54 protein-coding genes (2 of these 54 cut by a window edge) are annotated in these 57,671 nt (G+C 60.6%); 42 read left to right on the top strand and 12 right to left on the bottom strand.

The genetic code is table 11. The features are described 5' to 3' along the window. The 4 genes from F568_RS24195 to F568_RS0104260 form a co-directional block, all read left to right on the top strand. Positions 1-277: the end of a S8 family serine peptidase gene (locus F568_RS24195; RefSeq protein ID WP_169338647.1), read on the top strand. The gene continues 2,057 nt to the left of window position 1, outside the view; the window shows 277 of its 2,334 coding nt (coding positions 2,058-2,334); its start codon lies off the left edge, out of view; the stop codon is at positions 275-277. A gap of 330 nt (positions 278-607) precedes the next feature. Beyond that, a complete protein-coding gene (locus F568_RS0104270) occupies positions 608-1,960 on the top strand; it encodes a NarK family nitrate/nitrite MFS transporter (protein WP_019017471.1) in 1,353 nt (450 codons plus the stop codon). A 102-nt stretch (positions 1,961-2,062) separates the two neighbouring features. Beyond that, entirely contained in the window at positions 2,063-3,919 is a 1,857-nt protein-coding gene (locus tag F568_RS0104265; RefSeq protein WP_051087921.1) for an ABC transporter ATP-binding protein, read from the top strand. A gap of 151 nt (positions 3,920-4,070) precedes the next feature. After that, positions 4,071-4,928 carry an ABC transporter substrate-binding protein gene (locus F568_RS0104260; RefSeq protein ID WP_026300324.1) on the top strand — a complete coding sequence of 286 codons (858 nt, stop codon included), beginning with the start codon at positions 4,071-4,073 and terminating at the stop codon, positions 4,926-4,928. A 77-nt stretch (positions 4,929-5,005) separates the two neighbouring features. Here F568_RS0104260 and F568_RS0104255 read toward each other — a convergent pair whose 3' ends face one another. Next, the gene (locus tag F568_RS0104255; RefSeq protein WP_169338646.1) at positions 5,006-6,979 is read right to left on the bottom strand and encodes a pectate lyase family protein; all 1,974 of its coding nucleotides are present in this window, start codon (positions 6,977-6,979) and stop codon (positions 5,006-5,008) included. A 328-nt stretch (positions 6,980-7,307) separates the two neighbouring features. Here F568_RS0104255 and F568_RS0104250 point away from each other — a divergent pair, with 328 nt between their 5' ends. Both F568_RS0104250 and F568_RS0104245 read left to right on the top strand, forming a co-directional pair. Continuing rightward, on the top strand, positions 7,308-7,784 hold the full coding sequence (locus F568_RS0104250) for a peroxiredoxin (protein WP_019017467.1): 477 nt from the start codon (positions 7,308-7,310) through the stop codon (positions 7,782-7,784). 255 nt (positions 7,785-8,039) lie between these two features. Further along, positions 8,040-9,335: an MFS transporter gene (locus tag F568_RS0104245; protein ID WP_019017466.1), complete on the top strand. Its 1,296-nt coding sequence runs from the start codon at positions 8,040-8,042 to the stop codon at positions 9,333-9,335. Here F568_RS0104245 and F568_RS0104240 read toward each other — a convergent pair. Together F568_RS0104240 and F568_RS0104235 are read right to left on the bottom strand one after the other, a co-directional pair. After that, complete coding sequence (locus F568_RS0104240) at positions 9,326-10,585, bottom strand: RNA polymerase sigma factor (RefSeq protein ID WP_026300322.1); 1,260 nt, start codon at positions 10,583-10,585, stop codon at positions 9,326-9,328. The genes F568_RS0104245 and F568_RS0104240 overlap by 10 nt on opposite strands. A gap of 6 nt (positions 10,586-10,591) precedes the next feature. Beyond that, positions 10,592-10,978, bottom strand: a complete 387-nt coding sequence (locus tag F568_RS0104235) for a YciI family protein (protein WP_019017464.1) — start codon at positions 10,976-10,978, stop codon at positions 10,592-10,594. Between the two features lie 197 nt (positions 10,979-11,175). On the opposite strand from F568_RS0104235, the gene F568_RS0104230 reads away from it, so the two are divergent. The 8 genes from F568_RS0104230 to F568_RS22140 all read left to right on the top strand — a co-directional run bounded on the left by F568_RS0104230 (position 11,176) and on the right by F568_RS22140 (position 17,249). Further along, positions 11,176-11,553, top strand: coding sequence for a winged helix-turn-helix domain-containing protein (locus F568_RS0104230; RefSeq protein ID WP_019017463.1), 378 nt, complete (start codon positions 11,176-11,178; stop codon positions 11,551-11,553). A gap of 90 nt (positions 11,554-11,643) precedes the next feature. Further along, positions 11,644-12,441, top strand: coding sequence for a molybdate ABC transporter substrate-binding protein (gene modA / locus F568_RS0104225; RefSeq protein WP_019017462.1), 798 nt, complete (start codon positions 11,644-11,646; stop codon positions 12,439-12,441). Between the two features lie 13 nt (positions 12,442-12,454). Then, positions 12,455-13,156 carry a molybdate ABC transporter permease subunit gene (modB, locus tag F568_RS0104220; RefSeq protein ID WP_019017461.1) on the top strand — a complete coding sequence of 234 codons (702 nt, stop codon included), beginning with the start codon at positions 12,455-12,457 and terminating at the stop codon, positions 13,154-13,156. Positions 13,157-13,171: 15 nt separating this feature from the next. After that, on the top strand, positions 13,172-14,299 hold the full coding sequence (modC, locus tag F568_RS0104215) for a molybdenum ABC transporter ATP-binding protein (RefSeq protein ID WP_019017460.1): 1,128 nt from the start codon (positions 13,172-13,174) through the stop codon (positions 14,297-14,299). Positions 14,300-14,429: 130 nt separating this feature from the next. Then, complete coding sequence (locus F568_RS22145; RefSeq protein WP_019017459.1) at positions 14,430-16,151, top strand: HD domain-containing phosphohydrolase; 1,722 nt, start codon at positions 14,430-14,432, stop codon at positions 16,149-16,151. A 168-nt stretch (positions 16,152-16,319) separates the two neighbouring features. Continuing rightward, positions 16,320-16,496: a chemotaxis protein CheB gene (locus tag F568_RS26180; protein WP_019017458.1), complete on the top strand. Its 177-nt coding sequence runs from the start codon at positions 16,320-16,322 to the stop codon at positions 16,494-16,496. A gap of 6 nt (positions 16,497-16,502) precedes the next feature. Continuing rightward, complete coding sequence (locus F568_RS26175; protein WP_019017457.1) at positions 16,503-16,790, top strand: chemotaxis protein CheB; 288 nt, start codon at positions 16,503-16,505, stop codon at positions 16,788-16,790. A gap of 51 nt (positions 16,791-16,841) precedes the next feature. Next, positions 16,842-17,249 carry a response regulator gene (locus F568_RS22140; protein WP_019017456.1) on the top strand — a complete coding sequence of 136 codons (408 nt, stop codon included), beginning with the start codon at positions 16,842-16,844 and terminating at the stop codon, positions 17,247-17,249. A gap of 154 nt (positions 17,250-17,403) precedes the next feature. Here F568_RS22140 and F568_RS0104190 read toward each other — a convergent pair whose 3' ends face one another. Next, the gene (locus F568_RS0104190) at positions 17,404-18,288 is read right to left on the bottom strand and encodes a LysR substrate-binding domain-containing protein (protein ID WP_019017455.1); all 885 of its coding nucleotides are present in this window, start codon (positions 18,286-18,288) and stop codon (positions 17,404-17,406) included. Between the two features lie 88 nt (positions 18,289-18,376). Here F568_RS0104190 and F568_RS22135 point away from each other — a divergent pair, with 88 nt between their 5' ends. The 3 genes from F568_RS22135 to F568_RS23785 all read left to right on the top strand — a co-directional run bounded on the left by F568_RS22135 (position 18,377) and on the right by F568_RS23785 (position 21,440). Then, positions 18,377-19,360, top strand: coding sequence for a DMT family transporter (locus tag F568_RS22135; protein WP_083932966.1), 984 nt, complete (start codon positions 18,377-18,379; stop codon positions 19,358-19,360). Positions 19,361-19,654: 294 nt separating this feature from the next. Then, positions 19,655-20,488 (top strand): motility protein A, encoded by an 834-nt coding sequence (locus F568_RS0104180; protein ID WP_019017453.1) that lies wholly within the window; start codon positions 19,655-19,657, stop codon positions 20,486-20,488. Further along, the gene (locus F568_RS23785; RefSeq protein WP_083932965.1) at positions 20,481-21,440 is read left to right on the top strand and encodes an OmpA family protein; all 960 of its coding nucleotides are present in this window, start codon (positions 20,481-20,483) and stop codon (positions 21,438-21,440) included. The genes F568_RS0104180 and F568_RS23785 overlap by 8 nt, the downstream gene beginning before the upstream one ends. 69 nt (positions 21,441-21,509) lie before the next feature. Here the strand turns inward: F568_RS23785 and F568_RS0104170 are convergent, their stop codons facing one another. Next, positions 21,510-22,445, bottom strand: coding sequence for a DMT family transporter (locus F568_RS0104170; RefSeq protein ID WP_156817338.1), 936 nt, complete (start codon positions 22,443-22,445; stop codon positions 21,510-21,512). Positions 22,446-22,541: 96 nt separating this feature from the next. Here F568_RS0104170 and F568_RS0104165 point away from each other — a divergent pair, with 96 nt between their 5' ends. Both F568_RS0104165 and F568_RS0104160 read left to right on the top strand, forming a co-directional pair. Further along, positions 22,542-23,486, top strand: coding sequence for a LysR substrate-binding domain-containing protein (locus F568_RS0104165; protein WP_019017450.1), 945 nt, complete (start codon positions 22,542-22,544; stop codon positions 23,484-23,486). An 89-nt stretch (positions 23,487-23,575) separates the two neighbouring features. Next, positions 23,576-24,211, top strand: a complete 636-nt coding sequence (locus tag F568_RS0104160; protein WP_019017449.1) for a hypothetical protein — start codon at positions 23,576-23,578, stop codon at positions 24,209-24,211. Between the two features lie 190 nt (positions 24,212-24,401). Here the strand turns inward: F568_RS0104160 and cobA are convergent, their stop codons facing one another. Next, the gene (gene cobA / locus F568_RS0104155) at positions 24,402-25,307 is read right to left on the bottom strand and encodes a uroporphyrinogen-III C-methyltransferase (RefSeq protein WP_019017448.1); all 906 of its coding nucleotides are present in this window, start codon (positions 25,305-25,307) and stop codon (positions 24,402-24,404) included. After that, positions 25,267-27,999 (bottom strand): nitrate reductase, encoded by a 2,733-nt coding sequence (locus F568_RS0104150; protein WP_019017447.1) that lies wholly within the window; start codon positions 27,997-27,999, stop codon positions 25,267-25,269. Before F568_RS0104150 ends, cobA begins: the two co-directional genes overlap by 41 nt. Before the next feature lie 600 nt (positions 28,000-28,599). Between F568_RS0104150 and F568_RS0104145 the strand changes: the two genes are divergently transcribed. The 6 genes from F568_RS0104145 (at position 28,600) to F568_RS0104120 (ending at position 38,145) form a co-directional block, all read left to right on the top strand. Further along, positions 28,600-29,871 (top strand): NAD(P)/FAD-dependent oxidoreductase, encoded by a 1,272-nt coding sequence (locus F568_RS0104145; protein ID WP_019017446.1) that lies wholly within the window; start codon positions 28,600-28,602, stop codon positions 29,869-29,871. 2 nt (positions 29,872-29,873) lie between these two features. Continuing rightward, positions 29,874-32,363, top strand: a complete 2,490-nt coding sequence (gene nirB, locus F568_RS0104140) for a nitrite reductase large subunit NirB (RefSeq protein ID WP_019017445.1) — start codon at positions 29,874-29,876, stop codon at positions 32,361-32,363. Positions 32,364-32,378: 15 nt separating this feature from the next. Next, positions 32,379-32,765 (top strand): nitrite reductase small subunit NirD, encoded by a 387-nt coding sequence (gene nirD / locus F568_RS0104135; RefSeq protein ID WP_019017444.1) that lies wholly within the window; start codon positions 32,379-32,381, stop codon positions 32,763-32,765. A gap of 294 nt (positions 32,766-33,059) precedes the next feature. Continuing rightward, positions 33,060-34,133 (top strand): glycosyltransferase family 4 protein, encoded by a 1,074-nt coding sequence (locus F568_RS0104130; protein ID WP_019017443.1) that lies wholly within the window; start codon positions 33,060-33,062, stop codon positions 34,131-34,133. An 11-nt stretch (positions 34,134-34,144) separates the two neighbouring features. Continuing rightward, positions 34,145-36,307 (top strand): amylo-alpha-1,6-glucosidase, encoded by a 2,163-nt coding sequence (locus tag F568_RS0104125; protein ID WP_019017442.1) that lies wholly within the window; start codon positions 34,145-34,147, stop codon positions 36,305-36,307. 431 nt (positions 36,308-36,738) lie between these two features. Further along, positions 36,739-38,145: a PhoH family protein gene (locus F568_RS0104120; protein WP_019017441.1), complete on the top strand. Its 1,407-nt coding sequence runs from the start codon at positions 36,739-36,741 to the stop codon at positions 38,143-38,145. A 76-nt stretch (positions 38,146-38,221) separates the two neighbouring features. Here F568_RS0104120 and F568_RS0104115 read toward each other — a convergent pair whose 3' ends face one another. From F568_RS0104115 to zwf, 5 genes are all read right to left on the bottom strand, one after another. Next, a complete protein-coding gene (locus F568_RS0104115; protein WP_019017440.1) occupies positions 38,222-38,467 on the bottom strand; it encodes a hypothetical protein in 246 nt (81 codons plus the stop codon). Between the two features lie 91 nt (positions 38,468-38,558). Next, positions 38,559-39,185 carry a DUF938 domain-containing protein gene (locus tag F568_RS0104105; protein ID WP_229804200.1) on the bottom strand — a complete coding sequence of 209 codons (627 nt, stop codon included), beginning with the start codon at positions 39,183-39,185 and terminating at the stop codon, positions 38,559-38,561. A gap of 270 nt (positions 39,186-39,455) precedes the next feature. Next, complete coding sequence (locus F568_RS0104100) at positions 39,456-40,115, bottom strand: bifunctional 4-hydroxy-2-oxoglutarate aldolase/2-dehydro-3-deoxy-phosphogluconate aldolase (protein WP_019017437.1); 660 nt, start codon at positions 40,113-40,115, stop codon at positions 39,456-39,458. 19 nt (positions 40,116-40,134) lie between these two features. Then, entirely contained in the window at positions 40,135-40,827 is a 693-nt protein-coding gene (gene pgl / locus F568_RS0104095; RefSeq protein WP_019017436.1) for a 6-phosphogluconolactonase, read from the bottom strand. A 1-nt stretch (position 40,828) separates the two neighbouring features. Then, entirely contained in the window at positions 40,829-42,304 is a 1,476-nt protein-coding gene (gene zwf / locus F568_RS0104090) for a glucose-6-phosphate dehydrogenase (protein WP_019017435.1), read from the bottom strand. Between the two features lie 194 nt (positions 42,305-42,498). On the opposite strand from zwf, the gene F568_RS0104085 reads away from it, so the two are divergent. From F568_RS0104085 to F568_RS0104005, 17 genes are all read left to right on the top strand, one after another. Beyond that, entirely contained in the window at positions 42,499-43,362 is an 864-nt protein-coding gene (locus F568_RS0104085) for a MurR/RpiR family transcriptional regulator (protein ID WP_019017434.1), read from the top strand. A 113-nt stretch (positions 43,363-43,475) separates the two neighbouring features. Then, positions 43,476-44,165: a beta-ketoacyl synthase chain length factor gene (locus F568_RS0104080; RefSeq protein WP_019017433.1), complete on the top strand. Its 690-nt coding sequence runs from the start codon at positions 43,476-43,478 to the stop codon at positions 44,163-44,165. 15 nt (positions 44,166-44,180) lie between these two features. Further along, a complete protein-coding gene (locus tag F568_RS22125) occupies positions 44,181-44,945 on the top strand; it encodes a lysophospholipid acyltransferase family protein (RefSeq protein ID WP_019017432.1) in 765 nt (254 codons plus the stop codon). 14 nt (positions 44,946-44,959) lie between these two features. Continuing rightward, the gene (locus tag F568_RS0104070; RefSeq protein WP_019017431.1) at positions 44,960-45,223 is read left to right on the top strand and encodes a phosphopantetheine-binding protein; all 264 of its coding nucleotides are present in this window, start codon (positions 44,960-44,962) and stop codon (positions 45,221-45,223) included. Positions 45,224-45,254: 31 nt separating this feature from the next. Further along, positions 45,255-45,812 (top strand): COG4648 family protein, encoded by a 558-nt coding sequence (locus tag F568_RS0104065; protein WP_019017430.1) that lies wholly within the window; start codon positions 45,255-45,257, stop codon positions 45,810-45,812. Beyond that, the gene (locus F568_RS0104060) at positions 45,809-47,566 is read left to right on the top strand and encodes an ApeI family dehydratase (protein ID WP_019017429.1); all 1,758 of its coding nucleotides are present in this window, start codon (positions 45,809-45,811) and stop codon (positions 47,564-47,566) included. The genes F568_RS0104065 and F568_RS0104060 overlap by 4 nt, the downstream gene beginning before the upstream one ends. Further along, positions 47,556-48,317 (top strand): glycosyltransferase family 2 protein, encoded by a 762-nt coding sequence (locus F568_RS0104055; protein ID WP_019017428.1) that lies wholly within the window; start codon positions 47,556-47,558, stop codon positions 48,315-48,317. The genes F568_RS0104060 and F568_RS0104055 overlap by 11 nt, the downstream gene beginning before the upstream one ends. Then, positions 48,314-49,267 carry a lysophospholipid acyltransferase family protein gene (locus F568_RS0104050; protein WP_019017427.1) on the top strand — a complete coding sequence of 318 codons (954 nt, stop codon included), beginning with the start codon at positions 48,314-48,316 and terminating at the stop codon, positions 49,265-49,267. Before F568_RS0104055 ends, F568_RS0104050 begins: the two co-directional genes overlap by 4 nt. A 67-nt stretch (positions 49,268-49,334) precedes the next feature. After that, on the top strand, positions 49,335-49,901 hold the full coding sequence (locus F568_RS23780) for an outer membrane lipoprotein carrier protein LolA (protein WP_019017426.1): 567 nt from the start codon (positions 49,335-49,337) through the stop codon (positions 49,899-49,901). Then, positions 49,888-52,230 (top strand): MMPL family transporter, encoded by a 2,343-nt coding sequence (locus tag F568_RS0104040; RefSeq protein ID WP_019017425.1) that lies wholly within the window; start codon positions 49,888-49,890, stop codon positions 52,228-52,230. The genes F568_RS23780 and F568_RS0104040 overlap by 14 nt, the downstream gene beginning before the upstream one ends. After that, the gene (locus F568_RS0104035; RefSeq protein WP_019017424.1) at positions 52,220-53,485 is read left to right on the top strand and encodes an NAD(P)/FAD-dependent oxidoreductase; all 1,266 of its coding nucleotides are present in this window, start codon (positions 52,220-52,222) and stop codon (positions 53,483-53,485) included. The genes F568_RS0104040 and F568_RS0104035 overlap by 11 nt, the downstream gene beginning before the upstream one ends. After that, positions 53,482-54,078, top strand: coding sequence for a DUF3261 domain-containing protein (locus tag F568_RS0104030; protein ID WP_019017423.1), 597 nt, complete (start codon positions 53,482-53,484; stop codon positions 54,076-54,078). The genes F568_RS0104035 and F568_RS0104030 overlap by 4 nt, the downstream gene beginning before the upstream one ends. Beyond that, on the top strand, positions 54,075-55,259 hold the full coding sequence (locus tag F568_RS0104025) for a beta-ketoacyl-ACP synthase (protein WP_019017422.1): 1,185 nt from the start codon (positions 54,075-54,077) through the stop codon (positions 55,257-55,259). Before F568_RS0104030 ends, F568_RS0104025 begins: the two co-directional genes overlap by 4 nt. Further along, on the top strand, positions 55,256-55,738 hold the full coding sequence (locus F568_RS0104020) for a hotdog family protein (protein WP_019017421.1): 483 nt from the start codon (positions 55,256-55,258) through the stop codon (positions 55,736-55,738). The genes F568_RS0104025 and F568_RS0104020 overlap by 4 nt, the downstream gene beginning before the upstream one ends. Beyond that, on the top strand, positions 55,735-56,460 hold the full coding sequence (gene fabG, locus F568_RS0104015; protein WP_019017420.1) for a 3-oxoacyl-ACP reductase FabG: 726 nt from the start codon (positions 55,735-55,737) through the stop codon (positions 56,458-56,460). The genes F568_RS0104020 and fabG overlap by 4 nt, the downstream gene beginning before the upstream one ends. Positions 56,461-56,537: 77 nt before the next feature. After that, positions 56,538-57,248, top strand: coding sequence for a LolA family protein (locus F568_RS0104010; protein ID WP_019017419.1), 711 nt, complete (start codon positions 56,538-56,540; stop codon positions 57,246-57,248). A 91-nt stretch (positions 57,249-57,339) separates the two neighbouring features. Beyond that, positions 57,340-57,671, top strand: the 5' portion of a protein-coding gene (locus F568_RS0104005; RefSeq protein WP_019017418.1) for a hypothetical protein. Its footprint extends 277 nt past the window's final position; the window shows 332 of its 609 coding nt (coding positions 1-332); the start codon lies at positions 57,340-57,342; its stop codon lies off the right edge, out of view.

Raw genomic sequence — 57,671 nt, 5'->3', positions numbered from 1 at the left:
TGCATTGACGCTGCGGCAACCGATGCGTATTGATAACGCTAATGCAACATTAAGCGTCCCTGTTGGGCGTACTCTGGATGGGCATGTGCTTCGTGAGGACCGTACTGTGTCGTTAGCAGCATCGGGCCAGCAGCGCGATGTGGAGTTCGGCTATGCCTTTATGCCTTCCGAAAGCAGCCAGGTACAGTTGAATCTATTATATTCGATACAGCCCGGACATAACCGTAAAGCGAGCAACGAGCTTGCCTCAATGCTTAATTACGCTTACCAGTTTTAACCTAAACATTACTGCTCCTCAGTCATAGTATTTGACTGAGGAGCAGCCATCTACCCAGCTTACCCCCACCTGCATCGTCATTGTGCAACCCTTTCCCATCATGCTCCAAAGTTGTCCCGGCTTACCTGCCTTACTTTCGAGATGTGAAAAGCCTTTCGCCACCAAGTGTTTTATAAACAGCTAGTTACATAACTGGCATGAAATATGCTTACCCATAATCATTGGACGTGGACCAGGCTTGGGCGACCAAGTACGAGTGCGTCGAACCGGACCTTCAATGCCGAAGGCCCATGCATCCGTGTTCGATACCGACTCGACGAGGACCGTCCCATGGACATTCGCAACAAAGCCAACAGGATTCGTCTGTTCAGCTTCAGCACTCCCCAGATGCGGGCTTTCCATTTTTCCTGGTTTGCCTTTCACATCTGTTTCTTCGGCTGGTTTGGCATCGCGCCGCTGATGGCGGTAGTACGTGACGACCTCGGTCTGACCAAGACCCAGATCGGGAACACCATCATCGCCTCGGTGGCAATTACCGTCATCGTGCGTCTGGCCATTGGTGTACTGTGCGACAAAATCGGCCCGCGCAAGGCCTACACCTGGCTACTCTGCCTGGGTTCGCTGCCAGTAATGATGATCGGCTTCGCCGACAGCTTCGAAAGCTTCTTCCTGGCGCGCCTAGCCATCGGCGCCATCGGAGCCTCCTTCGTCATCACTCAGTATCATACGTCAGTAATGTTTGGCCCCAACGTGGTGGGCACCGCCAATGCGACCACCGCTGGCTGGGGCAACCTCGGCGGGGGTACGACACAGATTCTCATGCCGCTGATCTTCGCTGGCATTCTGATGCTGGGTGTCGAGCAAACGCTCGGCTGGCGCCTGGCCATGGTTGTGCCCGGCATCGTGCTGTTCCTGACCGGCATCGCCTACTATCTCTTCACCCAGGATGCGCCCAACGGCAACTTCGACGAACTGCGTGAACGCGGCGAACTGCCCAAGGCGGAAAAAGAGTACAGCATGGCCAGCACTTTTGGTGCTGCTGCCAAGGACATTCGCGTATGGGCCTTGTTCGTGATCTACGCCGCTTGCTTCGGTGTGGAACTGACCATCAATAACATTGCTGCCATCTACTTCTTCGACACCTTCGACCTCGACCTGGCCACGGCCGGGATGATCGCCGGCCTGTTCGGCCTGATGAACCTGTTCGCCCGTACCCTGGGGGGTGTCTTCTCCGACCTGTTTGCCAAGAGCGGAGGCCTCAAGGGCCGTGTGCGTTGGCTGTTCATCGCCATGTTGTGCGAAGGCATGGCCCTGATATTCTTTTCGCAGATGCACGTGCTGACGCTGGCCATCGGCATAATGCTGGTCTTCAGCCTCTTCACTCAGATGGCCGAGGGCGCCACCTTCGGTGTTGTACCCTTCGTCAACCGCCGGGCGCTGGGAGCGGTGGCCGGCATTGTCGGTGCAGGCGGTAATGCCGGTGCCGTGGCGGCAGGCTTCCTGTTCCGCTCCGAATCGCTGACCTATCAGCAGGGCCTGTTCTACCTCGGCATTGCCGTATCGATTGCCGCCTTCGCGACCATGCTGGTGCGTTTCTCGCCTCAGGTACTGGCAGAGGAAGACGCCGCCTACCGCGAAGCGGCAGGCAGCAGTGCCGCCCCAGCCGAGCTGTCGCTGAGGTAACACCTCGGTCATCCAGTCGCGCAAACCGCCGTCCGAGGGACAGCGGTTTGCGTTCGGCTGGGCGTGCTAGGCTATGGCGATTTCGCCAACTCGGAGGGTCGTGTGCCGCGTCTTTCACAGCCCCCAGCACAGCCCAAGCCCCTGCTTCCCGGATTCGTCAGCGTCTTTCGCTACAGTCGCCGTGCGCTTTCGCTGGTGTGGAGCACCTCGCGAGGACTCACTGTCGGCCTGGCCGTGTGTACACTGGTCGCAGGGATATTGCCGGCCGTGGCGGCCTATCTCGGCCAGTTGATTGTTGATGCCGTGGTCGCCGCCATGGAGCGCCATGCCCAACAGTCCGGGCTCGATTGGCAGTCCCTGCTTTGGCCACCCTTGTACTACGTGTTGTTGGAGATGGGCGTCTTCGTCCTTATCGCCCTTGCCCAGCGCGGCCTGTCGGTGCAGCAGTCGCTGTTGCGTGCTCTGCTCGGGCAGCGTGTCAATGAGATGATTCTCGAGAAAGCCGGCAACCTGTCGCTGTCCCAGTTTGAAGACTCTGAACTCTACGACAAGCTGACCCGTGCCCGGCGAGAGGCCTCGTCACGTCCATTGGCACTGGTCAACAAGACGTTCAGCCTGATTCAGAATGCCATCTCGCTGGGGAGCTTCGCGGTACTGCTGTGGCAGTTTTCTCCCTGGGCCCTGCTGATTCTCACCGTGGGCGCCCTACCGGTGTTCGTCTCCGAGGCCAAGTTTTCGGGCGATGCCTTCCGCCTGTTCCGCTGGCGCTCGCCGCAGACACGTATGCAGACCTATCTGGAAACCGTACTGGCCCGTGAAGACAGCATTAAAGAGGTCAAATTGTTTGGCCTCGAGTCGCTCTTCCTCAAGCGCTACCGCGATATCTTCCGCACGCTGTACGCCGAGGATCGGCGCCTGACGATCCGTCGCGATGCCTGGGGCTTCCTGCTCGGCCTGCTGGGCACCCTGTCATTCTATGCCGCCTATACCTGGGTGGTCGTGGAAACCATCCTCGGCCGCCTGACACTGGGCCAGATGACCATGTATCTAAGCGTGTTCAAGCAGGGCCAGTCCGCCCTGTCGGCCAGCCTGACCGCAATCAGTGGCATGTACGAGGACAACCTCTACCTGTCGAACCTCTACGAGTACCTGGAACACCCGATCGCGGCCGACAATGGCTACCTGACCACAGGCACCCAGCCCGGTGACGGCATTCGCTTCGAGGCCGTGTGCTTCACCTACCCCGGTGGTGATCGTCCGGTGCTGCAAGATATCGACTTACATCTGAAACCCGGGGAAAGTCTGGCCCTGGTTGGCGAGAACGGCTCCGGCAAGACCACCTTGATCAAGCTGCTGACTCGACTCTATGAACCTACTCGAGGACGTATCCTGCTCGACGGCAGTGATCTGAGAGACTGGGATCTCGGAGTACTGCGCCGTCGCATCGGGGTGATCTTTCAGGACTTCGTACGCTATCAGTTACCGGTCGGCGAAAACCTGGGCGTCGGCGATGTGGAAGCCTTTACCGACACGGCACGATGGCAGCGTGCAGCGCGCCAGGGTATGGCTGACGAGTTCATCGTCCGCATGGAGAACGGCTACCACACCCAACTCGGCCGCTGGTTCCAGCGCGGCCAGGAACTCTCCGGCGGCCAGTGGCAGAAGATCGCCCTGTCGCGTGCCTACATGCGCGAAGACGCCGACATATTGGTGCTCGATGAGCCCACGGCAGCCATGGACGCCGCCGCCGAGGCCCAAGTCTTCGAGCAGTTTCGCCATCATGCCCGGGATCGCATGACCCTGTTGATTTCGCATCGCTTTTCCACGGTACGCGCCGCCGACCAGATCATTGTCATCGACAATGGCCGTGTCATCGAGCGTGGCAGCCATGACAGCCTGCTGGCCCGCAATGGACGTTACGCCCACCTGTTCCGGCTGCAGGCGGCGGGTTATCAGTAGGCATTTTTTAAAGCTACGCCCTTCCTGTTGTCGCAGCTCTCGCAACGATACGTTGCATGTCGACAAGCGTATTGGATGTCGCTTCCACTACAATAATGAGAAATATTACTATCTAATATATTTTCTCAAATAATCATCCCAAGGGTGACATATGAAGCCTGTTGCATTTCTTGCCGCTACGCTACTGACACTGAGCGGGACAAGCATGGCCGCGACGTCCGTCAACGAGCGTGTCATTTCCTTCGACTATGGCAGCCTGGATACGCTCGATGCGCTGAATCTCGGCAAGCAGGTGGTTGGCGTTCCCAAGCAGGGCTTACCAAGCTACCTTTCCGACTATGCCAGCGATCGCCTTGTCGATGTCGGCGGGCTCAAGACGCCGGATCTAGACGCCATCCGTCAGGCCTCTCCCTCGCTGATTTTGGTTACCGGACGCCAGGGCGACCAGCGCGACACGTTCGAAGCGATTGCCCCGGTCATGGAAATGGGTGTCTCGGGGGAGAATTACCTGCAAGCCTTCGACGCTAACGTCATGTCTCTGGCTGAACGCTTTCAAGCCGCCTCGCAAGCTCAATCGGCACTGGATTCGCTGCACCAGAAGATTGCTGATACACGCCAGGAAATCGACGGCTCCAAGGAGGTACTGACCGTTACCCATAACGATGGGAACTACATGCTCAACACTCACCCTATCGTCTACGATGTGCTAGGACTGAGCGAGCCGCAGATTCCCGCAAGCGTACCCACCGAGACGCGCGGTACTCGCACGTTCACCCCGTTATCTCCCCAAGCTATCGGTGAGATAGATCCCGATGTGATCCTGATCGTTGACCGCAGTGCGGCCATCGGTAATGAAGAAGCCAATGTCGAGGCGTTGCGTCAGTCCCTGGCAAATGGCGCGGCTGCCGACGCTGATATTGAGGTAATGACGCCCAAGCTGTGGTATCTGTCAGGCGGCGGGCTTCAAAGCCTGAGCCTGCAGATCGATGAAGTGAGGAATGCACTTTGATCTGAGCGCATCAGCCCGGGGGCCCGTATCGGCAGACCAGCGCCCCCGGCGTTTGACAGAAGCCATGGCGGTGGTTGTTAGTAACCGCCATTCACTCGTATCGCAAAATCGCCTATATCTTCCGATATTCGGTATTTCACAATAAAGTCTGTGTCCGTCACGTCGGACAGCCAGACTTTGACTGCGTCGACGTTATAGTCCGCATTACCTGTATTAGTGACATAAAACGCTTTAGCCAACGGTACCTTATAGAACATGCCTGAATGCGGAATGCTCACCGTTCTCATGGTATCGTCTGCATGCACAGCCGCCACTGTGGTGGATAGTGTCCTGTCACGGCTGCTACACCCCGTACTTAAATTTTCTATGCGGGAACGCGCCAGCGTCGCGTTAGATAAGAAGCGAAGGTACGCAGGATCAATATCCGTATCGGTGTTCGAGAACGTCAGGTCGAGAATGCCGGGATCCTCATTCTGCGAAGCTCCCTTTACACCTATGCCGCAACCGGTAATCTTCAAAGTCACATTGGAGGTGAAAACAGGATAGTCCAGCCATAGCGCCAGCGCGGGAGTGCCATCTTCCTTGGTCGGGAAGTTACTGATAGAGCCTCTAATGGTATGGTCATTGCCGCGAATACTCAGCGCGCAGTCGTTAATCTTCCCATTGGTAGCCCATATCCGGAGATCAGAAATAACACAGCGATCCCCATCAATATCGACGGCACGATAGGTGCCTTTCGACGGATACCCCCCCGTGACGTCAACTTTTACGTTGACCGTGGCGATATGCACATTGGCTATGCTGCGAACTTTCAGCAGGGGCAAACCATACTTACCCCGCGTGGAGTGACAGTTCAGTAATCCGCCCGACACATCATCGGTGGGGGCCAGATAAACTCCGCCTGCACTGCTCTCGCCAATGGCGTGATCAAAGCGAAGGCGATACGCCGACCCGGCCTTGCCGAAAGTCGCCCAGGCATACCCATGCCGGTTGTTATTGGGATGCATCTCGACGACTTCAGCGCTACCCCGGTAAAACAGCACTCCGGCGCAAATGTTCGCATCCACCGCCTTGGACACCTTGTCCTGCGTGTAGTCATAGTCCCTGAATCCATCCCATGGCCAATAGCTCTCGCAGTACCGAATGCGCTGGTCCCATCCGCCATCGAAAATGATGCCCTCTTGGCCGGTATAGGTTGCCACCACATGCAGATTATTGCCGTGAGTGTAGAGACTCTTGTTGCCGCCATTGGAAAACCACATGCCGACACCAGCGGTTCTCGTCGCCCGTACCTCAACGATGTTTGACCGCCCGCAGGTGGCTGCCAGACCCACTCCTTCACCACCTGCAACGTTGCCCACACCGACAGGTTGGTCATTGAGATTGCCGTACAAGACAAGGTTTTCCAGACGGATATTATTCACCGCTGTCGTACGGAAGCCTACCGTCTCCAGAATGCTTCCTTTAAAAACAGGGTCGATTAACTTTATCGTCGCCTTGTTGCCGGGATGGTCGGAAAAGAGCTCTTGCCCATCGCGGATATACAGTGTCGATGAGACTGCATAGGTTGCGCCCGGTATCAGGCGTACCCGCCCTGTCATGTCCAAGGCCGCCTGTATCGCGGCGCGGTCATCGGTTATTCCATCGCCTATTGCCCCGAATGATTCCGCGTATACAGTCCCGATAGCAACGAAACTGCTCCCATCCCAACGAAACTCTGTACCACCTACCTCGACAAGCTGGCCTTTGCGTAACGATAGCGAACGTAGCTCCTGCAAGTTGGCTATCGCGTCTACATGGATGACACGCTGATTCAGCGCTTCTTGCAGAGTTTGGTGGCCCGTTGAGGTACTGATGCGAGCATTGGAGACATTGACGTGCTGCATCGCCTCGTCGGAATCATACTCAAAGGCAAGTGGAACATGGCCGTCGCTGGCATCCAGCGTGACCGCCTTCGTGGTGGGGTCAAAGGACCAAGCATTGTCTGCCACGGTCAGCACGGCGCCGGCACTCAGAATCTTGAGGACGAATCCTCGACGTGATGGATCCACAGGGTCTCTCATCAGGGCTGCCTGAACAATAGGTGTTCCTGCTTGCAGGATCGGTAAAGTTACGGCCCGAATCGGAACCCATTTGTAACTGTAGCGTTTCAATGGTAACGGGCCACCCCTCCTTGAGAGTCGTCGAAAACACCTAACTTTACAATAAGCCTATTAGCTGAACCGTTATGGTATTAAGGCAGTACAGCGGCATTGGCGATCCTTGCGCCTGGTATTTCTTCGCCAGCCTGCCAGTAGTATTGTTTTTATCCCTTGAGACGCTGTAGCGTCTGGACAAGGCAATTTGATTGCCTTTTACATTGCAACCAGGAAGCATGCCATGACCATTGCCACCGGTGACAAGATTCCCGACGTGACGATCAAGACCAACGGTTCCAGCGGTCCCGAGGATATTTCGACCGGCGAGTTATTCGCGGGCAAGCGCGTCGTATTGTTCGGCGTGCCGGGTGCCTTCACGCCCGGTTGCTCGAACACCCATATGCCAGGCTTCGTGATCAAGGCCGACGAAATCCGCGCCAAGGGCGTCGATACTATTGCTTGCATGGCGGTCAACGATGCCTTCGTGATGGGTGCCTGGCAGGAAAGCCAGAATGCCCAGGCGTTTACCATGCTAGCCGATGGCAATGCTGAGTTTACCCAGGCACTCGGTCTGGAGATGGATGCCAGCGGCGCCGGCATGGGCACACGTTGCAAGCGCTTCGCGCTGATCGCCAACGACGGCGTGGTGGAGTATATCGGCGTGGATGCCAAGGGCGTACAGGAAAGCAGCGCCGACACGGTTCTCGACAGGCTCTGAACAACGTTAGCCATCGAATCCTGACAGCGCCGGCGATGGTCTTGCCGGCGTTTTCCTGACATTCCCCTCTTCTCGTATTTCCCCTCCCCGTATTTCTCCTTCGTCTCACCCCGAGATCGCTTGACAGCTTAACTGTATCTCCTAATTTTCTTGTTTACGAATAACCATCCTAATGGAATAGGAACGTTCCGACTTCGTTCGTTGGAACGCCAGCGGTTTACGTTCGAATCCCTGATGGCACAAGGAGAGCATGGCATGCGGTCGTTACTGCATCCCATCCGTGCGGTACTGGGGAGTGTGGCGCTCCTGCTGCTCGGTAATGGACTTATCAATACGCTACTGACGCTACGAGGAACCGAGGAGAACTTCTCGACCACCATGCTGGGCATCATCATGTCCGGTTATTTCCTCGGCTTCACCTGTGGCACGTGGGTCAGTGGCCGGCTGATCCGGCGTATTGGCCATATCCGCACCTTCGGTTTCTGTGCCGCTATCTGCGCCTCCGGTGCGCTGTTACATGTCATCTTCGTCAATCCCTGGGTCTGGCTGATCCTTCGCATCGCCTATGGCTTGTCGTTCGTAACGTTGATGACAGTCATCGAGAGCTGGCTCAACAGCAAGGCGGCTACCCATGAGCGCGGCCGTATCTTCGCCATGTACATGCTGGTCAACCTGGGCGCCATCGCCGTGGCCCAGCAGATCCTGCGCCTGGACACGCCCGATGGCTTCCTGCTGTTCTCGTTGACCGCGATTCTGATCTGCTGGGCCCTGCTGCCGATCACCATGACCCGGCGCCCCCAGCCGACGATTCCCGACCGGCCCAAGAGCAGCCTCAAGGCCCTGATCGGTTTTGCGCCGCTGGCAATAACCGCCTCGGCCCTGTCAGGCCTGGCCATGGGCGCGTTCTGGGCGATGACCCCGATTTACGCCAAGGCGCTGGGCTACGATATCGGCGGTATCGGCATGGTCATGAGTATTACTATCCTGGGCGGCGCCCTGCTGCAGATTCCCATCGGCCGGTTTTCGGATCGGCATGACCGCGGACGGGTCATGACCATCGTGGTCATCCTGGCCGCCATCCTCGCGGCGCTGATGCCCCTGGCACCCAACAAGCCGGTGCTGATGGGACTGTTCTTCGTGTGGGGCGGTCTATCGTTTTCCATCTACCCCCTGGCCGTGGCACAGCTCATCGACCAGTTGCATCCCGACGAGGTGGTTTCGGGTTCCGCCGATATGCTAGTCATGCAAGGGGCAGGTAGTGCCATTGCCCCGATTCTTGCCGGGGCGATCATGAATGTCCTTGGCGCAGAAGTGCTGCCGCTCTACATTGCCGCCATGCTGGCGCTGCTCGGTGTTTACGCCCTTTATCGGCGTCATTATGTCTCCCCGCTTATCCGGGGCGAAGCAGCTCACTTCGAACCATTGGTGCAGACCAGCCCCCAGGCACTGGAGATGTTGTTCGACGATACCCAGCCCGACCTGTTCGATGACCCCAGCTTCTACGAGGAGCAAGAGCGCCAACGGCTGGTCAAGACCGTGTCTCAGAATTGATCAGCCAGGGCGTCCAGTTGTTGGACAAGAAACTGGCTTTCGGTGGCTGGAGGGCCCAGGGCCAGGGCTTGGCGATAGGCAGCCCTGGCCTCGTCTAGCCGCCCCAAACGACGACACAGGTCAGCACGAGCAGCGTGCGCCAGGTAATAACTACGCAACTCTCCGCGTGCAAGCATCCTATCGATCAGCGGCAATCCGTGTGCCGGACCGTCCAGCATGGCCACCGCAACAGCACGATTGAGCTCGACTACCGGCGACGGTGCCACACGCAAGAGTACATCGTAGAGGCCGACGACCTGGGGCCAGTCGGTTTCGGCGGCACTGGGCGCTTCGGCGTGAACAGCGGCGATTGCCGCCTGAAGAGTGTACGGGCCGAAGCGCCGTGTCTTGAGGGCCCGCTCAACCCAGGCACCGCCTTCGACAATCATTTCCTGGCACCAGCGCGAGCGATCCTGCTCGCCCAGGCGCACCAGCGACCCGGATGACGTCACACGCGACTCACGCCTCGCTTCATGGAGCAGCATGAGTGCCAGTAACCCCATGGCTTCGGGCTCTGGCAACAGCTCAACCAGCAATCTACCCAGACGGATGGCCTCACGACACAGGTCGGCGCGAGTCAGCTCATTGCCGGACGAGGCCGAATAGCCCTCATTGAAGATCAGGTAGATCACATGCAGCACACTATCCATGCGTTCGGAAAGTTCACTACGGCATGGCACCTGATAGGGAATACCGGCATCGCGTATCTTCGCCTTGGCACGCACGATACGCTGTGCCAGCGTCGCTGGTGTGCTGAGAAAGGCCCGTGCGATCTCTTCGGTACTGAGCCCGCACACTTCACGCAGGGTAAGGGCTACTTGGGCCGTTTGTGACAAGGCCGGATGGCAGCAGGTGAAAATCAGGCGAAGCCGATCATCATCAAGCCCCTCCCTCTCGTCATCGATGGCTTCTTCGATACTGGCTTCTATGCGCCTTGCCAGCTCCCCCTGCGAGGCATCGAAGCGCGCCCGCCGACGCAGCGTATCGATGGCCTTGAAGCGGCCTGCCGATACCAGCCAAGCCCGCGGGTTGGCTGGCATTCCGTCTCGCTGCCACTGCACCAACGCTGCGGCAAAGGCCTCATGCAGCGCCTCCTCGGCCAGGTCAAAATCTCCCAACAGACGAATCAGCGTTGCCAGAATACGCCGCGATTCATTGCGATAGATCGCCTCGACCTTCACCCTTGTCGCCGATGTATCTTTACGACTCATGGGGCGTCACGCCTCATCTTCCACAGCTTGGTGCCCCGCCGGGCGAGGCTGTGCGCTGAGCTCGCGCACCGGACGAACTTCGACACACCCCACCCGTGCGGCAGGAATTCTCGCAGCGATCTGCAGCGCCTCGTTCAGGTCCCGCGCTTCCACCAGGTAGAAGCCCGCCAGCTGCTCCTTGGTTTCTGCAAAGGGACCGTCGGTGATCAGCATCTTGCCGCTGCGCATACGCACCGTGGTCGCCGTACTCACCGGCTGTAGCGCCTCGGCCGCCAACATGTGGCCATTGGAGTGAAGCCCTTCGGCATAGGCCAGGCACTCCTCGTCACGCGGGCTGTCGGGTGAGCTGTGTAGCGTGGCTTCGTCGCAGTAGACCAGGCAAAGGTATTTCATGGTGTGCTCTCCTTTATGACGATGCAGGAACACAACGTTGTCGAATGGCAGCGACAGGAATCGACAACATACTCTCTTTATATAGAGCGAAAGGACGCTGGCTGCCGATCATGGGGGAAGTCGCTTCTTGATACTCACGGCTGCAACGGCCCGCGCGACATGCTAGAACAGGGGCTTTATCGATACCGAGCCCTGCCATGACACGCACTTGCCACACCACGCCCCGCTTTCAACTGCGCCTCGTCGCGGGCAAGGACGTCGTGCTCGGCCCCGGCAAGGCCGATCTGCTGGAAGCCATTGAGCATACCGGTTCGATCGCCTCGGCCTGCCGCGAACTCGGCATGAGCTACAAGAAGGGCTGGCAGCTCATTGACACCATGAATCGTCACCTGCCAGCGCCGGTCATCGAGACCCGTACCGGCGGCAGCCAGCGCGGCGGTGCCTACTTGACGCCGCTGGGTCGCGAGGTGCTGGCCAACTACCGCGCCTTGCAGCAGCGCCTGGACCCGCAGGCCTGCCACGAGGCGCATGCCTTGCTGGCCCTGCTTGAGGCATCTCCCGGGGAGTCATCCTGACTCACCCCGTGCCCGCTCCTCGCCTGGCGGACTCCGTGTCGAGTCGCTATAGTGGTTCCGTTATTTCCATTTGCACATAGCGAGAAAGCCATGCCTCTCTGCATCGCCCTGTGCCGTCATCTCGCCCGTTTGTCCCTATTCCCGCTGGCCCTGCTGGCCCTACCCGTACACGCCGCGTCGCCCGTTCACGTCTACGCCGCAGCCTCGCTGACCGATGCCCTGAACGCCGCCGTGGCCCGCTACGAAGAGACTCACGACGTTGACATCGTGCCGGTATACGCGTCGTCGTCCACCGCGGCACGTCAGGTGGCCAACGGCGCTCCGGCGGATCTCTACTTCTCTGCCAACGAGCGCTGGATGGACTGGCTAGGCGAGCAGGGTATCGTTCTGCAGGAGCGCGCCGACCTGCTCCAGAATCGCTTGGTGCTGGTCGCATCGCCCCATAGCGATGCCATACCTTTCACGCTTGGCGAGGGCGTGTCCTTGGCGGAGCGCCTGGGTGACGGTCAGCGCTTGTCGGTGGGGGATCCGGCCCATGTGCCCGCCGGGATCTATGCCAGGCAGGCCCTGGAATCGCTCGATGAATGGCCCGCTCTCGAGTCGCGCCTGGCACGCGCTGACAATGTGCGCGCCGCACTGGCCCTGGTCGAGCGTGGCGAGGCGCCATTGGGTATCGTCTACCGCACCGACGCCGTGGCCAGCGACAGGGTACGTCAACTGGGGCTGCTCCCGATCGACAGCCATGCCCCGATCACTTACCCGGTCGCGCTGATTGGCAATGCCATCGATGACGCTGCCAGAGATTTCCGGGACTGGCTGGCGAGCGACGAGGCCATGGCGGTTTTTACTGGGTTCGGTTTCCTGCCCGCCGACACCAACGGCCTTTGATCCGGACGACCCGATGCTTTCCGACGCCGAATGGCAAGCCATCCTCATCAGCCTGCGCGTAGCCGTGACTGCCGTGGGCGGCATTATGGTACCCGGCATAGCATTGGCCTGGCTGATGGCGCGGCATGAATTTCGCGGCAAGGCGCTGCTCGATGGCGTATTGCATCTGCCGCTGGTCCTGCCGCCGGTGGTCGTGGGCTACCTGCTGCTGATCTCGCTGGGCCGCCAGGGCTGGTTGGGCCAGTGGCTGGATACCTGGTTCGGTATCACCCTGCCTTTCACCTGGCAGGGTGCGGCGGTTGCCGCCGGAGTCATGGCTTTTCCCTTGCTGGTGCGCGCCGTGCGGCTTTCGCTGGAAGCGGTGGACGTCAAACTGGAAGCCGCGGCCAGTACGCTAGGCGCCAACCGCTGGCGAGTATTCTTTACCATCACGTTACCGCTGGCGTTGCCGGGCCTACTCACCGGAACGGTGCTGGCCTTCGCCCGGGCACTGTCAGAATTTGGCGCCACCATCACGTTCGCTGCCAACATCCCTGGCGAAACACGCACCCTTCCGTTGGCGCTCTACACCCTGATCCAGACGCCGGGAGCGGAAGCCGCCGCCGCCCGCCTATGCGTGCTTTCCATCATCATTGCCATGCTGTCGCTGCTGGTTTCGGAGTGGCTGGCGCGCCTGGCCCGCCGCCGGCTGCACGAACGCGACAGTAAGCGCTGACTTCGGCCGGTACTCATGCTCGACGAGACTTCTGCCCACTCCCCCCAATCTCATGCTGCCAACGGGCCGGCCCTGAGCCTGGACGTGGCCCGCCGCCAGGGCGACTTCCACCTGCAAGCCCGCCTGACACTGCCGGGCAATGGCGTCACGGCCCTGTTCGGCGCCTCAGGTAGTGGCAAAACCAGTCTGCTGCGCCTGATAGCGGGACTCGATCGCCCCGACGAAGGCATCATCCACCTCGGTGAAGAAACCCTGACAGACACCCGCCGCGGCATCCTGATACCGCCGCATCGCCGCCATCTCGGTGTGGTCTTTCAAGAAGCCCGGCTGTTTCCCCATTATCGAGTGCGCGGCAATCTCACCTATGGCATGCGCGCCGCGATGCGCCCGCGTTTCGATGCCATCATCGAACTGCTTGGCATCGGGCATCTGCTGCAGCGCTTTCCGGCCACGCTTTCCGGTGGCGAGGCACGCCGCGTCGCCATCGGCCGGGCCCTGCTTACCGCACCACGACTGCTACTGATGGACGAGCCATTGACGGGTCTCGACGGCGCCCGCAAGCGGGAACTGCTGCGCTACATCGCTCGCCTGGCCCGCGAGATCGACATTCCCATCGTCTATGTCAGTCATGACCCCGGCGAGCTGACCGCCATCGCCGATTATCTGGTACTGCTCGAACATGGTCGTGTCCTGGCTGACGGACGCCTGGACGCCCTGCTCAACCGCTTCGACCTCACCGAGCATCTGGGCGGTTTCGATGCCGAATCGGTCATTGTCGCCAGCGTGGCCGAACACGAACCGGACTATGCTCTGACCCACCTGACCCTGGACGATGGCCAGACATTGACCGTTCCCTCGTTGGATGCGGGTCCCGGTGAGCGGTTGCGTCTGCATATCCCAGTGCGCGACGTAGCACTCGCCCTGTCCGAACCCAGCGGCATCAGCTACCGCAACCGACTGCACGCCACCATCGAGCGTGTCGGACCCCGCAACGACGCTCGCACCAGCATCGAGCTGAGTCTGAATGTCAGCGGCCAGACATTGCGTACCCGGCTGACACGCAAGGCCTTCGATGAAATGGGACTCGAGGAGGGCATGCCGGTCGTAGCGTTGATCCGCAGTGTGGCTTTCGAGACACGATGACGTTATAACAGTCTCAAACGAGCGTTTTGTAAACCGAACGCTCCCTGATAACCATCCACAACGATAAAGATAACGATAACAACGAATCGCCGACCACATTGGGTGTCGGTAACACGAGATAGGCCACGCCATGGAACCCAGTACGCAGGAGCAGCCACGCCAGGTTGAGATTACCGATGCGGCGCACATCGCCGATGTCGTCGACGGCCTGAGCAATGAGACACACTCGCTTACCGTTACACTAGAGCACGCCTCCACCGCCTTCCCCGTACGCTTATCTGCAGTTGCCCCCGATCAGCGCTGCGTCACCCTCTCGCTGACCGATGCGCAAAGCCTTAGCGAAGCGGATGTCACTAACCAAGCACTGACACTGAGAGCGGAATCTCTTTCGGATACATTGCACTTCGAGGCGCTGCACCCTCTCGACGTCAGTCGCGATGGCGATTGCCTGGAAATTCAGTGCCACCTTCCGCGCGCCCTCTACACGACATCGAAACGGCGCAATATTCGTATTCCTTTCATTCAGGGCATGCACGTCAGCGCCTACGCCACGGTATTGCCCAACCAGCCCCCGGTAACCGGCCGGCTACGCAACCTGTCGGCGGGCGGTTGCCTGTTGGAGATTCCTTTCAGTGATAGCCCATTCTTCAAGGTTGGTGAGGCTCTGCCCACGGTGGGCTTCGAGTTTCCGAATAGCGAGAAATTCATCGCTACCGGCATCGTCCGGCATATCGGTCCCGCCGGGCGGACACACAGCGCGGCGGTCGGTGTCGCGTTCTACAACCTGTCTGTCGAACGTCAGAATCGTCTGCTTCATTACGTCAACGAGGCAGAACACGAAGCCGCCTATCGCAGCGGCTATAGTGGGCGCCTCGCCAGACCTTCCCCCCTCTTCCAAGCTCCCTTGTCCAGTCGCCGTCAGGCACAACGGCAACGCGACCTGGCCGAAAGCACCCCGATGGTGCGTGCCATTCGTGAAGTCGCGCGGCAGTTGCACATAGCCCTGCTCGCCTTGAAAAACAGCCAGCCGATATCGAGCGAGGCGATTCTCGGCTGCGCCGATACTCTGCTACACCTGCTGGAACAGCAACGCCAGCAGTTCTTCTATGCCCTTGCCTGCCTGGGCAGTGAGCCGCAGTGGGTCCAGCACTCGATCAACGTTGCCGGCAAGCTGGGCGATCTGATGCTGGCCGAGCCGGATCTGGCTTCTCAGGCCAGGGCCGCCGTGGTTGCCGCCCTTTTGCATGACATGGGCAAGGCGATGCTGTTGAGCGAGTCGCTACATAGCCTGGAAGGGAAACTGAATGACGAGCAGCGTGAGCGCCTGCGCGATCATGTCGAGGTATTGCTCGACCGGCTGGCACCCCTGGATTGGATCGACGAGGCAATGCGGCACGATATCATCGGCTGCATCAACGAGCGACTCGACGGCTCAGGCTACCCACACGGTTATCACGCCGATTCGCTCTCTGACGTCGCTCGCATGGCCGCTGTCGTCGATGTTCTCGACGCAATGATGCGTCCGCGCGGCGACCGCCCCGCCAAGACCGCCATCGAAGCCTACCGCTACCTGTATAACCGCCCTGAACGTTTCGACAAGGGCTGGGTGACCCGCTATGTCCAGCGCCACGGGTTTTATCCCATCGGCAGCCTGGTCAGGTACTCGCATGGCTACCTGGCCTGGGTGATGGAGCTCGACGGAGTCGGCCAGCCCAGCCGGGTCCGCGTGGTCAGGAACACCTCACGCAGCGAGCTTGCCATGAACCATATCCTGACCCGGGTCGATTTCGGCCAGTTGGGCCAACTGGATAAGCTGGTCAGGCCCGAGAGCTATCAGCTAACGCCGTTCTAACCTGTGCTCGCACCGGAAATCCTGAAAGGATCATCCGGCCCTGGCAGCCGTCTGGGCGAGACGGCTCGCCGGCACCTGCAAAGCGGCAACTAGCAAAGCGCGTTGAAATCCCTGACCATCTCGGGTCAGGGTAGATTTGCCAGGCAACGAAACCAGGGCTTAGCCTCGATGAAGGAAGAGCAACAGGCTGCCAGGAGCAATCTGCTTTCCGATAAGCCCGTCACGATCGTCGGTATCGGTGCCTCGACCGGCGGACTCGCGGCACTCAAGCAGTTCTTTTCTGGTGTGCCAAAGGATCCAGGCCTGGCCTTCGTCGTGGTCATGCACTTGTCGCCGGAACACTAGAGCCACTTGGCCGACCTGCTACAGCCTTTTTCCAAATTGCCCGTTCAGCAAGTCACGGGGACCGTGACGCTGTTGGCTAATCATGTCTACGTAATTCCGCCGGGGCGCAACCTCAGCACTATCGATACTCACCTGCGGCTTTCCGAGCTGGAGGAGAAGCAGCACGAACAACCGGGCTTCGGCATCATCAGCATACGCGAAAGGTTGCGCCTGCTGGGGGGCAGCATGGAAATAGACAGTGCTCCCGGCGACGGAACCTCTATACTCGTAAAGGTTCCTGCCCGGAAAGCATAGAAGCGCCTGGCCTTGTTGCGAATTTACGAATGATATCAAGGAAGATATTGAATGAGCATGAATGTTCCTGCGCGTATCTTCGTAGTGGAAGATCACGCCTACATGAAAGAAATGCTGCGCGAGTTTCTTTCCCTCGAAGACGATCTGGAGGTCTGCGATACCGCCGACTCAGGGGAAGCTGCGCTGCAGCACCTTGATGAGGTATCGCCGGACTTCGTGCTGGTCGACCTCTCCTTACCCGGCGTGAGCGGTATTGATCTCATTGCCAGCGTGAAGACGCGCCACCCTGAACTGCCCTGCGCCATTCTTTCGGGCCACGGCGAGCGCCGCTATGCCGAACAGGCTATCGCGGCTGGTGCACAAGGCTACGTACTCAAGGGCGACCCGGACGAGTTACCCAAGGCCATCCGCCTGATGATGAAAGGTGAGCGGTACGTCAGCAAAGCGCTGCAGTACTGAAGGTGCCTGCCGTGAATGAGGCCGGTAGCTTGCCAGGGACGCTCAGGCAGTAGCTATGGCATGTGGTAAATGCCAGCAATAACTTGATATTCCTCTCGCATCGACGAAGATTAACGCCGCCCTTGCGCCGGTGACCGAATAGCCTTGTCGGTAGTTATCCGCTCTGCCCCAACTGACGTATGAGCAGGCTGCCCAGTGCCTCGACAGCGGGCCAGGACTGCGCAGGGACATGGCGGCCGTAATGTAGCTGTGCCTCGCAGCCTTGCAACATGGGCAGACCGTCAGGTTCGCCCAGTGTCCGCATGGCCGGGGTGATACGTTCACGCTCGAGAATACTCACCGCTAGCCCCGAGGCCACTGCTGTCTCTACCGCATGAATGCTGGTGCTGGTGAACACGGCATGCCAGGCGCGCCCTGCCGTCTCCAGCGCTTCGAGACCCAGATGCCGGTAGGGGCAGTTCACCGGGTGCAGGGCGAGGGGCAAGGACTGCTCTCGAGTCAGCGTTATATCTCGTGCCCCTGCCCAGACCGGCTGGGTCCGCCATAGCGGGATTCCCCCCGCCAATGGATGGGGCCTGTCCAGTGCGACGATCAGTGACAAATCGCCCCGCTCCAGACGGCGCACCAGCTCACCGCTGGTAGCCGTTACCGCTTCCAGTATCACATCGGGATGCTGGGCCATGAAGTCCGGCAACAACCGGCCAACGATCTGGGGAGCGTAGTCTTCGGGAATACCGAAGCGTACTTGGCCGCTAAGTCCACGCCCGGTGATACGGGCCACCAGCCCGTCATGCTGGCGCAGCAATTCGCGCGCTTCGCCAAGCAGTGTCTCGCCGGCCGCCGTGGTGGTGACGCCGCGAGCACTTCGAACAAGTAGCTGCGTTCCCAGACTCGTTTCCAGGCGTTTGATTTGCATGCTCAGCGCGCTGACTGTGCGATGCCGCTGTTGTGCCGCCGCCGCCAGGCTCCCCATACGCACGATTGTCACGAAACTGCGTAGCGCCTCGAGATCCAACGCTCGCAAACCGCCTTCAATCATATTGAATACTCGATGCAATAGTTTTCGATTCCTTGAAGACGGTAGGTCCTGCAGACTTTCGCCACAAGTCACTCGATGAGGTTTTCTTATGTCGACCATGGATCGCGAAATCCCCGGTCGGCTTTCATCCCGGGTCCATAAAACGGTGGCTGGGATAGCCGTGGCATCTGGGTTCGTGCTGTGCTGGAGTAGCGGTTTCGTGGGTAGCCGACTATCGGTTGTCAGCGAAGCGCCTGCCCTGTCGCTCTACGCATGGCGTTTTCTTCTGGCCGCCTTGATGGCAGGTGCCTGGTGTGCACGGTATTTCCGCGGCTACGGCCGCCCTCCCATGAAACTCTCGTTGATCCTCCATGAGGCGAGCATAGGGACGCTGACCGTCGGCGTGTATTTGTTGGCCATGCTGCTAGCCGTCGAAGCCGGTGTCAGCGTCGGCCTGACGGCACTGATCGGCGCCCTGCAGCCCTTGGCCACCCTGGTGCTAGCCAGTGGCTGGCTGGGCCATGCCTCGCGCCCCTTACAATGGATTGGCATGGGCATTGCGACGTTGGGCGCCGGGCTGGGTATCACGGACGATTTCCAGAGTTTGGGCAACGCCCCGCTCTGGGCCTATGGCCTGCCAGTCCTGTCGGTAGCGGCGGTCACGCTGGGCAGCGTGCTGACGCTGAAAAAACCCTCTCCCTTGCCCTTGATAACCCGAATGATGCTCCAATGGAGCGCCGCCTCGCTCCTTTTCTTTGGCGCAGCAGTCATTGAATCGGGTGTGCACGGGCTCGCTCCCCCGCCGCTGACGGAAAAGACACTATCTGCCCTGGCCTGGCTCGTCCTGCTGGCCACATTTGGCGGCTATGGCTTTTTTAATGCCGGCTTGCAGCGCTTTGGCGCCACGACTGTCGCTGCACTGATCGCGCTGACGCCCGCGACTACCATCGTATGGGCCACGCTGATGTTCGATGAGTACCCCGGTGTGCTGGGGTGTATCGGGGTGCTATTGGGCCTGCTGGGGGCAGGCATGGCCTTGCTCAACCGACCTTCGCGTAGCTACGAAACAGGTGTCACAGCCATTCGGCAATGAACTCAGCGGCTAAAGGATTCCGGCGGATCGAGAAGACACGGAAAGTCCTAGAATCTATCTGAAATTGCCTGAGCTCGCCCCACAGCCGCGTTAAAAGCCGACTCGTGCGCGAGTCAGATCCAGACGCTCGTCTCGTTTCCGCCGCGCCAAGAACTGAGCCCACCCCCGGGCGCATTTCCAAGCTTTGCTGGAAGACGATACGGCTATGCTGGAGCCTCGGAGTTTTGGTCTTTATCGGAGTATCGGCCGGTATTGCCGCTTCTTTAGAGAAACCGCAGCCACTCGGGACCACGCATGAACCCCTCCACACTCATCGGTATCGCCGCCAGTATTATCATGCTGGCCTGTGTCGTGCTGCTCAGCGCGGAATCGGCGCTGAGCTTTATCAACCTACCCGGTCTGGCCATCGTCATCACCGGCACCCTTGCGGCCACCTTCATCAGCTATCCCCTGCGCGAGGTACTGCGTGTGGTGCGCCTGGTGGGCATCGTCTTTCGCCGTGAGAACAGCTACGTCAACGACGACATCAAGGAACTGGTCGATATGTCGCGGCTGTGGTTCAAGGGCAATGTCAGGGCGGTGGAGAAAGCGTTGAAGGGCACACGCAATCCCTTCCTGCGCACCGGTGTGCAGCTAGTGATCGATCACACCAAGGAAGAGGAAATCATCGACCTGCTACGCTGGCGTATCGCCCGCCTCAAGGCGCGCGAAATGGCCGAAGCCCAGGTGTTTCGCACCATGGCCAGTTATGCCCCGGCCTTTGGCATGCTGGGCACCTTGGTGGGGCTGGTCAACATGCTCGAAATCATGAATACCAGCAACCTTGCCGAGATCGGGCCCCGTATGGCCGTGGCCCTGCTGACTACCTTCTACGGCATCCTGCTGGCCAATCTGGTCTTCAAGCCGATTGCAGTGAAGCTGGAGCGGCGCACCGAAGAGCGCCTGATCGCCATGAACATGGTGCTCGAAGGCGTCTCACTGATGTCCAAGCGTCGCCTACCCTCCTTCATCGAAGAGACGCTGAACTCATTCATGGCCAGTTATCACGACGAGATACGTGAGGTGGCGCCGGACAAGGCTGCTGACAGCAAGGCCGCTGGCAGCGGCGAGGCCATGCCCCATGCTTGATCGGCACAACTCGGGGCATCGATATGATGTGTTGCTGGGCACTCACGCGGGGGAGCGGGACAACGACGGCTGGATGGTCAGTTACCTCGATATCATGACCTTGCTGGTGGCCTTGTTCGTCCTGTTGCTGACCGTCTCGGGACAGGCAAGCGGCCTGGGCGGACTGTTGCGCCCGGAAACGCCAAGGAGCAGTGTCGAACCGGCAACCAGCGTGGCCCCCGCCCTGACCGACGCGGCCGTGCAGGCAGCAATCGACACGGCAACGGTTTCGATCGCCCCGCCGCCCCTGGTCAGCGAAACGGCCGTTGCCGCAGCAGTTCGCATTACCGAGATACCGGAACTGGCTCCCCAGGCCAGGGCAGCCGCCATTGCCGTGGCAGCCAAGCCGATGATCAGCGAGGCGGCCATCGATGCCGTACTGGCGGTAGCCAAGCCGATGATCAACGAGACCGCTATTGACGCCGCACTGGCGGTAGCCAAGCCGCTCATTGACCCGCAGGCGGTAGCGGCAGCGTCAGCCATCGACAAGGCAGTGCAGGAAGCCGACGCCCTGCCGACCATCGAAGGCGTCGAGGTATCACGTATCAAGCAGGGCATCACCCTGCGCATTCAGGATCATCTGCTTTTCGACTCTGCCGATGCGACCCTGACCGATGAAGGACGCGATGTGATCCAGCGATTGGTGGCGATGCTCGATGAGCTCGAGGGCACGATTTCGGTAGAAGGTCATTCCGATAGCCGTTCGATCAACACGCCGCGTTTCCCGTCGAACTGGGAGTTGTCGAGCATGCGTGCCACGTCGATCCTGCGCTACCTGAGCGAGGCCGGCATCGACGCTTCGCGTATGCGTGCCATCGGCTACGCCGATACCCAGCCAATAGCCAGCAACGACACCGTTGCAGGCCGCGCCGCTAACCGCCGGGTAGAAGTGATCATTCACGAAACCCGTTAAAGCCCCTTTGGTCTCGTCTGCCTGAATTACGTGTAGTGACGCGGACGAGGCCATGCTGGAACCCGCACTTTAACGGGTCACCAGGACAATGCCACTCAGGATAACGCCACCGCCAATCATGAAATTGGCGGTAAGCGGCTCGTTCAACAGCACAGCACCGAATAACACGCCGAACACTGGCGATAGGAATGAGAACACGCCGAGTTGCGAAGCCCAGTAGCGGCGCAGCAACGAGAACCATAACAGCAACGCCCCGAACGAGATCACCAACGCCTGAAAGCTCAGGCTGGCCAGCGCCAGCCGCGACACTTGCATGGTTCCCACATCACCGGCCCAGATCGCCGCCGGCATCAGCAGCAGCGCGGCGACACTCAGCTGATAGCATAATGCCTGCTCCGCCGGCGCCTCGGAAAGCGACGAGCGACGCAACACTAGCGTGGTAGCCGCCCACGACAAGCCTGCCAACAGCCCCAGCACATCGCCCAATACAATAGCGGCAGCATTGGCGTGATCGGTCGTCGGTGCCATGGCGATCACCATCCCCACGAACGCCAGCGCAATGCCCCACCACTGCCGCCTATCCAACTGCTCACCCGGCACCAGAAAATGCAGACCAAGGGCGGCGAACACCGGCGCGGTATACAGGAACACCGACATGTGCGAGGCCAATGTGTAATTCAGCCCCAACGCCACGAAGGCAAACTCGGCAGTAAAACCCAGCCCCACCAACAGTCCGGGCCCCAGCCAAGCACGCAAATCCGCCAGACCGATGCCTCGCCAGCACACCAGCCCCCCTACCAATACTGCCGCCACCAGCGAGCGAAGAGCGATCTGAGCCAGCGGTGAGACATCGGCAGCTACCGCCTTGATCGCCACCTGCTGGAAACCCAACGCCAGACAGAATAGCGTCATCAGCACGCTGGCAGACATGTCGATAGATCGCCTACCGTGAGCATAAGTCACTCTGTCCACGTTGCCAGCTGTGGAGGCTCTGGAATCGTTCATGGCATTTCTCCCGAGTTGGAATGGCACCATTGGAACAATTGGCACGACCGGCTCCAACCGATTAATCTGCCACCCTAGGCTCAGGAAAACTCAACCTTGAAGATTGAACGACTACCTCTAAACGCGCTTCGAGCTTTCGCCGAGGCAGCACGGGCCGGCAATTTCAAGACGGCAGCGAGCCGCTTGGGTGTGACGCCGGGCGCCGTCAGCCGCCAGGTCAAACAACTCGAGGACCGGCTGGGCATAGCGCTGTTCGAGCGCCATGCCAACGGAGTACGCGTCAACGAGGCCGGGCGATTGCTGGCCGAAGATGTCAGTGCGGGACTGGCGCGAATCGCCAGCGGCGTCCAGGCAGCCAACGAGCGGGCCCGTTCGGCTATTAGGCTGACCTTGAGCGCCCCGCCATCGGCCGCCCAGTTCTGGCTGTTGCCGCGCCTGGCGGGTTTTGAGCCACATGAGACCCAGATAGAAATTTCTCTGGATGCGGATCAGGACCTGACCGCACCGACATGGCACGCTGGCGGCGCACGTATTGCCCTGCGCTACGGCCGCGGCCCCTGGCCCGGTGTGAGGGCGATACGACTGTTCGAGGACGAGCTATTCCCAGTCTGCGCCCCTACACTGCTGGAGCGCGCGCCCATCAATACTCCTGCCGATCTGCTCGCTCACCCACTCCTTGAGGTTGTCTGGCAATCACGGCAGAACATCGCCTTCCCCGGCTGGAGTGAGTGGTTCGACGCCGCCGGTCTGAACGGTGTGGAAGTGCCGATCCAGCGTCGCTTTTCCCTTTATGGCATGGCGCTCGACCAGACGATCGCCGGGCGCGGGGTGATGCTCGCCAACCCTGCCGTGGCCGCCGACCGGCTCGCCAGCGGTGTGCTGGTACGGCCCTTCGGGCATCGCTATGTGATCGACTCGCCGTTCACCTACGATTTGATTCTGCCCGCCACTGGCAACGCACCGCCGGCGGTGCAACGTTTTATCGACTGGTTGGTTGAGGAAGCGGAGCGGTTTCGGAGAGAATTCGGTCAAGATCGCTGACTCACCGGCGTTATCGAGGCAGCCAGCTTTCGGGCAAAGCGGACGCAACAAGATTTCAATGGATATTCAAAACGATAAGGGCGTATCCCATGTTGAGCTTTTTTATATTTTTCATGATCTTTGTTGGGGTCACCATAGCGTTATATCAAGTGTATGACGTCCATTATAATTTGAACTTTGATGATGAAGAGCAACGCCCTCGCGCCCTGAGCAAGGAACTGGAAATCCTGTCCGAAAAGGCGAACGAGTATGCGGAAACAGGTTCTTCTCCAGGCTTCATTCAGGCGGTAAACCGTATTTTCGGGAATGGATTCGATTACCGAATCGTACTCGCTGCGTTAACCGGTGACAGACGGCAAAAATACGCAGAGCCGTTGCTCAGGCGGAAAAAAAATATTGTCTTGAACGGTTGCCTAAAGATCCTTCATTTGCCGTTCTGGAAGACAAGCCCGCCTTCAAAGGACTTGAGAGGTGTGCTAATCACATTCATTATCGCCAATAGCTTGCTGGCGCTGTTTTGGGGAGCCATGAGCGTTTACACGGTCGCTTACGAAGTCTCCATAAGCCAGCTGTCATGGCTTAATGATGAGCTAGTGCTGATGATTCTGATTTACCTTTCCATCCTTCTGACTTACGCCGCCTCAAAACTCGAATTGTACATGCATGACATTTATCAAGTTGGAAAATTGAACCGTATTGTTTTCACAGATCATAGCAATGAATAACCTCCCCTTAAGCTGGCTTCAATCCTTACGCCAGATACGCTTTGCCTTTCCATCATGATGCAAGCGTTCCATGAAGTACGCTCAACATCCCTAAAAGAGCATGAGGTTGCAGTCTCTCTGCAACCTCCACCCTCTTCACCCTTGCTCTTCTTTCCCCACACCAAGACAGCCAGGGCAAAGTACAACTTCCTCATGCCTTTCTCGCATCCTTCGCTTGTTGCTGCGCTTCTTCAGCCATTTGCACCACGCTGCCCACCACGATCAGGCACGGTGACGGAAGCGGGTTATCGGCAAGACTCTGCGGCATGTCAGCCAGGGTGCTGATCAAGGTTTGCTGCTCGGGTAAGCTGGCGTTGGCGATGAGCATCATCGGCCAGTCATCGGGCAACCCGGCACCGCGCAGGCCGCGGCTGATCGCCTCGACTTTCGACAACCCCATATAGAACACCAATGTCTCATCCTTGCGCGCCAGCCCTTGCCAATCGGGCGTGCCGTCGACACGGCACTGCTGGGCGGTAATGAAACGTAGTTGCTGGGCGTGGGCACGGTCGGTCAGCGCCATGCCCATCGCGGCAGCCGCACCAGAGGCCGCGGTGATACCAGGTACGATCTCGGCGGGAATCCTGGCACCGTACAGTGCGTTGAGTTCTTCGCCCATGCGCCCGAACACACCGGGGTCCCCCCCCTTCAAGCGCACCACCGACTTGCCTGCCCGCGCCAGCTTGACCAGCATGGCGCCGATCTCGGCCTGCGGCACGCTGTGGTGTCCGGCGGCCTTGCCGGCATAGTAGCGCTCACGACCTGCAGGAATCATCGCCAGGATGTCATCACCGACCAGACGGTCATAGACGACGGCGTCGGCCTGGGTCAATAGGCGTGCGGCCCGTAGTGTGAGCAGATCGGCGCTGCCCGGCCCGGCGCCCACCAGATAGACCGTCCCCTGGCGGCACTCGCCGCGAGTGGTCAGAAAAGTGTCGTCATTACTTTGCTTCAGGCCACTCATGACCGAAAGACCCCGCGAGCCGCCCGTCAGGCGGGGCAGGAAGCCCAAGAAATCAGGCAGTTTCGGCTTCCACTGCTTGAGTTGCGAGAACATGCGCAGTTTCCTCTTCGATCAATGATTTCAATTCGGGAATGCAGGAGCCACATTGGGTCCCGCAGGCCAGCCGGGCACCCAGCGCCTCGACGTTGGCGTCGCCATTGCGGATGGCCTCGACGATGGCTTTGCGGCCGACTTGATGGCAGCTACAGATGGTCGGGCCGGCATCGGCTTCGCCAGCATCGCATCCGGCCAGCAAGCGGCGACGCAGGTCGCTGGATAGCGGCGTGTCGAGTGCCGCCTCGGCGAAACGTGCATCCAGCCAGTTGAGAGCCGGCAGTTCGGTGGGCGAGCCCACCATCAGCCACCAGCACAGACGGCCATTCTCAAAACCCGCAGCACGCAGACGACCACTACCGGCATCCTCAGCCCATAGTGCCGGCTCACCGGGCAGGTGGGCCTTGGCCCAACTCAGCCAGTCTCGCGACGGTTCCTGTGGCTTACCACCGGCCAGTTGCCAGCGCTGGCTGTTTGCCAGCGGAATATATGCCCAATAAGTGCTCTCGTCACGCCAGACGGGTTCGCAATCGCTATCGGCGGCGACAATCAGCGTGGCCTCCCAGCCTGTATTCAGCGGCGCCATCTCCACAGCGCCATGCTTGGACTCGGGCTGCCCTGAGACCGGATCAACATGAGCGGAGAGCAGGCCGCCCATTCGCGCTCGGCCACTGAAACTATCGTTCCAGTGCATGGGCACGAAGACTTCGCCCTGGCGCATGGCATTCGAAACGCGCACGCGCCCGATATAATCGCCGCCAGCCCCGTCAAGACGCGCCAGTTGCTGGTCGCTCAGGCCAAGGCTCGCGGCATCTTCAGGGTGCACCTCGATGAACGGCTCAGCGCGGTGGTTCATCAAGCGCGGCGCGCGGGCGGTGCGTGTCATGGTGTGCCACTGGTCACGCACACGACCAGTGTTGAGGCGCAGTGGACGCGACTCGCTCAACGCCTGCTCAGGGCCACGCGGGCGAACAGGAATCAGCCTGGCGAGGCCATCCGGGGTGGCGAAACAACCATCGGTAAACAATCGCGCCGTTCCTTGCGGGGCGGCGGCAGTGACCGGCCACTGGATCGGAGCGAGCGCGTCATAGGCCTCTCGATCGAGTCCGACAAGTCCCGAGATGTCGAATATCCGAGCGGCTACCCCCTCGTTCTCGAAGCCAGACAGCCGGGCATGCTCATCGAAGATCTCGCAGGGGTGCGTATAAGCGAACGCCTCACCGAAGCCCATGCGACTTGCCACCTGGGTCATGATCCACCAATCATGACGAGCTTCACCCGGCGGGGGCAGCAAACCACGCTGGCGCGAAATGCGTCGTTCGGAATTGGTAACAGTACCGTCCTTCTCGGACCAGCTCGAGGCCGGCAGCACGATATCGGCATATTGCAGAATATCGGCATTGGCCATGCAGTCGGAGACGATCACCAGCGGGCAGGCCTCGAGGATGCGGCGCATACGGTTGGCATCGGGTAGGCTGACGCCGGGATTCGTCGCCATGATCCAAATCGCCCGAATCTCGCCTCTTTCAATAGCGTCAAATAGGTCGACCGCCTTGTAGCCCGGCCCCTCAGGCAGGCTCGGCGTCAATGATCCGGTGGACCAGAAACGCGTGACACGATCGATGGCGCCGGGCATGTGGTAGTCCATATGCGCAGCAAGTTGGTTGGCCAACCCGCCCACCTCGCGCCCGCCCATGGCGTTGGGCTGGCCGGTGATCGAGAACGGCCCCGCACCGGGCAGGCCGATCTTGCCGCCGGCCAAGTGACAATTGATGATCGCATTACATTTGTCGGTACCGCTGGTCGACTGATTGATACCTTGGGAATACATCGTCACTACGTGCAATTGCGTAGCGAACCAGTAGAAGAACGTCTCCAGACGCTCAGGATCGACATCACAGTCGGTAGCAATCGCCTCGATGGAACAGTCATCTTCACGGGCCGCAGCCAGCGCATCATCGATGCCCTGGGTGTACTGCGCGAGGTAGACCTGGTCGAGACGCTTCTTGGATTCCATCCAGGCAAGCAGTCCGTTGAACAGGCGCGCATCGCTCCCCGGCTTCACGCCCAGATAGAGGTCGGCGATCTCGCAGGTGTCAGTCACACGCGGATCGATGACCACCACGCGCATCAGTGGGTTGCGCTGCTTGGCGGTGCGCAGTCGCTGAAACAGTACCGGATGGTTCCAGGCCAGATTGGAGCCGACCAGTACCACCAGCTCGGCCTCTTCCAGGTCCTCATAGTTGCAGGGTACGGCGTCGGCGCCCAGCGACCGCTTGTAAGCGGCAACAGCCGAGGCCATGCACAGCCGCGAGTTGGTATCCAGGTGCGGCGTGCCGAGAAACCCCTTGAACAATTTATTGGCGAGGTAATAGTCCTCGGTCAGCAACTGGCCGGATAGATAAGCCGCCACGGATTGGCGACCGTAGTCGCGCTGAGTTGCAGCAAGACGTTCTGCCACGCTAGAAATCGCTGTTTCCCAATCGACCTCGACGCCATCGACACGCGGACGAGTCAGGCGGCCTTGCGCCCCCAGCGTTTCATGAAGCGCCGACCCCTTGACGCATAGGCGCCCATAGTTGGCGGGATGGTCGCGGTCGCCCTCGACGCCTGTCACGGTATGTCCGTCATGAGTGGCGATTACGCCACAGCCGACACCGCAGTAGGGGCATGTCGTGGAAGCCTTCGTCATGTCGCCTCCTGATAGGAGAAAGGGGCTCGACCCGCCATGTGCGGATCGAGCCCCTTTGCCCGGAATCGTTGGTTCGCCTTTGTTCTCTTCCTTGCTGCGGTGTGCCGCCATTGGCCAACCGCCTGAGAACTTGTCGAAAATAACCTCCCATACAACGAGCAACAATTACGCCTCTAAAAAAATAACTCATAATAAACATATATTTATAAAAACAAATTACCTACCCCTACTCCGTTTACCTCCAACCTCAGTAAAGAATCGCGCCACACTGGTGCATAAACATCTCGGTCTGCACAGACCATGAACGTTACGGCACACTCTGGCGGTGCCGAAAATAACAACACAACTCCAATGCATTGATATAGAAGATGAATATATTACTGGCACGCTATTCGCTTATACCTAGGCAAGGACATGGATCAACGATGATCCCGATTCGCCATTCACTGGCATCGACGTCCCGCTGCCACTAGTCGATTACAGGAAGTGGCCGACACGACAACACACGTAACACCGAATTAGGCAAAGGCGCCTGACGGAGCGAAGACATAGCAGTCTTCCCGCCGTCAGGCGCCTTTTCGTTGATGGGAGTAACGCAGCATGCGGACTCACGAGACACCACCAAGCAACGACGAGCATCTGGTGATTGTTGGCAACGGCATGGCCGGTCATCGCCTGCTCGAGGCGCTACTCAAGCACGAGCGTCGGCCGCAGCGAATCACCGTAATCGGCGCGGAGCCCTCACCGGCCTACAACCGGATACTGCTGTCGCCCTGGCTGGCGGGAGAAACCGAGCGTCAGGCCCTGACCCTGCGCGACGCGGACTGGTATGCCGACGTTGGCGTAGAGCTGGTGCTCGGTGAGCGGGTCATCGACGTGGACCGTAAGCACCACCGTGTTGTAACCGATAGCGGCCGAGATATTGCCTACGACCGGCTGGTGCTGGCTACCGGTTCGCGCCCGGCAATGCCCAGCGTGCCGGGTATCGGCCTGGTCGGCGTGCATGGCTTTCGCGATCTCGACGACGCCGCGGCATTGACCCATGTCGCACAGAACGCCACTGCCCACACCAATCATGCCGTTGTCATCGGGGGGGGACTACTGGGCCTGGAAGCGGCCGAAGGTCTGCGCAAGCGTGGCATGCAAGTCACGGTACTGCAGCGCAGCCAGCAACTGATGAACCGTCAACTCGACGTCACCGCCGCCACATTACTGCAGGACGAGCTTGAAAAGCGCGGCCTGAACGTCATCACGGGTGCCCGACTAAGCGGCCTCGAAGGCGACGGCCAAGGCTATGTACGTGCCGTGCATCTCGCCGACGGCTGCCGCCTGGACGCCGATTGCGTGGTGGTGGCTGCCGGCATCGTTCCCAATGCGGAACTCGGCACTTGGATAGGCCTTGCGACGTCACGCGGCATCGTCGTGGATCCCTGGCTGACCACCAGCGACCCGGCAATCCATGCGCTCGGTGAATGCTGCGAATTCGAAGGCCAGACCTACGGCCTGGTCGAACCAATCTGGCGCCAGGTCGAGGTGCTGACCGCCAAACTCTGTCATGAGTCCATTGACGGTTATGTCGAGGCGCCAACGGCCACCAAGCTCAAGATCAGTGGCATTTCGCTATATGCCTTCGGCCCTATCGAGCCCGACGAGGGGCATGAAGTGTTGACCTACCACGACCCGCAGCAAGGCGATTATCGCCGCCTGCTGCTTCGCGACAACCGGATCGAAGGCGCCGTCCTCTACGGCGACACCGCTTTCGGCCCCTGGTACTCCGAACAATCCCTCGCCGGGCGCGATCTCGGCGTCTGTCGTCAGGCCCTGTTGTTCGGCGCCGGCGATGCCAAACCGCTTCTTGAGGAGGCCGCATAACCATGAGCAAGCAACGTCTGATCGTCATCGGCAACGGCATGGTCGGCCACCACATGGTCGAACAGTTGATCGAGCGCAACGCCACCGAGCGCTTCGACATCATCGTCTTCGGTGAAGAGCGTCACCGTGCCTACGACCGAGTGCATCTGTCAGAGTATTTCGCGGGCCGCGACGCGCAATCACTGGCCATGTGCGATGCCGACTTCTATGCCGCCAACGGCATCGAACTGCGCCTGAACGAAGCCGTTACCGCGATTGACCGCGATGCCAGCCAAGTCATCAGTGACCAAGGAACCTATAGCTATGATCGCCTGGTCCTGGCCACTGGCTCTTATCCCTTCGTACCGCCGATTCCCGGCGGGGACCGCCCAAATTGCCTGGTCTACCGTACGCTGGATGACCTGGACGCTATCCGTGCGGCTGCCGAAAACGCCAACACGGGGGTCGTCGTCGGCGGCGGCCTGCTGGGCCTGGAAGCCGCCAATGCCTTGCGCGGCCTCAATCTTGACACCGCCGTGGTGGAATTCGCCCCGCGCCTGATGCCCATGCAGGTCGATACCGAGGGCGGCGAGCTGCTGCGCGAGAAGATCGAAGATCTGGGTGTACAGGTGCTTACCGGTCGCGCCACCCAAGAGATTGTCGATGGCGAGACCAGCTTCCATCGCATGGTGTTCCAGGACGATAAGGTGCTCGAAACCGACCTGATCGTGTTCTCGGCGGGGATTCGCCCGCGCGATGAGCTGGCCCGCGACTGCAAGCTGGAACTGGGCGAGCGTGGCGGAATCGTGATCGATGATAAGTGCCTGACCAGCGACCCGGCGATCCTGGCCATCGGTGAGTGTGCGCTGTGGAACAACAGCATTTTCGGCCTGGTCGCCCCCGGCTATCAGATGGCCAAGGTGGCGGTCGACACGCTGACCGAAGGTGAGACAACCTTCCGCGGCGCCGACATGAGCACCAAGCTCAAGCTGATGGGGGTCGATGTCGGTGCCATCGGCGACGCCCACGGCGACCGCTCGCCTAGCGCACGCATGTTCCGCTACCTCGACGAGATCAAGCAGGAATACCGTAAGCTGGTCGTCTCCAGCGACGGCAAGAAGCTGCTTGGCGCCATGCTGGTCGGCGACAACAGCTATTACGACACGCTGATGCAGTACTACAGTAACGGCCTGGAACTGCCTGCAGATCCGGCCTCGTTGATCCTGCCCAGCAGCGAAGGCGCACCGACACTGGGGCCCGATGCCCTACCCGACACCGCCTCGATCTGCTCGTGCCACAACGTCACCAAAGGGGCGATCTGCGCGGCTATCGACGCCGGCGCTGCCGATCTTGCGGCAGTCAAGGGCGAGACCAAGGCCAGCACCGGTTGCGGTGGCTGCGCGGCATTGCTCAAGAGCGTGGTCGATAGCGAGCTAGAAGCCCGCGGCGTGGAGGTCGATCAATCGATCTGCGAACACTTCGCCCACACTCGCCAGGAGCTCTACTCCATCGTGCGTGTCGAGGGTATCAAGACCTTCAGCGAGCTGATCAAAAAGCATGGGCACGGCCTGGGCTGCGATATCTGCAAGCCCGCCGTGGCCTCGATCCTCGCCTCGTGCTTCAACGAGCCGATTACCAATGCCGCTCACGTGCCGCTGCAGGACACCAACGACACCTTCATGGCTAACATGCAGAAGAACGGCACCTACTCCATCGTGCCGCGTATTCCGGGGGGTGAGATAACGCCCGACAAGCTGCTGGTTCTCGGCCAGGTGGGCAAGAAGTACGACCTTTACACCAAGATTACCGGCGGTCAGCGCATCGACCTGTTTGGCGCACGCCTCGAACAGCTGCCCGATATCTGGCAAGAATTGATCGACGCCGGCTTCGAGACCGGGCACGCCTATGGCAAATCGCTGCGTACGGTGAAGTCCTGTGTCGGCAGCACCTGGTGCCGCTACGGCGTGCAGGACAGCGTAGGCATGGCGATCCAATTGGAGAACCGCTACAAGGGCCTGCGTTCACCGCACAAGATCAAGTTTGCCGTTTCCGGCTGTACCCGTGAGTGTGCCGAGGCACAGAGCAAGGATGTCGGCGTGATCGCCACAGAGAACGGCTGGAACCTTTACGTCTGTGGTAACGGCGGTATGCGCCCGCGCCATGCCGAACTGCTCGCCACCGACCTCGATGACGAGACACTGGTCAAATACATCGACCGCTTCCTGATGTTCTACGTGCGCACCGCCGACCGTCTGCAACGCACCTCGGTATGGCGCGAGAATCTCGAGGGCGGCCTCGATTACATCAAGGACGTGGTAATCAACGACAGTCTGGGCCTGGCCGAGGACCTCGAAAGCCAGATGCAGACCGTCATCGACAACTACGAATGCGAGTGGGCCAATGCGATCAAGGACCCGGAGAAACTCAAGCGTTTCCGGAGCTTCGTCAATGATCAGCGCCCCGATCCGGACATTATCGTGACGGAAGAGCGCGGCCAGCTGCGTCCGGCTTAATTCGAGGAGAGAACCATGAGCACTGCAACCGCACTCAAATCCAAGACCGGGACCGACGTGAACTGGCAAGCATTGTGCACCTGGGCGGATCTGGTCGAGTTTTCCGGCGTGGCCGCCTGGCTGGAAACCGAGACAGGCCCCGCCCAGGTCGCCCTGTTCTACATACCGGGTTACGAGACCGAGCTGTTCGCCGTCGATAATCACGATCCACTAGGCAAGGCCAACGTCATCGCTCGCGGCATCATCGGTGACGTAAAAGGTGAGCCGGTAGTGGCCTCACCGCTCTACAAGCAGCACTATCGCCTCAAGGATGGCCGCTGCGTAGAGGATGATTCAGTGAAGCTACGCACTTGGCCCGTCAGGTTCGACGGCGACCAGGTAATGGTCAAGCTGTCCCATTAGTGCCCTCTCCTGCCACACCCGAATCGTGCACCGCTGTTCAGGTGTGGCAGTGTCTCTTCAGCCCTGACGATGTACTCCTTCCGATACGCAGCGAGATAGCGCTCATGTTTCGCTTCGCTGCGTATCGCTCTTGATTTTTTCATCTGGAACCCTCATTGCTTAGCTCGCCCTCGGCAGGCTTGCCCGCGCCGAAGGCGCGAGTGCGGCATGAAGCAACCCCGTCTAGCTCGCTGCCACACTCGCTTCATTCTGGTAGGCATTTTTCCGTTGTGACTTATCGGAGGAATATTCAGGATGAAGATCGCTCAAGTTCCGCCGCTTACCGAAGCCATTCCCCCCAAACAGTACGGCGGTACCGAACGTGTCGTTTCCTATCTCACCGAGGAGTTGGTTGCGCTGGGCCATGATGTCACGCTGTTCGCCAGCGGCGACTCACAGACATCGGCCACTCTCGTCCCCTTGAGGGAGCGTTCGCTGCGTACCGACAGCAGTGTCATCGATCGTGTCTCGCACCTGTTGGCCCAGATCGATACCGTGCTGCAGCGTGCCGGCGATTTCGACGTAATCCACTTTCACACCGATTATCATGCCCACTTTTTGCCCCTGCGCTATCTCGACGTGCCCCACCTCACCACACTTCATGGTCGTCTCGATATAGCAGACGCCTATCCGTTGTTCGCGCGCTTCCCCAATGAGCCCCTGGTGTCGATTTCCAATCACCAGCGCTTGCCACTCAAGAACGTCAATTGGCTCGATACCGTCTACCATGGCTTGCCCGAAACGCTGTACCGGCTAAACGAAGCGCCTGGCGATTACCTCGCCTTCATTGGCCGCTTCTCGCCAGAAAAAGCGCCCCATACCGCTATTGAAATCGCCCTGCGCACCGGTACGCCAATCAGGATCGCGGCAAAGCCGACCGACAGCCAGGTAGACGAAGAATATTTCAACACGAAGGTACGGCCCCTGCTCTCACATCCCCTGGTCGACTTTATCGGCGAGATCGGAGAGCGTGAGAAGAACGATTTCCTGGGCAACGCCAAGGCGCTTCTGTTTCCTATCACTTGGCCAGAGCCATTCGGGCTGGTCATGATCGAGGCAATGGCCTGCGGCACCCCGGTCATCGCCTTTCGCCAGGGTTCCGTGCCGGAAGTCATGCAGGAGGGGGTTTCCGGCTTCGTGGTCGACGATGTCGAGCAGGCTATCGCTGCGCTCGACCAACTCGACAACATCGATCGGCGCGCTTGCCGGCAGTATTTCGAGCAACGCTTCTCGGCATCCACGATGGCACGCAACTACGTCCACTGCTACGAACGGCTGCTCGACTCTGGCAACGGGCCTCGTGGCAATACCCGTCTACGGGCCGCGTAAGGAGTCTACGCATGGACGACATGATTCGCGTCAACGAGCAGTGGTACGTCAATGCCAGTTCCTCGCGCGCCGATGCCCGAACCCGAGTGCTCAAGCACGGCGAGTCATTCGCCCTGTTCGACCGGCTGGGAGATATCCTGCCGGTCGGGCTCGGCGAGCAGGGGCTCTATCACGAAGGTACTCGCTATCTGTCACGCCTGGAACTCGATGTCGATGGCCAGCAGCCCGTGCTACTCAACTCGGCCGTTAGCCGGGACAACCAGCGCTTCTCGGTCGACCAGACCTTGGCCTCCACGCCCCATATCGCCGAGGACACGGTGCACCTTCGCCGCACCAAAACGCTCTGGCATGGTGTGCTGTATGAGCGCATTACAGCCAAGAATTACGGCAACGACACGATCACGCTACGCTTGGGCATGACCTTGGATGGGGACTATGCCGATATCTTCGAGGTCCGTGGCAATACTCGCCCGCAGCGGGGTACGGGACTTGAACCGTCCTACGGCGAACGTGAAGTCTGCCTTGGCTATCATGGCCTGGATGCCCGGTTACGCCATACCCGTGTACGTTTTGACCGTGCGCCGCAGAGTGTCGAGCCTCATGAGGCGGGCCATAGACTGGTCTTTGTGCTGACGCTTTCGCCACACCAATCGCAGGCACTGACTATCACAGTCGCCTGCGACACGGATGACACCCGGCAGCAAGTCCACGATTTCGATGCCGTGATGCAGGCACACGAGACGCGCAAGGATCGCGATTACGCCTTGATTGGGGCACTCTATTCCGATAATGAGCAGTTCAATGAGTGGCTGAACCGGTCAGCTGCCGACCTGCATATGCTGGTCAGCGAAACTTCCCACGGGCCTTACCCTTATGCGGGAGTGCCCTGGTTCAGTACCGCATTCGGTCGGGATGGGCTAATCACTGCGCTGCAGACACTTTGGCTCGCCCCTGACCTCGCCCGCGGTGTGCTCGGCTATCTCGCTGCTACTCAGTCAACGACTGAGAATGTGGGGAAGGATGCGACGCCTGGCAAGATACTGCACGAAACCCGAGATGGTGAGATGGCTCGTCTCGGCGAGGTGCCGTTTCGGCACTACTACGGCAGCATCGATTCGACACCGTTATTCGTGGTGCTGGCCGAGGCCTACTACGCACGTACGGGTGACCGGGACTTCATCGAGAACCTCTGGCCGGCGATCGAGCAGGCCCTGGCCTGGATCGATCAACACGGTGATATCGACAGCGACGGATTCATCGAATATGAGGCAAGCCGGCATGGCGGGCTGATCCAGCAAGGCTGGAAGGATTCCGCCGACTCCGTCTTCAACGCGGATGGCAGTGATGCCACAGGGCCGATCGCCCTCTGTGAAGTACAGGGTTATGTATATGCCGCCAAGTTGGGAGCCGCCCGGCTGGCCCATCTGCTCGGTCTGACACACCAAGCCGAGCAGCTCCAGGCGCAGGCCGAACGGCTACGCCAGCGCTTCGACGAGGCCTTCTGGTGTGATGATATCGGCAGCTATGCCTTGGCGCTCGATGGCAACAAGCGACCCTGCAAGATACGCAGCTCTAACGCCGGGCATGCGTTATGGAGCGGTATTGCACTGCCCTCCCGCGCTGCTCGCCTGGCCGAGACCTTGCTGAACGACAAGAGCTTCAACGGATTCGGCATCAGGACGGTGGCTGAAGGCGAAGCCCGTTTCAACCCGATGGCCTATCACAACGGTTCGATCTGGCCACACGACAATGCAATGATCGCCCAGGGCCTGGCCCGCTATGGCCAGCATGCTGCCGCAGTCAGGGTCATCACCGGATTGTTCGATGCGGCCATGCACATGGAGGATTTCAGGCTTCCCGAATTGTTCTGTGGCTTCGCACGCGAGCCGGGCCAAGGGCCCACGCGCTATCCTGTCGCCTGTTCTCCCCAGGCGTGGGCGGCAGGGGCCGTGTTCCACCTTCTGCAGGCATGCCTTGGACTGCATTTCTCCGCTGACGCCCCGCGTCTTCGCTTCGATCACCCCCTGTTGCCAACCTGGATCAACACCTTGGAGATACGCAGCTTGCGAGTCGGCCATGCCGTCCTCGACCTGGCGTTGGCACGCCATGAGAACGATGTCAGCGTCAATGTGAAACGCAAGCAGGGTGACATTCAGGTCAGCGTGCTGGTCTAGCCCAAGCCGATGGTCGGCTCTCACATCGCTCTGCCAGCCCCTATCCGTACGTAGGGGCTGGCTACGCATGCAAGCACTTCAGCTCCGAGCACATTCAACGGCGAAGGATCGTTTTTTGCACATTTCACGATAGTGGGGCAGCAGGCCGCCAAGCATTGGCTGGCCCAGCATCATGGACTCGAAAGAACAACCAACACTGTATATCGATGAGGTTTGTCTGTGGTGCCGTCTCGCTAGCGTTAAAAGAATCTACTGGCGAAGCGGGAGCATACATAGCATCTTGAGAGTTAGGCCAATGCGAGGAGGAACCCCACCACAAGAAAAGCCGACGTCAGGAGGCGATGCCGACAATGCGCCGGAGCCGGTCATCCGGCGGTCATATTGACCTGTCAGCGTCGTTATTGCCGTTACTTCAAGGAGTGCTTGCGCCGATGGTCCGAATCGACAAGAAAGCGAACCGCCTCTATGTACTCGACACCAACGTCCTTATCCACGACCCCGCCGCCCTATACCAGTTCGAGGAACATGACGTAGTCATCCCGATGACCGTGCTCGAGGAGCTCGACAAACACAAGAACGGCATTCGTGAAATTGCCCGCACCGCCCGCCAGATAAGCCGTACCCTTTCCGAACTCACTTCCGATGTTTCATTCGACGAAATTCAGCGTGGCATTCCCCTGCCCGGCACCGGCCAGACCGGACGCCTGCGCTTTCTGTGCTACAACGACCTCAAACCCCTGGACCACCTGGACGACAGCCCCGACAACCGACTGTTGGCGGAAACCTGCCGTCTGCGCGACGAACGCCCCGATGCTTCCGTCATCCTCGTTTCCAAGGACATCAACCTGCGCGTCAAGGCCGCCGCTCTCAACGTGCCGGTCGAGGATTATCTGAACGATCGCGTATTCAGCGATAGCGATGCGATGATCGATGGCGTCAAGGTCTACACGCCGACCCGCGACGGCAAGAGCCTATGGGAGGCGCTCAACGTCGAGGTCCAGGTAGAGCGCGTCGACCACCACACCTTCTACGAACTCAGCGGCGACATGCCGGAAGATTGGCATGTCGGCATGCTGGTGTCCGACAGCGATAACGGGGCAGACTTCGAGGCCATCGTCCGCGAGCTGACACCCAGCCGTGCACGCCTGCAATTGCTGACCAACTATCGACACCATGCCGGCGTCTGGGGCGTGCATGCCCATGACAGTCGCCAGAACTTTACGCTCAACCTGCTGATGGACCCGGAAATCGACCTGGTCACCATCGCCGGCAACGCCGGCACCGGCAAGACGTTCATGACCCTGGCCGCGGCGTTTCAGCAGACGCTCGACGCCAAGCTCTTCGAACGCATCGTGTTCACCCGGGCGCCGATTCCCATGGGCGAAGACATCGGCTTTCTGCCGGGGACCGAAGAGGAGAAGATGTCGCCCTGGATGGGGGCCTTTCATGACAACATGGACAACCTGCTACGCGACGAAAAAGATGGCACCTCGAGTTGGAGCGAGGGCGCCACGCGGCAATTGATCGGCTCACGCGTGCAGATTCGTTCACCTACGTTCATGCGCGGGCGAACGCTGAACGATACTTTTCTGATCATCGACGAGGCGCAGAACTTCACACCCAAGCAGCTCAAGTCCCTGATCTCGAGGGCCGGGCGCAACACCAAGATCGTCTGCCTGGGCAACGTCGGTCAGATCGATACCCCTTACCTGACCGCCAATACCTGTGGCATGGCGGCCGTCGTGGAGCGATTCCGCGACTGGCCACATGCCGGACACGTTACGCTCAAGAGTGTCGAGCGTTCACGCCTGGCCCTGGCGGCAGAAGACCTGCTCTAACGACTTTGTTACTGCAAAACGCAGACAGCCCGCCTAGGCGGGCTGTCTGCGTTTCATATCCCAACGGACTTCGTACTCAGGAACGCTTCGGCGGTAGCTCGCGTTCGTCCTTGTTGGTCACCTTCTCAATCATATCCTCGGCCTGGCTCTTGTGATCGTTGTCGAGACGATCTTCAGCCTCCCGATACAGACAGACGTAGGAGTTGCAGGATGCACAGAACACTTTATCGTCCGGATCACGCGCCTTGGAGACTCGCATGAGATGGCTGCCGCAGCTGGGGCAACCCTTGGGCATGCGAAACTCCGTGGAAAAATCGGTCATGGAAAGCCTCCTTTCATGGTCTGTCGCATCGGGCAAGCTTGGCCAGATACCCTTCCTTGTTCTCATAGTCTTTGGGCCAGCGGCCGATTAATCAAGCATCCTCGTTCCGGCGTCGCAGCACCACGCTCAGATTATTGGCCGGCATCTCGACGATGCGTTCCAGCACAAGACCATGGCGCTCACCTTCCGCCTGAACATCCTCCAGGTGGCGAATGCCCCATTGCGAATTGCGGCGCCGCAAGTCGGCATCGAAGTCGGCATTGCTTGGCGCCAGTGGCTGGTCACGATGTTGGAACGGCCCATACAGGTAAAGCGTACCATCGGCGGGCAGACGCTCACCGGCTTCGGCCAGCAGGGCCTGAGCTGCCTGCCAAGGCGAAATGTGGAGCATATTGATGCAGACCAAAGCGTCGAAGTCCCGGCATGGCCAGGGCCGTTCGGTGACATCCAGCCTGATCGGTCCGAGAAGGTTGGTGAGCGGTTCAGCGTCGCGCCAGGCGGTGATCGAATCCAATGCCTGAACGCTGGGATCGCTCGGCTGCCATTGCAAAGACGGCAGATGACGCGCGAAGTGAAGCGCGTGCTCACCGCTGCCACTGGCGATTTCCAGTACTCTGCCGCGCTCGGGCAACACCTCCCTCAATACGGCCAGGATAGGCTCTCGATTGCGTGCCGCAGCGGGGCTGGAAAGACGTTCAGCACCGCTTATTGAATCCATGCTCTGCATCCAATCCTCCCGTTCATTATGAAGCATCTTCCCATAGGCTATGCCAAAACGACGGTACATGCCGTTATCGAGAGGCTCGATTCCTGTCGCTCAGGGAGCATATCTGCCGGTAGTGCATGATCGAGGCCCGTCAGGATATGCGTGGGTTGTCTCCAGGGCTTTGGAGTGTTGCGAAGGCGCATCACCAAAAAAAGGCCCGCCAGTGGCGGGCCGAACAACAGCTCAGGCTGTCGAGAGAGTGCTAGTGTCGTCGTGATCGGCTCAGCTGAAGCGGGCGACGGCCTCCTGGGCCAACTGACAAATGCCGTCCCAGTCTCCGGCGTCGACCAGCTTCTTCGGCGTGATCCAGGAGCCGCCCACGCACATGACGTTGGGCAGCTTGAGATAGTCCTGCGCGTTATCCGGCGTGATGCCGCCGGTGGGGCAGAACTTTGCCTCGGAGATCGGACCGGCAAACGACTTGAGTGCTGCAGCGCCGCCGCTAGACTCGGCCGGGAAGAACTTGAAACGCCGGTAGCCGTACTGCCAGCCGTTCATCAGCTCGGAAATGGTGGCCACGCCCGGTAACATCGGTACCGGGCTGCTCACGCCATAGCGATACAGGGCATCGGTCGCCCCCGGCGTCACCACGAAATCCACCTCGGCCTGCTCGGCTTGACGGTACTGAGCAGTGGTCAGGATAGTTCCCGCCCCGATGCTGGCCTTCGGCAGTGCCTCGCGCATGCGTCGTATAGCCTCCAGGGCGCAATCGGTGCGCAGGGTAACCTCAAGGACCGGCAGGCCACCCTCGAACAGGGCACGCCCCAGCGGCACGGCGTCTTCCAGACGCTCGATGGTGAGTACAGGAATGATTTCCGCCTTGGAACAGATGCTGTCAAGCTCGGACGTGCGGGTCGATGGCAATTGTTTTTCGATGGTCATATCTGGCTCCGGAAACGGTTCAGGGCGCCCAGTAAACGGCAAGAGGACAGGCTAGAAAGGCGCGAATGGGCAATTCACGAACATCGTCGCCGGCCATCGCCCTGGCCAACACGCTACGCTTGTCGTCACCGGCGATGTGGAGTACGTGGCGACGCGCCTGATGCAGTAGCCCTGCACTCAGGGTAATGCGTGGCTGGGGCACGCTTGGTGCACGCACCGCAACCGTGGCTTCATCGGTACTCAGTGCCAGCCCCAACTCGCCACTGTCGGGAAACAGCGAGGCGGTATGCCCGTCGCTCCCCATGCCCAGGATGACGACGCTGGCCGGCCATGGCAGGTCGGCGATTCGGCTGGCCACCTGCGGCGCACCCACCTCCGGCGTGCTGTCTGCCGTCGTCAGCGAATGGAAACTCGCCGCCGCCGCCGGCCCTTGGAGCAGATTTTCACGGACCAGACGTGCATTGCTGTCCTTGGCGTCCTCGGCGACCCAGCGTTCATCGGCCAGTGTCACATCGACCCGCTCCCAAGGCAGATCCATGGAGGCGAGGCGATGAAAGAACGGCACTGGCGTCGAGCCACCGGACACCACCAGCAAGACGCGTTCCTGCGTCGCCAGATCGGCGAGCAACGCACCGGCCACGGCTTCGGCGAGCTGCGCGGCCAACTGATCGCGAGGCGCTTCGGGCGTGCCGCAAGAGACCGTATTGCTCATATCAATAATCCTCGTACCAGGAGCGCCCGTCCTGCGTGATCATGGCGATCGAGGCCACCGGCCCCCAGGATCCGGACGGATAGCGACGCGGCGGGCGATCGAGCTGCTCCCAGGCTTCCACCAACTGGTCGGCCCAGCGCCAGGCAAACTCGACCTCGTCGCGACGTACGAACAGGTACTGGTTGCCTTTCATCACTTCAAGCAGCAAACGCTCGTAGGCGTCAGGAATCCTTGCCTTGGGGAAAGCACTGTTGAAATCCAGGTGTAGCGGACCGGGCCGCAGACGCATGCCCTTGTCGAGCCCTCCATCCTTGGTCAGCACTTCCAGCGCGATGCCTTCTTCCGGCTGCAGGCGAATGATCAACTTGTTTGCGGCCAGGTTGCGCTGGTCCGGGTCGAAAATGTAGTGGGGCTGCTGCCGAAAGTGGATGACGATCTGAGACACCTTCTCAGGCATCCGCTTACCGGTACGCAGGTAGAACGGCACACCTGCCCAGCGCCAGTTGGACACCTCGGTACGCATGGCCACGAAGGTTTCCGTACGGCTGTCGGTATTTGCGCCCTCCTCCTCGAGGTAGCCAGGCACACTGTTACCCATGATCGAGCCGGCTATGTACTGCCCGCGCACCACGTCGCGACTGACATTCTCGCGATTGAACTTCTTCAGCGCCTTGAGCACCTTGACCTTCTCGTCGCGAATCGCATCGGCATCCAGATTGGACGGTGGATCCATGGCGATCAGGCACAACAGCTGCAACAGGTGGTTCTGCACCATGTCGCGTAATTGACCCGCCTTGTCGAAATAGCCCCAGCGCCCTTCGATGCCCACCTGCTCGGCCACCGTGATTTCCACATGCGAAATGTGGTTCTGGTTCCACTGGGTACCGAACAACGGGTTGGCGAAGCGCAACGCAATCAGGTTCTGGACCGTCTCCTTGCCCAGATAATGATCGATGCGGTAGACACGCGATTCGGGGAACACCGCACCGATGGCGTCGTTGATTTCCTGCGAGGATTTAAGGTCGTAACCGATAGGCTTCTCGACGACAACCCGCGATTCGTCGTCGAGGCTGCCGCTGGACTGCAAGTTGCTGCAGATCGACCCATAGATACTGGCCGGTACGGCCAGATAGACGGTCATCGGCCGCCCGGCACCCTCATGCCACTCGCGGATGGCCCTATAGCCCTCGACATCAGTGAAGTCGAGCTTGGTGTAATCGAGACGGTCAAGAAAGCGCTTGAGACAAGTCGACTCGAGCTCAGCCGGCTTCACGTATTTTTTGAGGGATTCCTGGACCCGCTTGCGGAATGCCTCGGCGTCGATATCCTGACGTGCCAGCCCCAAGATCCGCGTTTCATCAGCGAGCAGACCATCCCGGTCAAGGTGGTACAAGGCCGGATAGAGCTTGCGCAGCGCCAGGTCGCCCATGGCGCCGAACAACGCCAGATCGATGTCGGGCGTGGTGTCTTGAATCATGCCGAGGACCCCTTCAATCTGGTTAAATTACCGATAAAATATGCCATTCAACGGCAAAAATGCAAATATATTGGTAACTTTACTACCAAAGCATGCGCTACCACTCTTGGCTATGGCCGTGTCCTGTGTAGCACGCTACGATTCGGTCAACATGTAGTTTAATAACTACATCATGACTTGCACGGAGTAACTTAATGGCCAGCCATGATCTTCTGGAACGTATTCGTGAGCGCCTGGACGAACTCAATCGCTCCGAGCGCAAGGTGGCTGACGTCATACTGCAGGACCCGGCGACCGCCACGGGTCTGAGTATAGCGACGCTGGCACAGGCCGCCTCGGTCAGCGAACCGACAGTCAACCGTTTCTGCCGCACCTTCAATGCCAAGGGTTACCCTGACTTCAAGATCAAACTAGCCCAGAGCCTGGCAGGTGGTACCCCTTATGTCAGCCGTAATGTCGAGCGCGACGACGATGCGGCAAGCTATGGTGACAAGATCTTCGGCGCGACCATCGCCGCACTCGACGATGCCCGGCGCGCCCTGGATTCACGCCGTGTCGAGCGCGCCGTCGATTATCTGATCCAGGCCAAGCAGATCAGTTTCTTCGGGCTGGGAGCATCGGGCCCGGTCGCCCAGGATGCACAACACAAGTTCTTCCGTTTCAACCTCCCGGTCATCGCCTACGAAGATGTATTGATGCAGCGCATGGTGGCCGCGGCCAGTCATACCGGCGATGTCATCGTCATCATTTCCTATACTGGGCGTACCCGCGAGCTGGTCGAAATCGCCAGATTGGCCCGCGAGAATGGAGCAGTCGTGTTGGGCATTACGGCGCCCGGCTCGCCACTGGCTGCAGAGTGCACCGAAACGCTATATGTCGTGACGCCGGAAGATACCGACGTCTACATGCCGATGACATCACGCATGATTCACCTGGCCCTGATCGATGTCCTGGCTACCGGTGTGACGCTGCGCCGTGGCGAGGATTTCCTGCCACATCTCAAGAAGATAAAGGATAGTCTCAAGGCCACACGCTTTCCGCTGAGTGAAACGGAGTGATACCCTGACGCGAAAAATCGCCGATGCCATTCAGGCATGGCCATACGCGTAGGGTTTCCCGTTACGCTCATGGGTCGCTTCATGCCTTGAAGCGACCGGAAACGGAACGCTTGATGACGACAGTCTCGATAACTCTTCAGGATTGGCGGGCGTGGCACCCGGGCCGCGCCCCGCATGCCGACTCCCGTCTGTCGGTGGACCCTCAGCCACGTGGCGCCTCGGTGCCTGCCATGCTGCGCCGCCGCCTCAATGCTTCCGGCCGAGTCGTCTGCGACATGCTCAGTGAGCTGGATCCCGAGGCGAGGCGAGTCCTGATCTACGCCTCGCGCCATGGCGATGGCGATCGCACACTGGAAATGCTGTATGCATTGGCCGAGCAGGAGCCGCTCTCGCCTGCCCGCTTCGGCATGTCGGTTCACAATGCCACCCTCGGCGTACACTCCATTGCCAGTGGCAATCGTCACTCACTTCAAGCGATCGCCGCCGGAGGTGCCGAAGTTGCCGCCCTGTTCAGCGAAACACGCGGCTATTTCGCGGAAGGCGAGCGTGACGTCATTGCCGTGTTCAGCGATGCGCCGGTGCCGGAGCGCTTTGCCGCTCATGTTACCGAGCCGACCGAATTGGCTGTGGTTGCCCTGCTCCTATCGGCGAGTGGCGGAAGGGAAATACATACGCGGCCCTGCGACGCCTCTCAAGCCGGACAAGCCCGCTCTCCCCAGCCCAGCGACCTCATTGCCTGGCTGCTGGATGAGGCACCGCTGGTCTGCCCCTCACGGCGGCTGACCTGGACCTTATCGCCCTGAGACCGGACGCTGCCCATGCTAGTGATACTCGCGGCCGGTATTGACCGCAGTTGGCGCTACTTCGCCACCGCCCTCGGCTTTACACTGTTTGCTCTCTGCGCGCTGGGGGTTGGGCTTGTCATTGCTCCCCTGGCCCGTCTGTGCAGCGGTAATCGCGCCCTGGCCCAGCGTCGTGTCCGGCGTAGCGTCAAAGCGACATGTCGGGGCTTCATCACCCTGCTCAAGGGGCTGCGCCTGATCGATTATCGCTTCATTCATGCCGAACGGCTGCAGCGGCCGGGCAGCCTGGTGCTGGCCAACCACCCGACACTACTCGATGCCCTGTTCCTGCTCGCCACTGCTCCCGATGCCATCTGTGTGGCCAAGGGCGGCTTGGCGAACCACTTCGTGACACGCAGCGTTATCCGCGCGGCAGGCTTCATTGCCGATCCCAATCCCCGTCGCGTGATTGCAGCCGCCAGTGAAGCGCTGGAAAATGGCCAGTCGGTAATTCTGTTCCCCGAGGGAACGAGATCGATACCGGGCCAACCGATCCGCCTGCGCCGTAACGGCGCCATGATCGCTGCCATGAGCCGCGCACCCATCATTCCGGTGCGCATTCGCTGCGAGCCGCCGACCTTGCTCAAGGGCAGCCCTTGGTATCGTGTGCCGCCGCGTCGCCCGAGTTTCACCTTCGATGTGGGAAGGCTCGTGCAGCACGACGACAGCGAGAACATGTCAATGCCGGCAGTGGATGAACTTAACCGCCGGCTCGAAATCCATTTCATTAACGCCGTGTAAGGATGAAACCGCCGATGACGAACGCGCTGGAAACTGAGCTTAAGCAGCTGATCATCGATACCTTGGAACTTGAGGACGTCACCCCGGAGGATATCGATCCGGATGAGCCGCTGTTCGTCGAGGGCCTGGGGCTCGATTCCATCGATGCCCTGGAGCTGGGTCTTGCACTGCAAAAGACGTATGGCATCAAGCTCGAGGCCGACAGCGAGGAAACTCGCCGACATTTCGCCAATCTAAAAAGCCTCGCGGCGCTAGTGGAAGCGCGGCGCGTCAAGTAACCGCTGTCCGGTGCGGAGCCTAGAGACTGTCATGCATTCCCTGCGTCGTGCTCCCCCCCTGTCCCGTGGCCCGATGCTACTCGGCCTGCTGGGGCTGGCCTGGCCGCTATTGGCGCTTTTGCTGGTACCTCTCATCGGCCCATGGCCTCTGCTCGTGGCGGCAGTGGCACTGGCCTGCTGGCGATTGCCTGCGGGCCGTAAGCACTGGAGTGTATTGTTGGGGCTGGCGGCACTCTTGACGACCCAGCTCGGCCATGCCGAGCTGGGCGTACGTGCTTGGCCGGTCATCGTCAATGCGACCTTGCTGAGCGTCTTCGCCTGGAGCTTGCGCCAGCCGCAGAGCATGATCGAGCGACTGGCTCGACGCCAGGAGCCGGACCTCCCCCCGCACGGCGTGGCCTACACCAGGCGGGTCACCCAGGTCTGGTGCGTCTTCTTCCTGTGCAATGGCGCCGCGGCCCTCTGGACCGCACTGTATGCCGACCTGGCCACCTGGTCCTTGTATAACGGCGGGATCGCCTACGGGCTATGCGCCCTGCTGTTCGCCATCGAGTGGTGTGTTCGACAACGAATAAGGAGACGGTCTTGACGCGGCAGAGGCGACTGGTTGACGCCCCCTGGCGTCATGCGCCCTCTCAGGGGACCATGGGCTGGAATGGCGATTTCGGCGGATCCCGTATCAGTTGGGCCGGATTCCGTGAGCGAATCGGTGCCTGGCAGCGTCGGCTGGACAAGCTGGCGCCTCCAGGACAGCGCTGGCTGTTGTACCACAGCGACCCCGTCGCGTTTGCCGCTGCCCTGATCGCCCTCTGGGAGCGCGGCGACAGTGCCGTGCTTCCGGCCGATGACCGGCCAGAGACGCTCGATACCCTTTCCCGCCTCGCCACTGCACGGCTGGGCGAGGTCACTGGCGGGCTCTTGGCAGATGTGGACCAAGCGCCTCGCTGGGGCGATCTTCGCCCGGACCGGGTTGCCGTCTCATTGTTCACTTCCGGGTCGACCGGCGACCCGAAACAGCTCGACAAGAGCTTTGCCCAGCTTGACGCCGAACTGGCAGCCCACTTGGCATTGTGGCCACTAGACGGCCGGCTGGTCATTAGTCAGGTCAGCCATCAGCACATCTATGGGTTACTGTTCGCCATCCTTCGCCCACTGTGTGAAGGCGCGCCAATGGCCACGCGCGCGTGCCGTTATCCAGAGACGCTCAGCGCTTGGCTGCAGCGGCTGGACAACGTCTCCGAGGATGATATCCAGGCGCCACGTAGTGCCGTGTTGATCAGCGCACCACCACCTCTCGAGCGCCTGCCCGCCGAACTCGACTGGCACCCCGCCCGTGAGCGACTGGCCCGCATCCACTCCTCCGGTGCCCCTCTGAGTGCCGCCGCCAGTGCCCATGCACGCACCGTGCTAGGCATTGGTGTCAGCGAAATCTACGGTAGCTCGGAAACCGGCGGGATAGCCTGGCGCGACCAGCAATTCAATGATCATTGGGCGCCCCTGCCCGGCATTGAAATCCGCAACGATGCCGAGGGCCGCCTGTGGCTTCGCTCGCCTTTTCTGGCCGACCCGAGCGCCTGGGAATGCCAAGCCGACCGCATCGCCCCGGTCGCCGACGGCTTTCGCCTGCTCGGTCGCAGCGACCGTATCGCCAAGGTAGGTGGCAAGCGCCTGTCGCTGACCGGCATGGACCGGAGCCTGGAAACCTGCCACGGCGTACTTCAGGCACGCACCCTGCCCTTGGCGACCCGTGACAACCGATTAGGTGCCATCGTGCAGCTCGCCGCCGAGTGCATCCCGCATGACCATGCGACACGCCGCGAGCTGATCCAGGCCCTGCGTGCTCGACTTCTGTCCGCCTTTGAGCCGACCGTCATTCCACGTTACTGGCGCTTCGTTGAGACCTGGCCGACCAATGCCCAGGGCAAGCTGTCGGCCGAAATTGTCGCACTGCTGTTCGCCGACTTGCAGGATCGACGACTGCCACGTTGGCTAGGTGTGGAAAACAACGGTGCCCAGGCGTGTCGGGTGGCACTCGAAGTGCCCGAGCGGCTTGCCTACTGTCAGGGGCACTTCCCCGGGCAGCCGGTGGTTCCGGGCGTGGTCACACTACAGTGGGCTGCTTCACTGGCGCGCCGGCATTTGGGCCTGGACGGCAGCTTCCATCGTCTCGAGCGGGTCAAATTCCCACAGTTATTGCTGCCCGGCGATCGCGTTTGGCTGAGCCTGACATGGCGACCAGATGCCGAGGGCGGCCGCCTGGTCATCGATCTGTCGGGACAGCGCGGCTGTCATGCCAGTGGCAGGATGCATTACGTCGCTACGGAGATCGGCGATGCCTCATGACGCCCCGGCCCGGCCATGCGTACTCATCCCCGTCTACAATCACGCAGCGGCCATCGAATGGACTTGCGAGGGCGCGCGCCGCCTGGGCGTGCCCCTGCTGCTCGTCGATGACGGCAGCGATCATGAATGCGCCACCGTTCTCGACGCGTTGGCCGAGGCTGCAGACGTAACCCTGATCCGCCTGCCGGGCAATCGCGGCAAGGGCGCAGCGGTCAAGGCCGGCCTTCGCGAAGCCGAGCGCCTGGGCTTTACCCACGCCCTGCAGGTGGATGCCGATGGCCAGCACGCCCCCGAAGATTTGCCCCAATTTCTGGACGGGCTTAGCGCCAGGAGCAGGGAGCTGCGTATCGGCTATCCGCGTTTCGATGCCAGCGTTCCCCGGCATCGCTTCTATGCCCGTTACGCCACGCATCTGCTGGTCTGGCTCAATACCCTGTCATTCACGCTGCGCGATACCATGTGCGGCGTAAAACTCTATCCGGTCCTTGAGACCAATCGCCTGGTGAGTCGTCACGGTTGCGGCAACCGCATGCAGTTCGACACCGAACTTCCGGTGCGCTGGCTATGGGCCGGTCTAGCGGTACGCAACCTGCCGGTACGCGTTCACTACCCATTGGATGGCATATCGCACTTTGCGCTGTGGCGCGACAATACCCAGCTGGCAATGATGCACGCCCGGCTGTTCTTCGGCATGCTTCGACGCTTGCCCCGCCTACTATCGAGGCGGCACTCATCAAGGAAGAATCAATGACCACCTATTCCGATCACCCGCAGCACTGGGCGCGTATTCAGGAGTCGGGCACCGTGGCTGGCATGCGCGCCATGGTCTGGATTCGCCGTCGCCTCGGACGTCTGCCATTTCGCCTGGCGCTGGGTTTGGTGATCGCTTACTACTACATCTCACGCGCGCTGCCACGCCGGGCGTCACGCCGTTATCTCGAGCGTATCTGGCCACTGCATGCCGGGCGTCCGCTACGTGGCGCATTCCTGCTGGGCCTGCGCCATTTCATGGCTTTTGGCCAGTCGCTTATGGACAAGGTCGATGCCTGGAGTGGAATACCTCTCGACATACGCTTCACGCCCGAGGATCGCGCCTGCCTTGACCAGGCTATACGCAGCGGCCGAGGTGGTCTGATGCTGGTCTCGCACATCGGCAACCTGGAAATCTGCAGCGCCATGAGCGATACACGCGAAGATTTTCATGTTACCCAACTGATGCACACCCGCAACGCTCGCAAGTTCAATCAGATGCTGGACCGTACCACGCTGCGTCGCGGCCCCGAGATCATCGAAGTCAGCGAAATCACCCCGGCCACGGCCATGCGCCTGGCCGAACGCATCAATGCAGGCGGATTCGTGGTGATTGCCGCCGACCGTGTGCCGGTCAGCGAGGATGGACGGGTATGTCACCTCGACTTCCTTGGCGCCCCCGCGCCGTTTCCCGAAGGTCCGTTCTGGCTGGCGGCCTTGCTGCGTTGTCCCGTCTATACATTGAGCTGTCTGCGAGAAGGCGAATCCCACTATATCGAGTTCCGCCCTTTTGACGACACGACTCACCTGCGCCGCGCCGAGCGTGACACTTGGCGCGAAGATGCCATGCAGCGTTATGTGGAGTGGCTCACCGACCAATGCCGGCGCTACCCGTTGCAATGGTTCAACTTCTTTCCCTTCTGGTTGACCGATGATCGACACGATGGCTGACCCTGCCCGCTATCGCCGAAGGGCTTTACGCTTCTGAGATGGATCGAGGCAACACGAGGCATCACCGATGATTCGTATACTATTTCTGCTGCTGCTCTGCCTGCCAGGAAACGCGCTGGCCTTCACCCTGGATGACCTTCAGACCCGCCTGAACCGTACTCAAGCGCTTGACGGGCGCTTTGAGCAACGACGTCATCTGGCCGATCTGGACGCTCAGCTGACCAGCCGTGGTCACTTCCGCTACCGGCGCGATGAACGCGTCGTCTGGGTGCTGGAGTCGCCCATTCAGGATCGCCTGGAGTTCACGCCCGACTCCGCGGCGGATATCGATGAGACGCTGGGCGGAGACCGGCGCGGCCGGGACCAGGTGGCAGCCTTGCTGCTCGACCTGCTGGGGGGCGACTGGCAGGCACTGGAAGACCGCTTCCACCTTGAGCTGAGCGGCGATGGACGGGGCTGGCAGGTCCGTCTGGCCCCCAAGAACGATGCGCTGCGGGACAGGCTATCCCTGATTCGCCTGGAAGGCGGCCAATACCTGAACGAACTGACACTGCATGCCGCCAATGGCGACCGCTTGCACATCCGGTTATTCGATCAGCATCCCCCGTCGGAGGGCGTGGATGCCTCACCGTGAGCGGACCTTGGCGTGGCTAGGAGCCTGGTTATGGGGCGGCGTGCTGCTGACCTGCGCCCTGGGGCTGGCCGCGTTATTGCGTGACGGCCTGCCCGCCGATACGCGCCTGACGGCCATGCTGCCCGAGGATCGCCAGTCGCCGCTGATCGAGCGTGCCGACATGCAACTGGGCCAGTCTTTCGAAGACCGCTTCGTCCTGCTGTTCAGCTCACCCACCCTGAGCGCCGACACCCGGGCGTTGGTGCAAGCCCTGACCACGGCCAACGATAATGCAGACCAGCCCTGGCTGGCTCGTCTCGACTGGCGCGACACTGACCTTGCCGATCAGGACCCGCGAGACGATCTCGGCAAGTACCGCTACCGCCTCCTCGCCCCCTCGCTACGCCAGGCGATCATCGACGATGGTGGTCAGGCATTGGTCGACTCGGCTCTGCGTGACCTCTTTGCACCGACCGGCCAACCCCAACCGGTGGTCGACCCCTTCGGACTACTCGACCGCTGGCTGGGACAGCTTGATAAAAGCCCCATACAGCCTAGCAATGGCTTGCTGACCCTCACTAATGACAATCGGACCCATGCGCTGCTGGTCGGCCAACTGGCTCGCTCCCCTTACGATCTGGAGGCACAGCAAGCCCTGACAGATGCCATTGCCAGTTTCGAGCATCGTCATCCCGATGTTTCCTTGCTGCGCTCAGGGCTAGTCTTTCATGCCGCCGCCGGGGCACATCAGGCACGCCAGGAAATCACCACTATTGGCCTGGGCGCGCTGACCGGCTTGGTGGCCATCCTATGGTTCGTGTTCCGCTCGGTACGCGTGCTTGCCTATATGCTGTTGCCGCTAGCTGGCGGGGTGCTGTTCGCGCTGCCTCTTACGCTGCTCGTGTTCGGCCAGTTGCACCTGTTGACGCTGGCCTTCGGGGCCAGCCTGATCGGTATCGCCATCGATTATGCACTGCATGTACAGAGTCATCGCACCATTCAGAGCGTGCACTTTCGTTTGCGCCCGCTGCTGCCGGGCTTGACGCTGGGCCTTGTCTCCAGCCTGCTCGCCTATCTCGCCCAGGCGCTGACACCATTGCCGGGATTGCGCCAGATGGCCATGTTCGCCGCCATGGGCCTGCTGGGGGCATGGCTTACCGTGGTGCTATGGTTGCCACGCCTGACCACACCTGTGCATCCATTCACAGGCCGTCTGGCTCAGCGCCTGTGGCAGCTCACGATGCCGCGCAGGCGTCTGGCTCCCGCTCTGGCAATAAGCCTCGCGCTGGCACTTACCGGCATCGTCGGCTGGCAACTCAAGGCCGATGACAGCCTACGTCTACTCAACCCGTCGCCTGCCTGGTTACTCGAACAAGAGCGTCATGTGCAGCGACTGATGGGAAGCAACACCGGTGATCGCTACTTTCTGGTCACTGCCCCCAGCGAGGCCGAGGTGTTGGTCCGCCTGGCCGAGCTCGGCGACAACCTGGAGCAGTGGAAGGAAGATGACATCTCCCTGCGTTACACCAACCTGGCCGACAGCGTACCTCCGCCTGACGTTCAGCAGGCCAATCTGGCTCAGGTTCGCCAGCTTTATGGCGGCCCGCTATCGACGTTGTTCGAGCGCGCCGGGCTTTCTGCTCATCTAGCCGAAAAGGCACGTCAGCAACTGCAGAACGTACCCATCCTCGATGTGGCGACCTGGCTGGCAACGTCGGCCGGACAAGGCCAGGCCCGCCTGTGGCTCGGCAGTGTTTCAGATACGCCTGTCCGCTTTGCTGCCATGCTGCCGCTTGCCGATGTTGAGGCAAACGTCGTGCCGCGGCTCGAGAGGCTGGCGCAAACGCACGAAGGCATCTCCTACGTCGACCGCGTCGAGCGTCTTTCCGGTCTGCTGGGTGAGCTACGCACGCACATCGCCTGGTGGGTGATTGCCGCAGTGGCCGGGCTATCCTTACTACTGGCCTGGCGCTATCGTCGCCGAACATGGCGCGTGCTGACCCCGCCCTTGGGCGCCATTCTCGGGGTGCTTGCGGCGTATGCCCTGGCCGGCATTCCGCTCAATGTCTTCAGCCAGTTGGGGCTGCTGCTAGTGCTCGGCATTGGCCTCGATGCCGGTATCTTCAGCGTCGAACACGCGCATCGCGCCGAGACTTGGCTGGCCATCAGCCTGTCGACCCTTACCAGCCTGCTGGCCTTCGGGCTGCTGGCTTTCAGTGCCACGCCCGCCCTGCACTATCTTGGGCTGTCCTGTCTTGTCGGCCTGGCCCTGGTATGGCTGCTGGTTCCCTGGGTGCGGCCCTGCCATAGCTCTTTTGACAGCCACCTGGAAAGACAAGATGAAATCTGACATTGATGTCGACACCGACGTGGCGGTCATTGGTGCCGGCCCTGCCGGGGCCATGGCCGCTGCGCTATTGGTGCGCTGCGGCCTGAAGGTTCAGGTACTCGAGCGCAGTCATTTTCCACGCTTTTCGATCGGTGAGAGCCTGCTACCCCAATGCATGCATTACCTCGACGATGCGGGCCTGCTGACGGCCGTCGAGGCGGGCGGATTCCAGCCCAAGAATGGCGCTGTGTTCACCCGCCGCGATCACGAGGCGGTCATCGACTTTCGCGACAAGTTCACTGACGGTTGGGGTACCACCTATCAGGTCGAACGCGCCGACTTCGACCAGCGCCTGATCGAGGCGGCCGCCGCTCAGGGCGCCCGGGTCGCGTTCGGCGTTACGGTCACGTCGTTTCGCCCCGATCCACAGCGCCCCAGCCTGACGTACATCGACGAGAGTGGGCAAGAGACGACGCTGACAGCAGGTTTCGTACTCGATGCCAGCGGCTACGGCCGAGTTCTGGCCCGCCTGCTCGGACTCGGCCGTGACCCACGCCTTGAGACGCGCATGGCCTTGTTCGCCCATGTCGAGGAACAGATTCGTGAGCCGACCTTCGATCGTGACAAAATCCTGATCGGCGTCCATCCCGATGATGACTCGCTATGGTACTGGCTGATCCCTTTCGCCCATGGGCGAGCCTCGGTGGGAGTCGTCGGCAGTATGCAAGCCTTGAGCGCAGGGGGCGGCGATTCGGAGCGACGCTGGCAGCAGTTGATCGATGCCGAACCCCGCTTTAGCAAGCTGCTCCGCGGGGCCCGCACGACACGTCCGGTAGCCTCGCTACAGGGTTATTCAGCCGACGTGTCCCGCCTTCATGGGCCGGGGTATGCCCTGCTCGGCAACGCCGGGGAGTTCCTCGACCCAGTGTTCTCATCCGGTGTCACCATCGCCCTACGTTCAGCACACCAGGCGGCGCCACTAGTTGCGCGCCAGCTTCGCGGCGACACCATCGACTGGCACAATGAATTCGAGCGCCCCCTGCGCCAAGGCATCGAGACCTTTCGCGCCTTCGTGGAGGCCTGGTACGACGGTCGCTTGCCGTCGATCATCTTTCACGATGCGCATCCCGCCACTATCAAGCGAATGATCAGCTCGGTACTGGCCGGTTATGCCTGGGACACGGCTAACCCCTTCGTCAGCGGCGCCCAGAGGCGCCTGACCACACTGGCCGAACTCTGCGGTCACACTCAGGCCGTACCGGGAGAAAACCCATGACCGGAAAGCATGTCTTCTTGCGGCTCTGCCTGGGCGTACTCGGTATGGTTGCGCTAGGCCTGGCCGGCTGTTCGCTCGCACCGCCGGTATCGCCATCGCCGACATTCGACAGCGTACCTACCACCGCCACCCTCAAGCGTCGCTTGACCTTCATGCCCGACGACGACAGCCAGGCCCCACAGACACTGATCGGTCTGATTCGCATCGCTGAGCATGAATTGCGTGCTGTACTGCTGACACCTTACGGCCAGCGCCTTGTCACGCTGGTAAGCGATACCGGGGGCAGCCGTTACCTCGTCGGGGACGTGGCGCAGGAGACGGTGCAGGAAAAGCTCCCCCTGCCCGCCGACTGGCTTGCCTCGCGTCTGCAATGGAGCCTGTGGCCGGTCGCCGCGTTACGCGACGCTTTTGCCGGCAGCGACTGGTCAATTACCGTCAGCGACGGGGCCCGTGTCATCCGCCATCATGATAAGGTCATCGCCCGAATCACCCCGGCCTCGGTAAGCGCTGGCAGCACACGGGAGGTGCTGCTCGATGACCGCCAGGGCCGGTATCGTTTGCGCATCACCCCGCTCGAGGAGGCCGCGCCATGAACGAGCGTCATCCCCACATGCCCTGTCGCCTGTCATCTCCCGGTGTGGTCTGTAGTCTGGGTGATACGCACGACACCATTGCAGACGCCCTTTTCGAGGGTCGCCGCGGCCTGAGCGTGAGCGATGCCTACACGCCTGGCCGTCGCCTGCCTTTGGGTAGCGTCCTGAACGATTTGCCCGACGACCGCGACTGGCCGATCCATCAGCGCAGCCGCAACAACCGGCTGCTGGCAGCGGCGCTCGAACGCTTGGGAGATACCCTTAAGACTGTCTTGAGCCGCTACCCCCGGTCGCGGATCGGCGTAGTCATTGGCACCAGTACGTCGGGCATCGGCGAAACCGAACGTGCCCTGGCGCTAACCGGGCGTGACGCTCCGTTGCCTGAAAACTTTCGCTACGCCCATCAGGAACTCGGTGATCCGGCACGGTTCGTAGCTGAACGACTGGGGTTGGAAGGTCCCGTCTATGTGCTATCCACAGCCTGTAGTTCCAGCGCCCGTGCCTTGGCCAGCGCCCGCCGTCTGCTGCTGGCCGGCGAATGCGATGCGGTAATCACGGGCGGCGCCGATACGCTCTGCCGACTCACGATCAACGGCTTCGCCAGCCTCGAGGCGGTCAGCGATCATCCATGCCTGCCATTTTCTGCCAATCGTGACGGCATCAACCTCGGCGAGGCCGCGGCCCTGTTCGTGATGACCCGTGACCCCGGCGGCATTCAGCTCGAGGGCGTCGGCGAAAGCGCGGACGCCTACCACGTCTCTGCCCCGCGCCCCGACGGCAGCGGTGCCTTGGCCGCGATGCAGGCGGCCCTGCGCCAGGCCGGACGCAGGGCCGACCAGGTGGATTATCTCAATTTGCACGGTACCGGCACTCCGCACAACGACAGCATGGAAGCCAGGGCCATCCACGAGCTATTCGCATCCGCGCCGCCCTGCAGTTCCACCAAGGCGCTTACCGGCCATACCCTGGGAGCGGCCGGCGCTCTGGAAGCCGCTTTTTGCTGGCTGGCCCTGCATTACCAGCAACTGCCCCTGCACGTCTACGATGAGCAGTACGACCCCGCATTGCCGCCATTACCTCTGGTCACCAGGCCCGACGATGCCAAGCCGCGCCTGGCATTGAGCAACTCGTTCGCTTTCGGCGGCAACAATGCCGCTCTGCTGTTGGGGCGTATGGTATGACCCGCCTCACCTTGCCCAAGCTGCCCTGCCCGATCGCACCTTTCGTTCCCCATGCCCAAGGAATGTGCCTGCTCGATCGTATCGTCGAGGTCGGCGAGGAACATCTAGTCGCCGATGTGATGCCCGAAGCGCAGGATCTGTTCTGCATCGACGGCAGCATTCCTGCCTGGGTAGGCCTGGAGTGGATGGCTCAAGCGGTGGCGGCGTGGGCTGGCTGGCAAGCCGCAACACGTGGAGAGTCGCCCGCCGTGGGTTTTCTGGTCGGCACACGGCGATTCGAGGCCGCTGTCGACGCGTTCCCACTGGTACAACCTTACCGGGTATCGGTCAGCCTCGATTTTCGGGCTGACAACGGGCTGGGTCAGTTTCGTGGCGTGATAGAGAACGACACGACCCCATTGGCCGAAGGCAGCCTGACCATCTACGTGCCAACGCCATCGCATCCTGACAATCTTTCGACTTCGCGAGCGTCATCATGACCGACACCATCCTGGTTACCGGATCGAGCCGTGGCATCGGACGCGCCACCGCCCTGCGCCTGGCCCATGACGGCTACGATATCGTGCTGCACTGCCGGCGTAGCCGCGAGGCGGCGGAGGGCGTAGCAAGCGAGATTCGCGCTCTGGGACGCCAGGCACGTATCTTATGCTTCGACGTGACCGACAGGCGCGCCGCACATGAGGCGCTCGAGGCCGACACCGACAACCATGGCGCCTATTACGGTATCGTCTGCAATGCCGGCATTACCGCCGACGGCGCTTTCCCCGCACTGACCGATGATGCCTGGGACAGCGTCATTCATACCAACCTCGACGGCTTCTACAACGTGGTGAAGCCGCTGGTCATGCCCATGATCCGCCGCCGCGCCCCAGGGCGTATCGTGGTGATGTCGTCGGTCTCGGGCCTTATGGGCAACCGAGGCCAGGTCAACTACAGTGCCGCCAAGGCTGGCCTGATTGGTGCCGTAAAGGCGCTCGCGGTGGAGCTCGCCAAGCGTCGAATCACGGTCAACTGCGTGGCGCCGGGAATGATCGACACCGACATGACCGACGAGCGGGTCCGCGCGGAAGCGCTCAAGGTGATCCCCATGCAGCGCACCGGCACCAGTGAGGAAGTCGCTGGCGCGGTCAGTTTCCTGTGCTCCAGCGATGCCGCCTACATCACTCGCCAAGTGATCGCCGTCAATGGGGGGATGTGCTAGAGCGGCGATAAATGCGCCTGCGAAGTGCGCCCTCCCTCGGGTAGAATGCCCCGACCAAGCAAGCTCAGGACACCCTCATGAATCGACTGACTTGCGGCCTGCTTCTCGTGCTGATGCCCCTTGTTGCTCAGGCCGTAACACCGGAAGAATGGCAAACGTGGCAGGGCGATACGCCGGCCTTTCAGAGCCGGGTCGAGCAGAGTCGCTGGCTTCCCGAGGCTGAGATACGTGTTCACGCCGATGGCGAGATCCTGTTCACGCCGACGCAATCGCTGGCCTGGCACTGGGTCTCGCCTCAGCCCCGTATCGTCACGCTCGATGTCGCTGGCCAGTTTGCGGAACTGGCCACTGACGTACCCGCTCTTTCCCTTTCTCCTCTGGGCGAGATTACAGATGGCCTGCCCAAGGAACCTCAGGTTGCGCGCCTGCTGTTTCGACTTCTGCAGGGCGATCTCGCCACCCTGCGTGAGCGATACCACATGCTGTTCGAAGGCGAGCGCGAAGACTGGCAGCTGGTATTGCTACCTCGCGACCGCAGCGAGGACGCCCTCAAAAAAATTGCCGTCAAGGGTGGGGCCTTCATCGAATCGCTACGCTTCGTGGCCTCGGGCGGCAATGAATTGACGCTGGCATTGAGCAATTTCCAGCCACTGGTCGATGCTCAGGGCGCCCAACGGCTTCAGGAATCGCTGATCGCTGAAACCACCGCCAGTGCCAAAGAAGCCGCCGAGGGCAATACTGAAACTGGCGAAACCACTTCATCGCATAAAACCGCTTCGGATGGCTAACCAGGGCTAAGTTTTCAGGGCCAAGCGCCGATAACCGTTAGAGCGCGATCTATGTCAGCAAGACGTCGCTGTAACGAACCTGGAGAAGTCCGTGAGAATTGCGATCGTTATCGTTGTACTGGCGACGCTGGCGCTGGGCGCATCAGGCATTGCCGTCAGCGATCTGTCCTGGCCACTGTCATCCGATGCCCTGGTGTCGCTGGGGTTCTTTGCTCTAGCGCTGATAGTCGGCATGAGCGTACTGCTGTTACTGGTAGCCCTGGTTTCCCATCAAGGGCGCCAGCAACGCTCTCTGCTGGAAAGCCTCGATGCCCAGCGCCGCCAGCAGCGCAGCCTGGAAACCGCCCAGTTGATGGAACACTTTGTCCACCAAGCCGAGCTGCTGCTCGAAAAGGATAGCCTCGACCCCAACAAGCGCAGCGT

The sequence above is a fragment of the Modicisalibacter luteus DSM 23508 genome, from assembly GCF_000378505.1.
Taxonomy (GTDB): Bacteria; Pseudomonadota; Gammaproteobacteria; order Pseudomonadales; family Halomonadaceae; genus Modicisalibacter; species Modicisalibacter luteus.
This window is presented reverse-complemented; position numbering and strand designations above follow the sequence as displayed.

Bases quoted from the DNA above. Each gene is read 5' to 3' on its own strand.
- F568_RS0104270 (WP_019017471.1), top strand. From the start codon at position 608: ATGGACATTCGCAACAAAGCCAACAGGATTCGTCTGTTCAGCTTCAGC.
- F568_RS0104260 (WP_026300324.1), top strand. From the start codon at position 4,071: ATGAAGCCTGTTGCATTTCTTGCCGCTACGCTACTGACACTGAGCGGG.
- F568_RS0104250 (WP_019017467.1), top strand. From the start codon at position 7,308: ATGACCATTGCCACCGGTGACAAGATTCCCGACGTGACGATCAAGACC.
- F568_RS0104245 (WP_019017466.1), top strand. From the start codon at position 8,040: ATGCGGTCGTTACTGCATCCCATCCGTGCGGTACTGGGGAGTGTGGCG.
- F568_RS0104240 (WP_026300322.1), bottom strand. From the start codon at position 10,585: ATGAGTCGTAAAGATACATCGGCGACAAGGGTGAAGGTCGAGGCGATC.
- F568_RS0104235 (WP_019017464.1), bottom strand. From the start codon at position 10,978: ATGAAATACCTTTGCCTGGTCTACTGCGACGAAGCCACGCTACACAGC.
- F568_RS0104230 (WP_019017463.1), top strand. From the start codon at position 11,176: ATGACACGCACTTGCCACACCACGCCCCGCTTTCAACTGCGCCTCGTC.
- modA (WP_019017462.1), top strand. From the start codon at position 11,644: ATGCCTCTCTGCATCGCCCTGTGCCGTCATCTCGCCCGTTTGTCCCTA.
- modB (WP_019017461.1), top strand. From the start codon at position 12,455: ATGCTTTCCGACGCCGAATGGCAAGCCATCCTCATCAGCCTGCGCGTA.
- modC (WP_019017460.1), top strand. From the start codon at position 13,172: ATGCTCGACGAGACTTCTGCCCACTCCCCCCAATCTCATGCTGCCAAC.
- F568_RS22145 (WP_019017459.1), top strand. From the start codon at position 14,430: ATGGAACCCAGTACGCAGGAGCAGCCACGCCAGGTTGAGATTACCGAT.
- F568_RS26180 (WP_019017458.1), top strand. From the start codon at position 16,320: ATGAAGGAAGAGCAACAGGCTGCCAGGAGCAATCTGCTTTCCGATAAG.
- F568_RS22140 (WP_019017456.1), top strand. From the start codon at position 16,842: ATGAGCATGAATGTTCCTGCGCGTATCTTCGTAGTGGAAGATCACGCC.
- F568_RS0104190 (WP_019017455.1), bottom strand. From the start codon at position 18,288: ATGATTGAAGGCGGTTTGCGAGCGTTGGATCTCGAGGCGCTACGCAGT.
- F568_RS22135 (WP_083932966.1), top strand. From the start codon at position 18,377: ATGTCGACCATGGATCGCGAAATCCCCGGTCGGCTTTCATCCCGGGTC.
- F568_RS0104180 (WP_019017453.1), top strand. From the start codon at position 19,655: ATGAACCCCTCCACACTCATCGGTATCGCCGCCAGTATTATCATGCTG.
- F568_RS23785 (WP_083932965.1), top strand. From the start codon at position 20,481: ATGCTTGATCGGCACAACTCGGGGCATCGATATGATGTGTTGCTGGGC.
- F568_RS0104170 (WP_156817338.1), bottom strand. From the start codon at position 22,445: ATGAACGATTCCAGAGCCTCCACAGCTGGCAACGTGGACAGAGTGACT.
- F568_RS0104160 (WP_019017449.1), top strand. From the start codon at position 23,576: ATGTTGAGCTTTTTTATATTTTTCATGATCTTTGTTGGGGTCACCATA.
- cobA (WP_019017448.1), bottom strand. From the start codon at position 25,307: ATGTTCTCGCAACTCAAGCAGTGGAAGCCGAAACTGCCTGATTTCTTG.
- F568_RS0104150 (WP_019017447.1), bottom strand. From the start codon at position 27,999: ATGACGAAGGCTTCCACGACATGCCCCTACTGCGGTGTCGGCTGTGGC.
- F568_RS0104145 (WP_019017446.1), top strand. From the start codon at position 28,600: ATGCGGACTCACGAGACACCACCAAGCAACGACGAGCATCTGGTGATT.
- nirB (WP_019017445.1), top strand. From the start codon at position 29,874: ATGAGCAAGCAACGTCTGATCGTCATCGGCAACGGCATGGTCGGCCAC.
- nirD (WP_019017444.1), top strand. From the start codon at position 32,379: ATGAGCACTGCAACCGCACTCAAATCCAAGACCGGGACCGACGTGAAC.
- F568_RS0104130 (WP_019017443.1), top strand. From the start codon at position 33,060: ATGAAGATCGCTCAAGTTCCGCCGCTTACCGAAGCCATTCCCCCCAAA.
- F568_RS0104125 (WP_019017442.1), top strand. From the start codon at position 34,145: ATGGACGACATGATTCGCGTCAACGAGCAGTGGTACGTCAATGCCAGT.
- F568_RS0104120 (WP_019017441.1), top strand. From the start codon at position 36,739: ATGGTCCGAATCGACAAGAAAGCGAACCGCCTCTATGTACTCGACACC.
- F568_RS0104115 (WP_019017440.1), bottom strand. From the start codon at position 38,467: ATGACCGATTTTTCCACGGAGTTTCGCATGCCCAAGGGTTGCCCCAGC.
- F568_RS0104105 (WP_229804200.1), bottom strand. From the start codon at position 39,185: ATGGATTCAATAAGCGGTGCTGAACGTCTTTCCAGCCCCGCTGCGGCA.
- F568_RS0104100 (WP_019017437.1), bottom strand. From the start codon at position 40,115: ATGACCATCGAAAAACAATTGCCATCGACCCGCACGTCCGAGCTTGAC.
- pgl (WP_019017436.1), bottom strand. From the start codon at position 40,827: ATGAGCAATACGGTCTCTTGCGGCACGCCCGAAGCGCCTCGCGATCAG.
- zwf (WP_019017435.1), bottom strand. From the start codon at position 42,304: ATGATTCAAGACACCACGCCCGACATCGATCTGGCGTTGTTCGGCGCC.
- F568_RS0104085 (WP_019017434.1), top strand. From the start codon at position 42,499: ATGGCCAGCCATGATCTTCTGGAACGTATTCGTGAGCGCCTGGACGAA.
- F568_RS0104080 (WP_019017433.1), top strand. From the start codon at position 43,476: ATGACGACAGTCTCGATAACTCTTCAGGATTGGCGGGCGTGGCACCCG.
- F568_RS22125 (WP_019017432.1), top strand. From the start codon at position 44,181: ATGCTAGTGATACTCGCGGCCGGTATTGACCGCAGTTGGCGCTACTTC.
- F568_RS0104070 (WP_019017431.1), top strand. From the start codon at position 44,960: ATGACGAACGCGCTGGAAACTGAGCTTAAGCAGCTGATCATCGATACC.
- F568_RS0104065 (WP_019017430.1), top strand. From the start codon at position 45,255: ATGCATTCCCTGCGTCGTGCTCCCCCCCTGTCCCGTGGCCCGATGCTA.
- F568_RS0104055 (WP_019017428.1), top strand. From the start codon at position 47,556: ATGCCTCATGACGCCCCGGCCCGGCCATGCGTACTCATCCCCGTCTAC.
- F568_RS0104050 (WP_019017427.1), top strand. From the start codon at position 48,314: ATGACCACCTATTCCGATCACCCGCAGCACTGGGCGCGTATTCAGGAG.
- F568_RS23780 (WP_019017426.1), top strand. From the start codon at position 49,335: ATGATTCGTATACTATTTCTGCTGCTGCTCTGCCTGCCAGGAAACGCG.
- F568_RS0104040 (WP_019017425.1), top strand. From the start codon at position 49,888: ATGCCTCACCGTGAGCGGACCTTGGCGTGGCTAGGAGCCTGGTTATGG.
- F568_RS0104035 (WP_019017424.1), top strand. From the start codon at position 52,220: ATGAAATCTGACATTGATGTCGACACCGACGTGGCGGTCATTGGTGCC.
- F568_RS0104030 (WP_019017423.1), top strand. From the start codon at position 53,482: ATGACCGGAAAGCATGTCTTCTTGCGGCTCTGCCTGGGCGTACTCGGT.
- F568_RS0104025 (WP_019017422.1), top strand. From the start codon at position 54,075: ATGAACGAGCGTCATCCCCACATGCCCTGTCGCCTGTCATCTCCCGGT.
- F568_RS0104020 (WP_019017421.1), top strand. From the start codon at position 55,256: ATGACCCGCCTCACCTTGCCCAAGCTGCCCTGCCCGATCGCACCTTTC.
- fabG (WP_019017420.1), top strand. From the start codon at position 55,735: ATGACCGACACCATCCTGGTTACCGGATCGAGCCGTGGCATCGGACGC.
- F568_RS0104010 (WP_019017419.1), top strand. From the start codon at position 56,538: ATGAATCGACTGACTTGCGGCCTGCTTCTCGTGCTGATGCCCCTTGTT.